This window comes from Salinispora vitiensis (assembly GCF_000378825.1).
Taxonomy (GTDB): domain Bacteria; phylum Actinomycetota; class Actinomycetes; order Mycobacteriales; family Micromonosporaceae; genus Micromonospora; species Micromonospora vitiensis.
This window is the reverse complement of record NZ_KB900388.1, coordinates 4,383,455-4,441,125: the sequence shown is the minus strand read 5'-3', so window position 1 is coordinate 4,441,125 and position 57,671 is coordinate 4,383,455. Positions and strand designations below refer to the sequence as shown.

The window sequence follows — 57,671 nt, the reverse complement described above, 5'->3', positions numbered from 1 at the left end:
GAGTAGTTGCCGGGGTTCCTCCGGCTTGCTGGCCGGCCCGCCGCGCCGCAGGTCCGGGGCGAGGGCGACGAAGCCGGCCTCAGCGAAGCGGTCAACCACCGCTCGGACGTGCGACGCCAGGCCCCACCAGTCCTGGATCACAATGACCGCCGGGCTGGCCGTACCGCCAGGAGGTACCGCGAGATACCCCTCGCCCGTACCACCGTTGCACCGGTACGTCACCATGTCGCCCATCGGCCGTCCTCCTAGCGGTCAGTCATCGTTGGCTGGTCGCCCAGTGGTCCTACGTGCCGGTAGCCTGCCACGCCACGCGGGCCCCGGGAAGACGCCGGAGAAGTGGCGTTCACCTCCCGTACACCAGTCGATGGCTCGGGTACGGCGGTCAGGAGTTGTCGGTCAGGCAGAGCACATAGCCCGTCTTGCCCGGAGTGACGTTGCTTAAGATGTAGTAGTCCTTGTTCTCCTGGAGGAACTGGTCGCACGCTTCGCCGGACTCGGCCTGCGCCTCGGTCTGATCCTCTGCTCGACCGACGACCTTGTACCTCGCCTCGGCGGAGGCACAGTCAACGACCTTGCCACCGTCGACCGCCTCCATCTCGTCGCCGCTGATCGTGGATAGCTCGCCGATGCAGTCACCAGCCTTGGCTTCCGCGGTCTCATCTAACCCGCGGAGCACCGCTTCCAGGCCGAACTTGAGGCCGGCGATCACCAGGAACGCGACGATCGCGCCAACAATGCCCAACACCTTCTTGCGACCGGACTTCCGAGCTGGCTCTGGGGTTGGGGGGCCAGCCTCGGGCACACCGGTCGACGGCTGAAAGCCAGCCGACTGCGGAAAGCTGGGGTTGGTGGGGGGTACGACCTGCTCCGGCACGAATTTTCCTTCCAGAGGTTAATAGTGCGGAGGACACGGTAGATGATCAACAACGGCCCTTTTGCCCCACAGCCTCATCCCTTCGGCCATTGTCGTCGCTACGGAAATATGAGTTCCCACCATGGAACTGAAAGGGGCAGCGCTCACCCGGTGGGCGCGACACCCGGGGCGGGCGCGGAGGTCGGCGGGGTCTCCGGCACCTCCGGTGTGACCGGCGAGGGCTCCGATGTGGTTGGTGCCGTCTCCGGCACGGCTGGTGAGGCAACGGAGTCCGGCTGGACCGTCCCAGGTGGAGCGGGGAGGGCCGGTGGGGACGCGTCAACCGTGGGCCGCGGCCCGAACGGTGCCGCCTCCGGGCAGTACGGGTAGCCACGCAGCAGCGGGTTGGTGTTATTGATCTGATCCCGGCGGATCACATCGCGTGCGGCAGCGCAGTCCGGGTAGCCGAGCCGGATCGGATCGCCGTTCTGGTCGAACAGCCGCGCGTAGTCCACCAGCTGACCCTCGGTGTCATAGACGAAGACGTCACGGATGTGGTCGTACTGGCTGTCGACCGAGATCGGCGTGTAGTAGTTGCCCTCACCGCGCCGATCATCCAGTTGCACCAGCCCCACCAGCCCGAACCCGACGAGCACCAGGTTGCCGAGGACCAGCAGCCGCCCTGACCAGCCTCGCAACTGGGCCTTCCGGCGACCGAGCATGACCGAGGCTACGACCAGGGCCGCCAGGATCATCAGGCCGAGCAACAGGTGGCCTTCGAACCTGGGCAGTAACCCGACAGCGCCACCGAAGCCGCCAGTGAGCAGGGCCAGCAGCATCGCCGCGAGGTAGCCACGCAGAATCCACCAGCCCGGGGCGAGTAGGTGCAGGAAGGAGCGCACCGTCGGATACCCGAGGGGTGGACCGAGTTGCCGGTCGAGCGTGTTCAGCCGGGCGCGGACCCGGTCCACGACGGCATTCAGCTCTCCGGTCGCCAGCCGCCGTCCAGCGCCGACCCCGGCGGCGGTCCGCAGCTCGGAGGCGTAGGCCTCCGGCTCGCCGAGCCGTTCCACCAGCGTTCCGTCGGACTCGGCGGCCACCACGGCGAGGTGCTCCGGCAGGTCTTCGGTCAGCTCGTCGCGGACCGCTGGCGGCAGGTCGGTCAGGGCGCCGCGAACCCGGGCGACGTAGTCGGCTATCTCCTGCTCAGTGACGGTCATGCCGCCCTCCCCCGATCGTCGAGCAGCGTGTCCATGGTGCTGGCGAATGAGCGCCAGAGCTTGCCGGAGCGCGCGATTTGGTCGCGGCCGGCGGCGTTCAGCGAGTAGTACTTGCGGTGCGGCCCGGATTCGCTGGGCACCACGTACGTGGTGAGCAGCCCCGCCGCGAAGAGGCGCCGCAACGTGCCGTAGACGGAGGCGTCGCCCACCTCGGTCAGGCCGGCGTCGCGGAGGCGACGCAGGATGTCGTAGCCGTAGCCGTCCTCTTCCCGAAGCACCGCGAGGACAGCCAGGTCCAGCACGCCCTTCAGGAGCTGTGTGGTGTCCATACGAAGGACAGTACTGTTCAATGCACAGTAGCGTCAACCGACCTGGTCGACCGAGCCCGCGGTGGGCGCCCCGAGGCCAGGCCTACCACCTGCAGACACCACAACGACCAGAACCCTGCGCGGAGCGGCTGCCGGCAGGGCCGCCCGGCTAGTTGAGCCCACTCCAGGGCAGGCGAGCCGGAGCGGGAAACTTCGCGTGATAGAGGGCGGCGGATGCCTCCCGGCTCCACTCCGGCATGCCTTCGGGCACATCCGTCGGATCGACAACCACCTCGACGAAGGTCAACCGCTCCGGAGGCTCGTCGATGTCGGACAGGATCTCGGCCAGCTCGGCCTCGGTGCGGGCCGTGCGCGCAACGAAGTCCTCCTCCTCCGCGAACACCGCCAACAGCTTGCCGTACCGCCAGTTGGGTATCTCGGCGTAACCCTGAGACTCTTCCCCAATCGCTTTCTCGAGCGCCCGCTCGGTAGCGTAGCCGCTATTGTTAACCATGAAAATTAGTGACGATTGACCAAAGTTGAACATCTGGCCAAACTCCTGCGGGGACATTTGCATTCCACCGTCACCGGTAATCGATACCACGCGCCGTTCCGGTTCAGCGACTCCGGCACCGAAAGCGGCAGGAATCGCGTACCCGGCCGAGCTCCAGATTGGCCCTGCCAAAACGGATACGCCGGTCGGCAGACGCATCATCTCTAGGCCAAAAAAGGCGGTCCCGACCTCCGCGACCACCACGTCCCCCGGCCGTAACTGAGCCTCGATCGCCGGCCAGAGTCGTTCGTGAGTGATCGACTTGCTACCCGCCCTGTCCAGTTCCGACAATCCCTTCGACTGAACCACCGCGCTCGACCAGCCGCTCGTACGACGGATAGCCAGCTGATGCAACCGGTCCAACGCCGCAGCCATGGAGATCGGGCCGAAACGGGTACCGGCAACCGATGCGGCATCCGGCCCCAAATTAATGATCCGATCCGGATCCAGTTCCGCGGTGAACAGGCCATTCCAGTCGAAGAACGTGGCTCCCAGGCAGACCACGACGTCGGCGCCTTCGACCACCTCCCGGACCGCGGCCCGACTCTCCAGGCCAGAATAGACCCCGATGTAACGAGAGTCAGCCTCGTCAAACAGACCCCGACCGAGCGCCTGCGCGGCAACGGGCCAATTCCACTCGTTCGCGAACGCGGCGACGGCCGGCCCCAGGCCCAGCCGGATCGGCACGTTACCCACCAGCAGTACCGGCCGCTGGGCGTCGGCGAGCCGGCGGTGCGCAGCGGCAGCAAACGCGTCCAGTTGCGCCACGTGGGTGACCGGCTCCGGGCGCCGGAAGGGTCGCGTCGGTCGCGGGACGGAAGCCACCGCCACATCACCCGGAATTCGGATGTACACAGGACGCTGCTGCGACCAACACGCGTTCAGCACCCGATCGATCTCCCGCAGCGCATGCTCCGCGGTCAACGACGTCTGAGCAACCGTGACCTCGCACGCCATCCGAGCCCAATGGTCAAAATCGCCGTCCACGAGCGAGTGATGAACTGAGGTGCGGCGACGCATAATCTCGGTCGAGGGGCCACCGACGATCGAAACGACGGGTACGGACTCCGCCATTGCGCCGGCCAGGGCGTTGAGCACCGACAGCTCACCCGGACCGTACTGGGTAGCAGTTGCCCCGATGCCAGCCATCCGCGCGTAGCCGTCCGCGGTGTAGCCGGCGTTGAGTTCGTTTGAACTGCCGACCCATTCTATTCCGTCGAAGGCCATGACCTGGTCGGTGAACTCCATCGCATAGTCACCCGGCACCCCGAAGATGTGCCGCACACCGAGGTCGTGCAGGCGACCGAGTAGCAGTTCGCCGACGGCGACCGTCTCCTCCTTCCCGCCCACCATGCTCCCCTCGCCACGAAAGCCTGACCATGAAACAGTCTCAGCCTATCCGGAGCATCCGAAATTTGGGCTGGTTCGGGCGTATTGAGAAGGGAACGGATCGGTGCCACTCCTACCGCAAGCTGTAGGCGATGCCGTCCAGAATGTCGTGCTCGGAGGCGACCACGAGGTCCTTGCCCGAACGCTCCATAATCACGCGAAGCACCAGGGCACCCGCCGCGATCACGTCGGCTCGACCCGGATGCATCACCGGGATCGCCAGCCGCTGCGCCCGGGTCGCCACCAGCAGGTCAGCAGTCACCTCCGCCACCGCCCGATACGACACCCGGGCATGGTGGATACGCTGCGGGTCGTACCCGGTCAGCCCTTCGGCGATCGCGACCACCGTGGTGACGGAGCCAGCGAGCCCGACCAGCGTGGCGGCCTCCCGACCGGGCACCGCATCGAGCGCCCGGTCCACGGCAGCCACGATGTCAGCCTCGGCCGCCCTGATCTCGGCGGGGTCCGGCGGGTCACCCGCCAAGTGCCGCTCGGTCATCCGGACACAACCGATGTCCACCGAGATCGCGGCGTCCACACCACCGCTGCCGGTGCCCACGACGAACTCCGTCGAACCGCCGCCGATGTCGACCACCAGGTACGGCTCCCGGGTCGAGTCGGGCAGGCCACGAACTGCCCCGGTGAACGAGAGCCGTGCCTCCTCCTCCCCGGTCACCACCTCCGGGGCGACCCCCAGCGTCCGCTCCACCATGTCGCGGAAGTCGGCGGCGTTCTCCGCGTCCCGGGAGGCCGACGTGGCACACATCCGCACCCGGTCGACGCCCAACTTCTCGATCTCGGCGGCATACTCCGCCAGCGCCACCCGAGTCCGCTCGATCGCCTCCGGGGCCAACCGGCCGGTGCGGTCGACGCCCTGGCCCAGCCGAACGGTCTCCAGCCGGCGGCTCAACTCGACCAACGGTGCGCTCGCCCCGGCGCCCGGATCCGGCAGCTCGGCGACCAACAGGCGAATCGAGTTGGTCCCGCAGTCGATGGCGGCCACACGCGTCGTCACGCCCGCAACCCTACGGCAGGCCGGACAGCCCGCTCAGAGCCGCAGCAGCATTCGGGTGTTGCCGAGTGTGTTCGGCTTGACCCGCTCCAGGTCGAGAAACTCCGCGACACCCTCGTCGTACGAGCGCAGCAGTTGTTCGTAGACCGGGTGCGGCACCGGCGCCCCGTCGATCTCGGTAAACCCGAACTGACCGAAGAAGCGGGTTTCGAAGGTGAGTACGAAGATCCGAGCCACGCCCAGCTCCCGGGCACCGTCGATCAGGCCGCCCACGATCTGGTGCCCGATCCCGCCGCGCCGACAGCTCGGGTCGACCGCCACCGTCCGGATCTCTGCCAGGTCCTCCCACATGACGTGCAGGGCGCCACAGCCGACCACGTCCCCGGTGGGTGTCACCGCGACCCGGAACTCCTGCACGTCCTCGTACAGGGTCACGGTCGCCTTGCTGAGTAGTCGCCGGCCGTCGGTGTACGTGTCGATCAGCCGTCGGATCCCCCGAACGTCCGCCGTCCGGGCGCGACGGAGCACGAGTCCGCCGGCAGCGGTCATCTCACTCGTCCGCTGGCGTGGCCACGCAGGGTCCCCCCGCCCACCACGGCTCGATCAGCCGCAACACCTCGTCCCCGAGCGGGTTGACACCGGGACCGGCGGCGAGCGCGTGCCCGAGGTGCACGTGCAGGCACTTGACCCGATCCGGCATCCCCCCGGCGGAGATTCCGGCGATCTCCGGCACGTGACCGATCGCCTCCCGGCGCCGGAGGTAGTCCTCGTGCGCGGCGCGATAGCGGGCGGCCAGCTCCGGATCCGCCGCGAGCCGGTCGGCCATCTCCCTCATCAGCCCGGCGGACTCCAGCCGGCTACAGGCCGCCGTCGCCCGGGGACAGGTCAGGTAGAAGAGCGTCGGGAAGGGCGTGCCATCGGCGAGCCGCGGCGTCGTCTCCACCACGTCGGGCATGCCGCACGGACAGCGGTGGGCCACCGCCCGGGTGTCCCGGGGCGGACGGCCGAGCTGCCCCGCCACCGCGGCTAGGTCGGCCGGGGTTGCCGGCTCTCGTCGCGGCAGCGGCACGGAGGATGCCGCCGGCTCCTGCGGTGGTACGACTGTCACGGTGTCCTTCCTGATTCGGTGGCGGCACGCACTCGCCGGGCTATTCCTGATCCGCGGCCGTCACGCTCGACCACATGATGTCGTACCACCGATCGGACCCGGCCAGACCGCCCAGGCCGGCGGACTGATCCGCCGCCGCGTCCGCTCCCGGTTTGGGGAGCACGATCAACAGCTCCTCGCCCTCAACGCCCATGAAGAAGCGTTCCCGGGCCTCGGCCGCGATGTACTTCGGGTCCTGCCACTTCGCGGCCTTGACGGTGAGTCTCTCGATCTCCGCCCGCTGCGCTGCCTGGGCGGCCTCCATCCGGGCGATATCCGTCTGCTGATCCAGGTAGACCCGGACCGGATAGGTGTAGGCGAGAGCGAGGGCGATCAGCACCGCGACCAGCACGGTTGCCCGCCCGGTCCCCCATCGGGGGCGGGGTGCGGAGAGTCGCTTCACCGCACCCCCGGGCGCCGACCGCCGAACGGCGGGCCGGTTCGCCGAACGGGCCCCGTCGGCGCCCCGGACCACGCCCGGTGCGCGGCCGGCGGCCGCCCGCGACTCACCGCGGGCGCCGCCCGCACGAACCGGCCGGGCACCGCCCGACCGGCCGGCCTGGCCGGGCCGGCGGGCCGGACGCTGTCCGCCCGGCGTGCGGCGCTGCTGCATCCTCTGGCCCCTCCCCCCGAGGTTGCGCGTCTGTCAGGCAGAACGGTAACGCGGGAACGCGCCCGACCCGGCGTACCGCGCGGCGTCAGCCAGCTCCTCTTCGATCCGCAGCAGCTGGTTGTACTTCGCGACCCGGTCCGAGCGGGCCGGGGCGCCGGTCTTGATCTGGCCGCAGCCGGTGGCGACCGCCAAGTCGGCGATGGTGGTGTCCTCGGTCTCGCCGGAGCGGTGGCTCATCATGCACCGGAAGCCAGCCCGGTGGGCAAGGTCCACCGCGTCCAGGGTCTCGGTGAGCGAACCGATCTGGTTAACCTTCACCAGGACCGAATTGGCGGCGTTCTCGGCGATACCGCGGGCGATCCGCTGCGGGTTCGTCACGAACAGGTCGTCGCCGACAATCTGAATCCGGTCGCCAACGGCAGCGGTCAGCGTCCGCCACCCGGACCAGTCATCCTCGGCCAGCGGGTCCTCGATCGACACGATCGGGTACGCGTCGGCGAGCTTGGTGTAGTAGCTGCTCATCTCCTCCGCGGTCTTCGCGGCGCCCTCGAAGGTGTAGGTGCCGTTGTCGAAGAACTCGGTCGCGGCCACGTCGAGCGCGAAGACGATGTCGGTGCCGAGCCGGTAGCCCGCCTTCTCGACCGCCTCAGAGATCAGGTCCAGCGCGGCGGCGTTGGTCGGCAGGTTGGGCGCGAAGCCACCCTCGTCGCCGAGGCCGGTGGAGAGCCCCTTCTTCTTCAGCACCGACTTCAGCGCGTGGTAGACCTCGGTGCCGGAGCGCAGGGCCTCCCGGAAGGTCGGCGCACCGATCGGCGCGATCATGAACTCCTGGATGTCGACGTTGGAGTCCGCGTGCGCTCCACCGTTGAGGATGTTCATCATCGGAACCGGCAGCAGGTGCGCGTTCGGCCCGCCGAGGTAACGGAAGAGGCTCAGCTCGGCGGCGCCAGCGGCTGCCTTCGCCACCGCCAGGGAAACGCCCAGGATCGCGTTGGCGCCGAGCTGGCTCTTGTTGTCCGTACCGTCGATGTCGAGCATCTTCTGGTCGATCAGCCGCTGCTCGCTGGCCTCGTACCCGATCAACTCGTCGACGATCTTGTCTTCGATGTTCGAGACGGCCTTGGCAACGCCCTTGCCGAGGTAGCGGTCCTTCGCACCGTCGCGCAGTTCGATCGCCTCGAAGGCACCGGTGGAGGCGCCCGACGGCACCGCAGCACGGGCGATCGTACCGTCGTCGAGCCCAACCTCGACCTCGACGGTCGGGTTGCCCCGTGAGTCGAGAATTTCCCGGGCGACGATTCCCTCGATGGTTGCCACTGAGTCGCTCCTCGTGTGTGTTGCCGTTCGGTCATGGCCGCGACGGTGCGGCTGGGAAGGTGTTGCACGCAGCGTATCGGGCGGCGATGGAGCGCGACGCGGCACCCGGCGGTTGAATCTCCGGCCACGCTGTCGAGCGCCGGCCCTTTCCGCGGAGCGGCCTGCCCGACATTCCGGTATTCTCCGATGTCAACCGACGTCGGAGTTTGCGCACACGATCGATCCGATCGGCGAGGTTGGTCGTCATGTCCGCCATCTCGACCCCGCTCCGACTACTCGCCGCTGCCGCCATCGCGTCGCTCACCGTTACCGGTTGTCAAAGCCTCGACGAGGCCGGCCGGACCATCGGCCACGCCGATGGGGTCAACGACCTCGCGAACCGACTGGACAGATCCCCGATCCGCACCTACACGGCCGGCTACCGGTCGGTGTGACGGTGACCAGCTACCGGGATACCGCGGACAGCCCGATCTTCGAACTGCCGACGGAGGCCGACGTGGTCGACCGTTCGACGAGCCCGGGAAGCTGACCCAACCGAACCTCAGCCGTCGGCGCTGCCGGCGCGTTCGGCTCGGCGGACGGTCTCGGCGTGGGCGAGGGCGGCGCGGCGCAGGGCCGCCTCTGGATCCAGCCCGGAGGCGCGGGCGGCGGCCACCGCAGCCAGCAGGTCGGCGCCGAGCCGGGCCTCCGGGTCGACCTGCGACTGCGGCGGCGGGGGCGCGACGGCGAGCCGCACCCGGGCGACCCGGTCAATGATCTTGGCTGCCAGGGCGAGAGCGGGCTGGCTCAGGGCGATGCCGTCCAGCACCGAGTCACGCGCCTTCTCCGCCTGCTTGATCCGCTCCCAGTTCTCCTCGATCTCGGCAAGGGTGCCGGCCTGCTCCTCGGCGAAGACGTGCGGATTGCGCCGCACCATCTTGTCGACCAGGCCACCGGCCACGTCGTCCACGCTCCACCGCTCGCCCTCGGGCAACTCCTCGGCGAGCCGGGCATGCAGCACCACCTGGAGCAGCACGTCCCCGAGCTCCTCGCGGAGCGCGTCGGTGTCACCGGCGCTGATCGCGTCGTACGCCTCGTAGCACTCTTCCAACAGGAAACCGGCCAGGCTGCGGTGGGTCTGCGCCCGCTTCCACGGGTCACCCCCGGGCGAGGCGAGCCGGTCCAACACCGCCACCGCGTCGAGCAGCCGCGCCCCGGGCGGGTCCCATGATCCGTACAGCAGCTCCAACTCGGCGAGCCCCGGCTCCCGGGCCAGGCGCAGGCCCAACTCCCGAGCGAGTGACTCGTCACCCGCCGGGCCGGCGAGCCAGACCGCACCACCGCGGGTGGTGGCAGTGTCGAGCAACGCCGGGGTGGCCGGGCCGGCCACGACGGTGACCTCGGCACCCGCGACCCGCAGCGCCGCCGTCAGCTCACTCTCCGCCCCGGCCAGCACGGGATGCTGGCGTACGACGTCCCACGCGGCCGCGGTGAGCAGCCCGGCCGGCAGCCGCGGCGAGGTGACGAGCAGAGTGATCCGCGCCGTCATGCTCAGGCCGGCTGCTGCGCCCCGGCCGGCGGCTCCGGGCTGGAGACGTCGGTGACCGCGTCGGAACCGGGCTCACCCAGGAGCACGCTGACCGCAGCGACCTCGGAAGAGAAGTTAAGGACCGGGAACTCCAGGGGTCGGTAACGGGGATTGACCGTGACGTCGTACTCCCCAGCAGCCTCGGCCAGGACCCGACGGCTCGCCAGCGCGTTACGCAGCTGGGGGACGTCGAGCTGACCGGCGACCACGGCATCCGGAGTGTCCGGAGAAATCACTCCGGCCGCCCGCCCGGCGGCGATCACCTCCGCGAGCTCCTGCTCGGTCGGCGCGACCGAGTTGCCCGCCGGCAGCCCGGAGCGGCAGGTGTGGAGGGCGGCCAGCTGCCGCACATACTCCGACTCCGGGGGGAGGCCAAGCTGACCAGCAACCTGAACCGGCTCCACCCGCCCCAGCGGCTGGTAGCCCTGGTCCGCGGAGACCTGGTCACACAACGTCCCGACCACCCACGTGCCGACGACCTGAGACCGGGGCGGCAGCTCCGGGGCCGGCCCACCGAGCTCGGGCGCCTCCGTCGCGGCGCGGCTGTCCCGCAACTCGTCGAGGATGCTGTCCACGGTGTCCTCGGTGATCCGCTGGTCACCCACGTACGCGGCGACACCCGGCTCGGTACGACATCCGGTCAAGGCGACGAGGCCGACCACCACGCTGGCGGCGGCGACAAGACGGCGAGCACGCATAACGGCAACTCTCTCACGCCGGCAGCCCCGGACCGGACGCCCCCCAGGACCCCGCGTCTCCCGCCCGCCGACGCCGGACCGGACGCCCCCGCGTCCGCCGGCTGGAGCTACGCCACCTCACCGCCCGCCCTGCGTCGTGGAGTTGGCGGCACCGGCCGGCTCCCGGGGCGGGCCGAGCACGTCGGCGAGGAGCTGCCCACACCACTCCAGCAGCGCCTGGTCGCGCAGCGGCTCACCGCCGACCCGCCGGGTGCTCGGCCGGGGCACACTGACCTGTTCCAGCGCCTGCTTGTAGACCGCGTCCGGGTGGTAGCGCTTGAGCCGTAGCTGCTTCGAGTCCGGTAGCGGCAACGGGCCGAACCGTAGGTTGCGACCCTGCATGCTGACGTCGGTGAGCCCGTACTGCCGGGCGAGCAGCCGGAACCGGGCCACCGCCACCAGGTTCTGCACCGGGGCGGGCGGCTCGCCGTAGCGGTCGGTCAGCTCGGCGACCACCGCGCGCAGCCGCTCCTCGTCCCGGGCCTCGGCGAGCTTGCGGTACATCTCCAGGCGCAGCCGCTCCACCCCGACGTAGTCGTGCGGCAGGTGGGCATCCACCGGCAGATCGACCTTGATCTCCGGTTCCTCCTCCGGGCGTTCCCCCTTGAAGGCCTGCACCGCCTCCCCGACCATCCGCACGTACAGGTCGAAGCCGACGCCCTCGATGTGGCCGGACTGCTCGCCGCCGAGCAGGTTGCCGGCGCCCCGGATCTCCAGATCCTTCATCGCCACGTACATGCCAGCACCCAGCTCGGTGTGCTGGGCGATGGTCGCCAACCGCTCGTGGGCGTGCTCGGTGAGGGGCTTGTCCGACGGGTAGAGGAAGTACGCGTACGCCCGCTCCCGGCCCCGGCCGACCCGGCCCCGGATCTGGTGCAGCTGGGCCAGGCCGAGCAGGTCGGCCCGCTCGACGATCAGGGTGTTGGCGTTCGGGATGTCGATGCCAGATTCGACGATCGTGGTGCAGACCAGGACGTCGAACTCCTTCTCCCAGAAGCCGACCATGACCCGTTCCAGGGCCTCCTCGCCCAACTGGCCGTGCGCCACCGCGACCCGCGCCTCGGGCACCAGCTCCCGCAGCCGCCGCGCCGCCCGCTCGATCGACTCCACCCGGTTGTGCAGGTAGAAGACCTGGCCGTCCCGGAGCAGCTCACGGTGGATGGCGGCGGCCACCTGCCGCTCGTCGTACGCCCCGACCGCGGTGAGCACCGGGTGCCGCTCCTCCGGCGGGGTGGCGATGGTGGACATCTCCCGGATGCCGGTGATCGCCATCTCCAGGGTCCGGGGGATCGGGGTGGCCGACATGCTCAGTACGTCGACTGAGGCCCGCACGGACTTCAGGTGCTCCTTGTGCTCGACGCCGAAGCGCTGCTCCTCGTCCACGATGACCAGCCCCAGGGAGCGGAACCGGGCGGACGCCTGAAGCAGCCGGTGGGTACCGATGACGATGTCGGCGGTACCGTCGCCGGCCATCTCCAGGGTCTGCTCGGCCTCCTTCGGCGTCTGGAACCGGGACAGCTGGCGAATCGTCACCGGGAACTGGGTCATCCGGTCGGCGAAGGTGTTGTAGTGCTGCTGCACCAGGAGGGTGGTGGGCACCAGCACCGCCACCTGCCGACCGTCCTGGATCGCCTTGAACGCCGCCCGGACGGCGATCTCGGTCTTGCCGTAGCCGACGTCGCCGCAGATCAGCCGGTCCATCGGGACGGTCTGTTCCATGTCCCGCTTGACCTCTTCGATCGCGGCGAGCTGGTCCGGTGTCTCCTGCCAGGGAAAGGCGTCCTCCAGCTCCCGCTGCCACGGGGTGTCCGGGCCGAACGAGTGCCCCTTGGACGCCTTGCGGGCGGCGTAGAGCTGGATCAGCTGCGCGGCGATCTCCCGGACCGCCTTGCGGGCCCGGGCTTTCGACTTCTGCCAGTCCGAGCCGCCCATCTTGTGCAGGGCCGGCTGCTCGCCGCCGACGTACCGGGAGAGCTGGTCTAGCTGGTCGGTGGGGACGAAGAGCCGGTCGCCCGGCTGGCCCCGCTTGCTCGGGGCGTACTCGATGACCAGGTACTCCCGGCTGGCCCCGTTGACGGTGCGCTGCACCAACTCGACGTAGCGGCCGATGCCGTGCTGCTCGTGCACCACGTGATCGCCGGCCCGCAGCTCCAACGGGTCGATGGTGTTGCGCCGCCGGCTCGGCAGCTTGCGCATGTCCCGGGTCGACGCGCCCCGGCCGCCGGTGACGTCGTCCCCGGTGAGCAGGACGAAGCGGGGCGCCTCGGCGACGAAGCCACCGGTCAGCGACCCGCAGCTCACCAGGATTTGGCCGGGCGCCGGTGCCGAGGTCACCTCGTCCACTAGGCGGGCGCCGAGCCCGGCGTCGTGCAGCACCTCGACGGCCCGCTGGGCCGGGCCGTGCCCCGCGAAGACCAGCGCGACCGACCAGCCCTCGCCGGCCCAACGCCGGAGTTCGTCCACCACCCGCGCCGTCTCACCGTGGTAGAGCGGCGCGGGCTGGGCCGCGACCGTCACCGCGATCGCGTCGTCCGGGGTGATGTCGACCTCGTCCGGCTCGTCCTCCCACGGCTGGCGGGCGGGGGCCGGCTCGGCCAGCCCGAACGGCGAGATCGTCCACCACGGCTGCCGCAGCTCACGGGCCCGCGCACGGACGTCGGCGAGCGTCCGGAACGCGGCCGCACCGAGGTCGATCGGGGCCGCGCCGCCGACCGCGGCCGCGGCCCAGCTCGCCTGGAGGAACTCCGCCGAGGTACGCACCAGGTCGTGCGCCCGGGTACGAATCCGCTCCGGGTCGCAGAGCAGCACGTGGGTCCCCGCGGACATGGTGTCCAGCAGCAGCTCCATCGAGTCGGCGCCAATCAGCGCCGGAGCGAGCGACTCCATTCCCTCGACCGGAATGCCCTCGGCCAGCTGATCGAGGATCTCCGCCAGTTCCGGGTGCTCCGCCGCCAGCACGGCGGCCCGCTTCCGGACGGCCGGGGTGAGCAGCAGCTCCCGGCAGGGCGGGGCCCAGAGTTGGTCCACCTGCTCGATGGTGCGCTGGTCGGCCACGGCGAAGGTACGGATCTCCTCCACCTCGTCGCCCCAGAACTCGACCCGGGACGGATGCTCGTCGGTGGGCGGGAAGACATCGAGAATTCCGCCGCGCACCGCGAACTCACCGCGTTTGGTGACCAGGTCCACCCGCGCGTACGCCATGTCGATGAGCCGACGCGCCACCTCTTCGAGGTCCGCTTCGTCGCCGGCGGACAGTCGCACCGGTTCCAGGTCCCCCAGCCCTTTGAGCTGGGGTTGCAGCAGGGATCGGACGGGAGCGACGACCACCCGCAGCGGGCCACTGCGCCCCTGTGCGTCGGTCGCCTCGGGGTGGGCGAGTCGACGGAGCACCGCCAGCCGGCGGCCCACGGTGTCGGAGCGCGGCGAGAGCCGCTCGTGCGGCAGCGTCTCCCAGGACGGAAAGACCGCTACCTGGTCGGTGGGGAGCAGGCTGCCCAGCGCGGCGGCCAGGTCGTCCGCCTCCCGGGTGGTGGCGGTGATCGCCAGCACCGGGCGCCCCGCGCCCCCCACCGGCTCGTCGGCGGCCACGGCGGCGACCGCGAACGGACGCAGCGCCGGGGGTGCGGTCAGGTCGAGCCCGTCGACCTGGGCCGCGCCGGATCGCGCCAGGTCCCGGGCCCGAGCCAGGGCCGGGTCGGCGAGGGCGGCGGCGAAGAGTCCGGTGAGCATATGATCACTTCCACGGCGACGGCACGACGAGCGCCCCTCGTCCGGCCGGACGAGGGGTTGACCCGTTGACCCTATCGCTCCGGGAGCGGGTCAACAGCCACGTGACGCGGATCCCCAAGCGGGCCGAAACGGCGCGCCAAGAGTTAACCAGGACACCCCGTGGGCTCCGCCCAGTTCCCGCGGTTACCATCCTGGGAGTCGGACAGCGCTGTCCTTCGTACTCACGTAAGGAGCGCATCGTGACCGACCAGCACGACCACGACGGCCCCGACGCCGCCCTCCGCGCCGACATCCGCCGCCTCGGCACCCTGCTCGGCCAGACCCTCGCCCGGCAGGAGGGTCGGCCCCTGCTCGACCTGGTCGAGGAGATCCGCGCCCAGGTTCGCACCGACGCCCCGGCCGCCGCGCAGCGGCTCGCCGGGCTGGATGTCGCCACCGGAACCCGGCTGGCCCGCGCCTTCTCCACCTACTTCCACCTGGCCAACATCACCGAACAGGTCCATCGCGCCCGGGATCTGCGGCGTCGTCGGGCCGTGCAGGGTGGCTGGCTGGACCAGACCGCCAAGATGATCGCCGAGCGCGGCGTTCCCGCCGAGGAGATCGCGGCGGCGGCGCGGCGGCTGGCCATCCGCCCGGTCTTCACCGCCCACCCCACCGAGGCCGCCCGCCGCTCCATCCTGTCCAAGCTGCGCGCGATCGCCGACGAGTTGGACACCGAGACCACCAACGCGGTCCTCTACGGCGCCAGCGACGAGGGCCCGGCCAACCGTCGCCTCGCCGAGCTCCTCGACCTGATGTGGCAGACCGACGAGCTGCGGCTCGACCGGCCGGACCCGACCGACGAGGCGCGCAACGCCATCTACTACCTCCGCGACCTCTACGCCGAGGCGGCGCCTCAGGTGCTCGACGACCTCGCCGACACGCTCCGCACCCTCGGGGTGGAGACCTCACCCACCGCCCGGCCCCTCACCTTCGGCACCTGGATCGGGGGTGACCGGGACGGCAACCCGTTCGTCACGCCCGCGGTGACCCGTGAGGTCCTGGCCATCGCACACGAGCACGGCCTCGCCGCCACCGAGAAGGCGATGGACCAACTGATCAATGAGGTCTCCGTCTCCCGACGGTTGCGCGGGGTCTCGCTGGACCTCTCCGCGAGCCTCGCCGCCGACCTGGACGCGCTGCCCGAGGTGGCGCCCCGGTTCCGTCGGGTGAACGCCGAGGAGCCGTACCGACTCAAGGCCCGGTGTGTGAAGTCGAAGCTCGCCAACACCCGGCAGCGGCTCCGCCAGGGCACGGCGCACCTGCCGGGACGGGACTACCGCGGCTCGGGTGAGCTGATCGCCGACCTGGAGCTGCTGCGCGCCTCGCTGGCCCGCAACTCCGGCCAGCTCACCGCCGTGGGCCGGCTCGCCTCGACCATCCGTACGGTCTCCGCCTTCGGCCTACACCTCGCCACAATGGACGTCCGCGAACACGCCGAGAAGCACCACGAGGTGTTGACCCAGCTCTTCGGTGCGGTGGGCGAGGTGTCGGACTACCCGGCGCTGAGCCGGCTGGAGCGCACCAAGCTCCTCGCCGACGAGTTGGCCGGCCGCCGCCCCCTGTCCACGCTCGACACTCCGCTGACCGAGTCGGCCCGCCGGACCTTCGATGTCTTCGGCACCATCCGGGAGGCCCAGGACCGGTTCGGAACCGAGGTGATCGAGTCGTACATCATCTCGATGACCCTCGGCGTCGACGACGTCCTCGCCGCCGTCGTTCTGGCCCGCGAGGCGGGGCTGGTGGACGTGCACAGCAGCCGGGCCCGGATCGGCTTCGTGCCGCTGTTGGAGACCCCCGCCGAGTTGAACGCCGGCGGTGATCTGCTGGACGAGTTGCTCTCGCTGCCCGCCTACCGGGCCCTGGTCACCGCCCGCGGCGACGTCCAGGAGGTGATGCTCGGCTACTCCGACTCCAACAAGGAAGCCGGCATCACCACCAGTCAGTGGTCCATCCACCGGGCGCAGCGCGCGCTGCGGGACGTGGCCGCCCGGCACGGCGTGCAGCTGCGGCTCTTCCACGGCCGGGGTGGCACCGTCGGCCGCGGTGGCGGGCCGACGCACGACGCGATCCTGGCCCAGCCGTACGGGACCCTCGACGGCGAGATCAAGGTGACCGAGCAGGGCGAGGTGATCTCCGACAAGTACAGCCTGCCGGCGCTGGCCCGGGAGAACCTGGAGCTGACCGTGGCCGCGGTGCTCCAGTCGACGCTGCTGCACACCGCGCCCCGGCAGCCGGCCGAGATGCTGGAACGCTGGGACGCGACGATGGACGTGGTGAGCGCGGCGGCCTACCGCTCGTACCGGGACCTGGTCGAGGATCCGGACCTGCCGGCGTACTTCTGGGCGTCCACCCCGACCGAGCTGCTCGGCGCGTTGAACATCGGCTCCCGACCGGCGAAGCGGCCGAACACGGGTGCCGGGCTCACCGGCCTGCGGGCCATCCCGTGGGTGTTCGGCTGGACCCAGACCCGACAGATCGTCCCCGGCTGGTTCGGCGTCGGCTCCGGGCTGGCGGCGGCCCGCGCCGCCGGTCACGGGGACGTGCTCGCCGAGATGCACCGCAGTTGGCACTTCTTCCGGACGTTCCTGTCGAACGTGGAGATGATGCTGACCAAGACCGACCTGACCATCGCCCGCCGGTACGTGGAGACGCTGGTACCGAAGAAGCTGCACCCGATCTTCCACAAGATCGAGCAGGAGTACGAGCTGACCCGGCGGGAGGTGCTCGCCGTGACCGCGTCACCGGAGCTGTTGGAGAACGCGCCGGTGCTCCAGCGCACGCTGGCGGTACGGGACACCTACCTGGAACCACTGCACCACCTCCAAGTGGCGTTGCTGCGGCAGTACCGGGACTCCGGCGCGCCGGGCCGGGCGGTGGTGACGGCACCGGGCAGCCGCCGGGCACCCAGCGACGGCACCGCCCTGGAACGCGCCCTGCTCACCACGGTCAACGGCATCGCCGCCGGCATGCGCAACACCGGCTGAACCCCGCGGACGGGCCGGTTCGCCGGGCCGCGGTGGAGGCGGGCCCTGGTGGAGGCGGGCCGCGGTGGAGGCGGGCCCTGGTGGAGGCGGGCCGACACCACCTTCGATCCGCCCGGGGCCGCCTCGGTCGTACCCGTTTGGGATGCTCGGTGATATGGAGTTTCCGACGCTGGCCGTGGTGCTCGGCTGCCTCGCGGCGGGCGGCGCGGTGGGGTGGTACGCCGCCCGGGCCCGGTCCGCCACCGAGCTGGCCCGGCTGGAGGCAACGCTGGCCGCCGCGCAGGCGGGTGAGGGTCGGCTGGAGCAGTCCCTGCGGACGCTGGGCTACGAGGCGACCGCGCAGTCCCAGGAGGCGGTGGCCCGCGCGGTGGCTCCCCTGCACGACACGCTGCACCGCTACGAGCAGCGGGTCGCCGAGTTGGAGCGGGACCGGGTTGACGCCTACGCCGAGCTGCGCGAGCAGGTGCGCGCCATGAGCACGGTCTCCGGTGAACTGCGCACCGAGACCAAACAGCTCGTCGCGGCGCTGCGGGCACCGCAGGTCCGGGGGCGGTGGGGCGAGCACCAGCTACGCCGCATCGTCGAGGCGGCCGGCATGCTGGAACACTGCGACTTCGCCGAGCAGGTAACGGCCGCGACCGATCAGCAGACGGTCCGCCCCGACCTAGTGGTTCGCCTGCACGGGGGGCGGTCGGTGGTGGTCGACGCGAAGGCGCCCTTCGAGGCGTACCTGACCGCGATGGAGGCCCGCGACGAACGGGGACGCGACGCGCACCTGGACGCGCACGCGAAACACCTGCGGTCCCACGTGGACGCGCTCGCTGCGAAGGCGTACTGGACCGCGTTCGACCCGGCACCGGAGTTCGTGGTGCTCTTCGTGCCGGCCGACCCGTTCCTCGACGTCGCCCTCCAGCGCGACCCGACCCTGCTGGAGCACGCCTTCACCCGCAACGTGGTGCTGGCCACCCCGGCCACCCTCGTCGCGCTGCTGCGTACGGTCGCCTACGCGTGGCGGCAGGCGGCGCTGGCCAGCAACGCGGTGGCGGTGCACTCGCTCGCCCGGGAGCTACACGGCCGGCTCGCCACGCTCGGCGAGCATGTGGGCCGGCTGGGGTCCGCGCTCGGTGGGGCGGTAACGGCGTACAACCGTGCGGTCGGTTCGCTGGAGTCGCGGGTGCTGGTCAGCGCCCGCAAGCTCGCCGAGTTGGGCGTCTCCGACGAGGAGTTGGCGCCGCCGGCACAGGTGGAGGTCGCCCCCCGCCAGCCGCAGGCGCCGGAGCTGCTGGAATTCACTCCGGAATGGACGGCAAACCGCTCTGTAGTGGATGGAAGAGGCGCCGATTCGGTGTGACAGCGGCAAACCAGTATGTCACGAGATGGTCACAACGAAGCGATCGATGGTGACAACGGGCATCGATAGCCGAAGGATTTCGCTCACGCGTGCCCTGGAACTGAGGGCCCTGTTCTCCGGAGGAGAGAACGTGAGCAAACCCCGAAAGCTGAGCCGGCGCACCTCCGCCGGGCTCTTCGCCTCGGTCATGGCCGCCAGCGCCGTGACCGTCGCGGGCGGTGCCGCCACCGCGAGCGCCGCACCCGACACGCCATCCACCCCCGTGGAGGTGTTGGGTTCGCACGACGCCAAACTCCTGGCCGAGGCGGAAGCGACGAAGGCCGAGACCGTCACCCTGATCGTCGCGACCGAGCAGGACGAGGCGAAGGAGGTCGCCACTGACCTGACCGAGCTCGGTGCGGCCGTCACGGACCAATACGACACCATCGGCTACGTCCTGGCCACCGTCCCGACGAACAAGGTGATCAAGGCCGCTACCCTGCCCGGGGTCGCCGCGGTCGACCTGGACGAGACGATTCAGCTCGCCGACCCGCGGCCGGTGACCAACGGCCAGCAGGCCGCCAAGCAGGGCAGCACGCTCAGCGGTCCCGGTGACGACACCCGCGCGGACAACCCCTACCTGCCGGCCGGCGAAACCGGCGCCGTCAGCTTCGTCGACCAGAACCCCGAGTGGGACGGCCGGGGAATCACCATCGGCATCATGGACTCCGGCGTGGACCTGGACCACCCGGCGCTCCAGCACACCACCACCGGCGACCGGAAGATCGTCGACTGGGTCACCGCCACGCACCCGTTCGAGGACGCCACCTGGCGCCCGATGATCACCGAGGTCACCGGCCCGTCGTTCGAGTCGGCCGGCGGGACCTGGACGGCACCGGCCGGCAGCTACCGCTTCAACATCTTCCGGGAGGCGATCACCACGGGCAGCGACCTGCTCGGTGACGTCAACCGCGACGGCGACACCACCGACGAGTGGGGCGTGCTCTACGACCCCGCCACGAACGACATCCTGATCGACGTTGACCTCGACGGAGACTTCACCGACGAGACCGTCATGCGTCCGTACCAGGAGAAGTTCGACATCGGGCACTTCGGCGCGGACGACCCGGCAACCGCCGTCCGCGAGCAGCTGCCCTTCGTGGTCGAGTTCCGGGAGGACGTCGACACCACCCCGGTCGGCGGCCCCGGCCTGGTCGACTACGTCAACATCGGCATCGTCTCGGACGCCCACGGCAGTCACGTCGCCGGCATCACCGCCGCCAACGACATGTTCGGCAACGAGGTCTTCGACGGGGCCGCGCCCGGCGCCCGGCTCGTCTCGTCCCGCGCCTGCTCCTGGGGCGGTGGCTGTACCTTCTCGGCGCTCACCAGCGGCATGGCCGACCTGGTCATCAACCGGGGTGTCGACGTGGTCAACATGTCGATCGGTGGCCTGCCGGCGCTCAACGACGGCGACAACGCCCGCGCCGAGCTGTACAACAACCTCATCACCACCTACGGCGTCCAGCTCGTCATCTCCGCCGGCAACTCCGGCCCCGGCCTGAACACCGTCGGCGACCCGTCGGTCGCCCAGCACGTCATCAGCGTCGCGGCCAGCGTCAGCAAGGACACCTGGCTGGCCAACTACGGCTCGGTGGTGCGGACCAAGAACGCGCTGTTCAACTTCTCGTCCCGGGGCCCACGCGAGGACGGCGGCATCAAGCCGAACGTCGCCGCACCCGGCGCGGCGATCTCCACCATCCCGCTCTGGCAGGCGGGCAGCCCGGTCCCCGAGGCCGGCTACTCGCTGCCGCCGGGCTACGGGATGTTCAACGGCACCTCGATGTCTTCCCCCCAGGCCGCCGGTGCCGCCGCGCTGTTGCTGTCGGCTGCTCGGGCGACCGACCGCGGAGTCACCCCGCAGATGCTGCGCCGCGCGCTGTACAGCTCGGCGAAGCCGATCAAGGACGTGCCCACGTACGGCCAGGGCTACGGCATGGTGAACGTGTCGAGCGCGTGGAAGCTGCTGCGCAAGGGCGTGGAGACCCGCTCGTACACCTCGGAGGCGCCGGTCTGCACCGTCCTCTCCGACCAGCTGGGGACGCCGCACCGCGGTACCGGCGTCTACAACCGGTGCCCCGCCGGCGAGGGGGGTCACCGGATCGACCAGAAGAAGACCTACCGGGTCAAGATCACCCGTACCAGCGGGCCGACCGGCACCGTCAAGCACGACATCGCGCTGCACGGCAATGACGGCACCTTCCAGGCGCCGAAGTCCGTCGCGTTGCCGCTGAACCGGACCGTCACCGTCCCCGTCGTCGCCCGGCCGGACGCGGGCGCGCATGGTGCGATCATGACTGTGGACGACCCGGCGACCAACACGATCGACTTCGAGGTCTCCCTCGTCGTCGTAGCCAGCAACGAGACCCGCAAGCCGGACTTCTCCTTCGCGGCCGAAGGCTCGGTCGACCGGAACGGCTTCGAGTCCTACTTCGTGACCGTTCCGCCGGGCACCGAGGCGCTCCAGCTGAACCTCGGCGGCATCGCCACCGGCTCGCAGACCCGATTCATCGCCATCAACCCGTACGGCGTACCGACGGAGAGCACCTCCAGCCGGGTCTGCTTCACCAACTACTCCGACCCCGACACCTGCAACCCGCAGGAGCGGGACTACCAGAACCCGCTCCCCGGTGTCTGGCAGATCGAGGTGGAGGCGCGTCGCACCTCGCCGTCGCTGAACAACCCGTACCAGCTGACGGCGCGGATCCAGGGTGTGGCGTTCGAGCCGGCCACGGTCGAGCTACCGGCGGTTGACGCCGGTGCACCGACCCCGGTCGAGTGGAGCGTGACCAACACCTATGGCCCGGTCACCGTCACCGGTCAGGGTGGACCGCTCGCCAGCGTCCAGACCGACCGCCCGACCGTCGCCGAGGGCGCCGCGCAGGAGTTCCTCGTGGAGGTGCCGGCCGACGCGGCCGAGTTCGCGGCCCGGATCGGCAACCCGGCGAACGCCGGAGCCGACCTGGACCTGTACGTCTACCAGGGCAGCACGCTGCTCGGCTTTTCCGCAGACGGCGACTCGGAGGAGGCGGTGACGCTGTCGAACCCGACTGCTGGCACCTACCGGATCGTGGTCGAGGGGTACTCGGTGGACGGCCTCGGTGGCAGCACGGCCTACGACTACCGGGACTCCTTCTCCGCCCCGGCGCTCGGCAGCCTGTCGGCACCGGCAACCCCGCTCGCCCTGGGACACGGCGACACCGACGCCTTCAGCGGCACGGTGACCGCCCTGGCGGGCCCGGCCGACGGCCGGGAACTGCAGGGTGAGCTGACCGTGGTGACGGCGGAGGGCGCGGTCGTCGGCCGCAGCGCCGTCGCCATCGGCTCGGTGAACTGACCCGTACCCGAACCAGCAGGAGCCCGTCCCCGGTGACCGGGGGCGGGCTCCGTCGGTTTCGACGGGTGGGTCAGCCCTGCCGGGAGGCCGTCTCCACCAGGAAGGGGATGCCCTGCTGGCAGCTGGTCACCACGTCCGGCTGGATCTTCCCGGTCACCAGCACTGACGCGCCGGGGGTCAATACCGCACGGGGCCCACCCACCAGCAGGTATCCATCCAGCAGCAGACAACCGGGCTCCACCCCGGCCTGCACGGTGCCGGTCAGGGTGGCGGCGCCGACCGGCGGCGGCTTGCTCGGGCCCGCCGGCGCCTTCGGGGTACGCGTCGGCACGGAGGCCGGCATCGACCTCGGGGCGGCCGGGGTGGCGAGCTCGCTGTCGGCTGCCGTTGGTTCCGGATCGGTGGGGGTCGTCACGGGCGTCGCTCCCATCTCGGTCGGGGGGCCGGTACCCGCGCCCTGGCCGCTGCCGCAGGCGCTGAGCGCCAGGCAGACGGCCAACGCCGGGGCGGCGAGCCAAGGGCTTCTCATACCGTTTCGGACGCTCCGGCCCGTCGGTTCGTTCCCGTCCCGCCGCTGCCGCCGCCCGGCCCGGGCCCCGTCCGGTCGAAGCGGGTCCCCACCGCTCAACCGCGGGCTGCCGCGGCCCGCATGTCCCGCTTCAGCTCCTGCGGCAGGGAGAAGGTCAACCGCTCGTCCGCGGTCACCACCTCCTCGACATCGGAGAAGCCCCGCGCCGCGAGGTGCGCGAGAACCTCCTGGACGAGCTCCTCGGGGACGCTGGCCCCCGAGGTCAGGCCGACCGTGCGGGCGCCCGCGAGCCACGCGTCGTCGATCTCGTGGGCGAAATCGACGAGGTGGCCGGCGCGCGCACCCGCGTCCAGGGCCACCTCGACCAGCCGCACCGAGTTCGACGAGTTCGTGGAACCGACCACGATCATGACGTCGCAGTCCGACGCGATCTGCTTGACCACGTGCTGCCGGTTGCTGGTGGCGTAGCAGATGTCATCGCTCGGCGGCGACTGGAGCAGCGGCAGCCGCTTCTTCAGCCGGGCCACCGTCTCCAGCGTCTCGTCCACCGACAGGGTGGTCTGGGACAGCCACACCACCTTGTTCGGGTCCCGGACGGTGACCCGCTCGGCGTCCTGGGGACCATCCACGAGCTGGATGTGCTCGGGCGCCTCGCCAGCGGTGCCGATGACCTCCTCATGCCCCTCGTGACCGATCAGCAGGATGTCGTAGTCCTCGGCGGCGAACCGCTTCGCCTCCTGGTGCACCTTGGTGACCAACGGGCAGGTCGCGTCGATCGCCTTCAGCGAGCGGCTCCGCGCCTGCTCGTGGACCTCGGGGGCGACACCGTGCGCGGAGAAGACCACGGTCGCACCCTCCGGCACCTCCTCGTTCTCCTCCACGAAGATGGCGCCCTTGGCCTCCAGAGTCCGCACCACGTGCTGGTTGTGCACGATCTGCTTTCGGACGTAGATCGGCGCGCCGTAGAGCTTGAGCGCCTCCTCGACGGTCTGCACCGCCCGGTCGACGCCCGCGCAGTAACCGCGCGGCTTCGCCAGGATCACACGCTTACCGGTCCGGGTCGCTTCAGCCTCACTCACCCGCCCATCGTACGTGCCGACCCACCACCCGCCAGCGGCTGCGGCCCGCCGGGACGGTCCGTAGGGTGAGCGGGTGAGTTCGGATGGCGGGGTTGCCCGCAGCACGCCCGAGGAGCCATGGCCGGTCCGGGTGGTCAGCCAGAAGATCAGCGCCTGGATCGCCCGGCTGGGCTGGGTGTGGGTGGACGGGCAGGTCGCGCAGGTCAGTCGCCGGCCCGGCGCGAGCACGGTGTTTCTCACCCTCCGGGACCCGTCGGCCGACCTCAGCCTGACCGTGACCACCAACCGCGACGTGCTTGACTCCGGCGCACCACAGCTTCGCGAGGGCGCTCGGGTGGTGCTGCACGCCAAGCCCGACTTCTATGCCGCCCGGGGCACGTTGAGCCTGCGCGCCGACGAAATCCGACAGGTGGGGCTGGGCGAGTTGCTGGCCCGGCTGGAGAAGCTGAAGAAGCTGCTGGCCGCCGAGGGGCTCTTCGACCCCCGGCGCAAACGACGCCCGCCCTTCCTCCCGCACCGAATCGGGCTGATCACCGGCCGGGCCAGCGCCGCCGAGCGGGACGTGCGTACCAATGCCCACCGACGCTGGCCGGCGGTGGCGTTCCGCACGGTCAACGTGGCCGTGCAGGGGCCGTCGGCCGTACCGCAGATCGTGGACGCGCTGCGGGTGCTGGACGCCGACCCGACCATCGAGGTGATCGTGATCGCCCGGGGCGGCGGCAGCATCGAGGACCTGCTGCCCTTCTCCGACGAGGCCCTGTGCCGGGCGGTGTTCGCCGCCCGTACCCCGGTGGTCAGCGCCATCGGCCACGAGACCGACGCGCCGCTGCTCGACTACGTCGCGGACATCCGCGCCTCCACCCCGACCGACGCGGCCAAGCGGGTCGTGCCGGACCTCACCGAGGAGGTACGCCTGATCGGGCAGGCCCGGTCCCGACTCGAACGCGCGGTGCGCAACCTGGTTGACCGCGAGGCACACCGGCTGGAGCTGCTGCGCTCCCGGCCGGTGCTGGCCCGGCCGGCGGTGATGATCGAGCAGCGGGCTACCGACGTCTCCGGGCTGCGCCATCGGGCCGACCGCTGTCTCGCCCACCGGTTGACCGCCGCCGAGGACGACCTTCGACACACCCGGGCCCGGCTCCGGGCCCTCTCCCCGGCCGCCACCCTCGACCGGGGGTACGCGATCGTACGGCGCGCCGACGGCACCGTCGTTCGCACCGTCTCCGAGGTCGCCGTCGGGGACCCGGTGCGGGTCCGGCTCGCCGACGGGGAGCTGGCGGCGACCATCGACGCCGGAGAGCAGCACCCGGAGGCCCAACGGCGGTAGCGGTTCCTCCGCCGATCCGGCCGAACCCTGACACCGGCGTCGGGGCGGGCCACCGGCGGCACGGCGGGGATTGCCGGGACGGGTGGGTGTGGTGGGATGTGAACGATGACCGAGGAGACGAAGGACGAGCGGCTCAGCTACGAGCAGGCCCGCGCCGAGTTGGCGTCGGTGGTCGAACGGCTGGAGGCCGGCGGCACCACGCTGGAGGAGTCGCTGGCTCTCTGGGAGCGCGGTGAGCAGCTGACCGGGGTCTGCCAGGCGTGGCTGGAGGGTGCCCGGGCCCGCCTGGACGCCGCCCGACAAGAACCCACCGACTGACCACGGCGCCGCCCCGCTGCCGGTTGGGCGCGGAAGCGACCAACCGGTCCACCGCCTGCTTCGGGCCCGAGTTCAGCCCAGCGCCCCGGCCAACTCCCGCAGCTCGGTGTCTCGGGCATCGCCGACCACGATCACTGTGCGATCTGGTTCGAGGAGCACGAACGCCTGCTCGTTGCCGCGGGCCGTGTAGCGCTGCCAGGTGCGTCCCGCGAGGTCGGTCCGGCCCTGGGGCTGCCCCTGTTCGGTCAACTCGGTGGGGAGCAACTGCTCCGGCGGCACGCTGCTCTGCACGATCTGGGCCCCCCGCCCCTCCGGGGTCAGGTAGCCCAGGCGCAGCGTCGACCCGTCCTCGACGGTCCGGAAGTCGGCCCGGACGGTGCGCCATCCCGCGTCCAGCCCCTGTGGCCGACTGACCGGAAAGGCCGCCGCCGCCTGCGCCGAGTCCAACGCGGGCGCCGGATCCACGACGGTTGCCTGGTCTCCCCCGAGGAAACCCCGGTAGAAGGCGAGCAGCAGGGCGACCGGGACCAGCAGCACGAGGAGCGAGATCGCCATGTCTTTCGGCGAGCGCTCCGAACGGGTGGTGTCCGCCGCAGCGGGCGGTGCCGGCGACTCGCCGGCCTCCCGCGCAGCACTGGTCTCCCCGGCACCGTTGGTCCCCTCGGCACCGTTGGTCTCGGTCGGGCCGCTGGCTGTCGTCGGGCCGGTGGCGGGCTCGACCAACGCCGGCTCCTCGGCGGTCATGGGCGCGGCCGGCCCCTCGGCGGTCGCGGGCGCGGCCGGCTCCTCGGCGGTCGCGGGCGCGGCCGGGCCGGAGGGCGCCGGCTCGACCGGCGAAAGCTCCGGCGCGGTCTGGTCGGCAGGGACGCGGTCGGCGGGCTGTGCGGGTTCCACCCCGCTATCTTCGCAGCCACCCGATCAGACGTGACCAAGCCATCACCGCCCCACCACCACGCAGTGTGGCCGATCATGTGAGGATCAGCGACAAAGCCGGCAGCGACCACGCCTGCCGGGCCACCCCGCACCGTCGCGAGGAGGAGCCGTCATGACGAACACCACGACGCGGACCCCACAGAATCTCGATCGCAACCTCGCCCTCGACCTAGTCCGGGTGACCGAAGCCGCGGCGATGGCCGCCGGCCGGTGGGTCGGCCGGGGCGACAAGGAGGGCGGGGACGGCGCCGCCGTCAACGCGATGCGCAAATTGATCAATTCGATTCCGATGCGCGGGATCGTGGTGATCGGCGAGGGCGAGAAGGACAACGCGCCGATGCTCTTCAACGGTGAGGAGGTCGGCGACGGGACGGGGCCGGAGGTTGACGTCGCGGTCGACCCGATCGACGGCACCACCCTGATGAGCAAGGGCATGCCGAACGCCCTGGCGGTGCTGGCAGTCGCCGAACGCGGGGCGATGTTCGACCCGAGTGCCGTCTTCTACATGGAGAAACTCGCCGTCGGCCCGGCCTACGCCGACGTGGTGGACATCAACGCCGGCGCGGCAGAGAACATCCGACGTATCGCCAAGGTCAAGGGCACCGACGCCGCCGACGTGACGGTCTGTGTGCTGGACCGGACCCGGCACGACGGGCTGGTGGACGAGGTCCGCCGCACCGGCGCGGGCATCCGCTTCATCTCCGACGGTGACATCGCCGGCGCGATCGCCGCCACTCGCGAGGAGTCCGGCGTCGACGTGCTGATGGGCATCGGCGGGACCCCCGAGGGGATCACCGCGGCCTGCGCCCTGAAGTGCATGGGCGGCGCCCTGCAGGCCAAGCTCTGGCCCCGCGACGAGCAGGAGCGGGAGAAGGCCGTCGCCGCCGGTCACGATCTCGACCGGGTGCTCGGCACCGACGACCTCGTGACCGGCGACAACTGCTTCTTCGTCGCCACCGGGGTCACCTCCGGCGACCTGCTCCGCGGTGTCCGGTACCGGGCCGGTGGGGCGTACACACAGTCGATCGTGATGCGCTCGAAGAGCGGCACGATTCGCATGATCGACTCCTATCACCGACTGGAGAAGCTGGCGCTCTACTCCGCCGTGGACTTTGACGGCCGTCCCCTCGCCGAGCAGGAGTAGGCAGTGCCGGGAGCTCCGCCCCGGCCGTCACCGGCCCGCCGGCTGGTCGGGGTGGTGCTCGCGACGATTGCCGGAGTCGCCGTCGCCGTGCAATCCCGGGTCAACGGCGAGTTGGGCGTACGCCTGGCCGACGGGGTCGCCGCGGCCGTCATCTCGTTCGGTCTGGGCCTGCTGGTCCTGCTGGTACTGGTACCGGCGACGCCCGGTGGGCGGCGCGGGCTGGCCGCCCTGCGCGCCGCGCTAACCGCCGGCAGGCTGCGCCCATGGCAATGCCTCGGCGGGCTCTGCGGGGCGTTCCTCGTGGCGACGCAGGGCCTCACGGTCGGCACCCTCGGCGTCGCCGTCTTCACCGTGGCGGTGGTCGCCGGCCAGTCCGCCAGCAGTCTCCTCGTGGACCGGGCCGGCATCGGCCCGAGCGGACGCCAGCCGGTTACCGGTCGGCGCCTGTTCGGGGCGGCACTCACCGTAGTCGCGGTCGGGCTGGCCGTCGGCGGGCGGCTCAACGATCCGACCGCGCTGGCGCTGGCGGTGCTGCCGCTGCTCGCGGGGATCGCGGTGGCCTGGCAGCAGGCCGTCAACGGGCAGGTCGGCCGGGCCGCCGGCAGCCCGTTGACCGCCACGCTGGTCAACTTCACGGTGGGCATCGTCGCCCTGTTGGTGGTCTTCGCGGTCGACATCGCGGTACGCGGGCTGCCCACTGGTTCACCGCCGGCCGAGCCGTGGCTCTACCTGGGTGGGCCGATCGGGATCGCCTTCATCGCGATCGCCGCCGCTGTCGTCGAGTTCACCGGGGTGCTGCTGCTCGGCCTGGCCACGATCGCCGGCCAGGTGGTCGGCGCGGTCCTACTAGACGTGTTCCTACCGACCGCGGCTTCCCGCCCGGACGCCACCACCCTGCTCGGTGCGGCACTGACCCTGGTCGCTGTCCTGATCGCCGCCCGGCGTTAGGGGCTGCGCTCCGCCGAGCCGGAACCGGGGTCCCGGCGCAGCGCGCCGAGGGTCTCGGCGAGGGCTTCGTCCAGCGCGGTCGGCTCGATCCCGAGGGCCTGCTCGCTGGCCGAGGAGTCCAGCACGTACGGGCGATCGAACTGGTATGTCGTCTCCCGCAGTTCCCGAAGCAACGGGTTGACCAGGCCACCGAACCAGAGCACCGGGTAGGGCAGGCGGGTCAACCGCGGCGTGGGCGCGCCGGCCAGGGTCGCGGCGCGGGTGGCCAACTCCCGCAGACTGAGCGCGGGCGGGCTCGGCACGTGCCAGGCCCGTCCCCAAGCGTCCGGGTCAGTGGCGGCGGCGACCACGGTGCGGGCCACGTCGCCGACGTAGGTGATGGTGTGCGGGACGTCGAAGTCGACCGGCAGGACCACTCGGCGGCCGGCCAGGACATTCGGCAGGATCCGGCTGGTGATCGAGTTGGTCCCGATCCCGAGGAAGTCGGAGCCGCGGACCTCGGTCGTCCGGGCCCGGCCCGCCTCGTGGGCGGCCAACGCGCTGAGCCACATCTGTTTGCGCACCCCTGCCTTGACGCCGGTGGCGGCCAGCGGGGTGGCCTCGGTCATCGGCCCGTCAGTCGGGCCGTACCCGAAGAGGTTGCCGATCGTGGCGAGCACCGCACCGGTCTGCTCGGCGGTGGTGAGCAGGGCGGTTGCCAGCGGCGGCCAGTCGGCGGCCCACCGGTGCAGCGCGTGGTTGGCACAGTTGTAGAGGGCGACGGCGCCGGCCGTCAGGCGGGTCAGGCGGGCGGCATCGGTGGCATCAGCGGCGATGAGTTCGATGGCCGGATGCTCGGGGCCGGCGCCGCGGCGACTGACCAGCCGGACCTGCTCCCCCGCTGGGCGAGGAGGTGAGCGGTCGCGGTGCCGACCGGGCCGGCACCGACGATCACGTGATTCGACATCAGAGCTCACCTTTCGGATCAACAGATCACTTCGAGAGCGGTGCTCACAAGGAAGTGTGTCGATAGGTGCCAGACCTGTCAAGAGCACTGCTCTCGAATTGGATCAGCGCCCTACGCGTGGCAGGGTAAGGAGATGGCCGCCAACTCACTCCGGGCCCGGGTGCGGGCCGAAATGATCGACGAGATCAAGGCCGCGGCGCGCCGCCATCTGGCCACCGACGGCGCCAACCTGTCGCTACGGGCGGTCGCCCGAGACCTCGGCATGGCCTCCTCGGCGATCTACCGCTACTTTCCCAGTCGGGACGACCTGCTCACCACGCTCATCCTGGAGGCGTACGTGGCCCTAGGCGACGCGGTCGAGGCAGCAGACGCCGCCGTGGACCGCGACGACCTGCGCGGACGCTGGTTCGCCAGCTGTCGGGCGGCCCGGGCCTGGGCCCTCGCCAACCCCGCCGAGTACGCGCTGCTCTACGGCAGCCCGGTTCCCGGCTACACGGCGCCCGACGACACCGTCGAGCCGGCTGCGCGCCCACCAATGACGCTGATCGGCATCGCCCGCGACGGGCTTGCCACCGGACAGCTCACCCCACCCCCCGCCGACGACCTGCCCCAACCCGTCCGCGATGACCTCGCCGACGTCGCGGCGAGCCTCGCACCGGGGATGCCGGTAGCGCTGCTCGCTCGGGGGATGGCGGGGTGGACCCAGCTCTTCGGGCTGATCAGCTTCGAGCTCTTCGGCCGGATCAAAGGTGCCCTGCCGCACCGCGACGACTACTTCGACCACCAGATCGCGTTGATGGCCGACCTCGTCGGCCTACCCCGGTAAGCCGGTCACCCGAGGGATCAGGTCCCGTCGGAGGAGTGCCCGGGGAAGAGGTGCGCTGTCGGATCAAGCACCACGGCCGCGTTGTTCACCGCGGTCGCGGCCTCACCGAAGCCGGTGGCGATCAGGCGAACCTTGCCCGGGTACTCGGTGATATCCCCAGCGGCGAAGACCCGCGGCAGGTTGGTCGACATGGTGCTGTCAACCACGAGGTGCCGGCGGTCCAGGCGCAGGCCCCACTCCGCCAGCGGGCCGAGGTCGGCGGTGAAGCCGAGCGCCGCGACGACAGTGTCGACCGGCAACAACTCCGCCGCGCCACCCCGGACAGTGACCTCGGCACCGGTCACCGCGCCACCCCCGTGCAGCCTCGTCACCTCCGCGTTCACCACCACCCGCACCGGCAGGGCGCGGACCCGGGCGACGGTGGCGGCGTGCGCCCGGAACTTCTCCCGGCGATGCACGAGGGTCACCGAACGGGCCAGCGGCTGGAGGGTTGACGCCCAGTCGAAGGCGGAGTCCCCACCACCGACGATCAGCACGTCCTGGCCGGCGAGCTCCGCCGGCTGCGGCACGAAGTAGATGATTCCGGTGCCGACGTAGCCCTCCGCGACGGGCAGCGGGCGGGGTGTGAAGCTGCCCAGCCCGCCGGTGATCACTACCGCACCGCAGCGGAACTGCTCACCCCCGGCCAGACCGAGCACCGGCCGACCATCGGCGTACGACAGCTTCTCCGCCCGGGTGCCGAGCAGGTAGCGCGGGTCGAACGGGGCGGCCTGGGCAACCAGGTTGGCCACCAGATCCCGGCCCTTGACGGCCGGGAAGCCGGCGACATCGTGAATCAACTTCTCCGGGTACATCGCCGTGATCTGACCACCGGGCTCGGGCAACGCGTCCACCACTGCCACCGAGAGCCCGCGGAAGCCGGCGTAGTACGCCGCGAAGAGGCCGGCGGGCCCGGCCCCGATCACCGCGACATCGACCTCGTGCATGGGCGTACCGTCGCTTTCCGCTCCCGGCTCAACCGACGCTGATCCTGACGGTAGAGGGGACGGAGCCGCCGGGCAAGGATGTCCGGCAGGCGGTCGTCGCCGCTCCGGTCAGCCGAAGATGCGGGTCGAGTCGGAGTAGTGCGAGCCACCCAGGTCCGGTCGACGCCGCCGGAAGACGATCGCGGCGACCACCCCGCCCAGCAGCCCGAAGAGGTGCCCCTGCCAGGAGATCCGCTCGTCGGTGGGGAGAATGCCGACGAGTTGCCAGCCATAGAGGAGGCCGACCAGGAGGACCACCGCGAAGTTCCACCAGCTCCGCTCGACGATGCCCCGGGTGAGCAGGATGCCGAGGTAGCCGAAGATGACGCCGCTGGCGCCGACCACGATGGAGTTCGGAGCGCCGGTGAACCAGACGCCGAGCCCGCTGATCAAAATGATGATCAACGTGGACCAGAGGAAGCGACGCGCACCCGCCGCGAGCACGAAGGTGCCGAGCAGGATCAGCGGGATGCTGTTGCTGTAGAGGTGATCAAAGCCGTGGTGCAGAAACGGTGAGAAGAAAACACCATCCAGGCCGTCGAGGCGCTTCGGGATGATGCCGGCCGCCGGGTCGAGCCCGAATGCCAGCCCCTGGTCAACGGCCTCGATGAGGAAGAGGAACGGCACCACCGCGCACATGGCGACGAAGGCCCGGCCGATCGCGGCGTAGAACGCCTCGGTGCCGAACTGGTGCGGGTCACTGCCCTCCGATTGCAGGCTCACCCGTCAACAGCTATCAGGTAGCGCCGACCGCCGCTACCTGGGCCGGTGTCAAATTTGGTCGGGTGGCGGAAAGGTGTGACCAAGCACACCCCGACGCCACCCGACGATCAGTAGCAGCCCCTGCTGGAGCTCAGTACCAGCCCACGTCCTGCATATAGGCCCAGGCCTTGCAGGGCGTTTGGTACCGACCCTCGATATAGCCGAGCCCCCATAGGATCTGGGTTTTCGGGTTCGTCTCCCAGTCGTCACCCTTCGAGGCCATCTTGCTACCGGGTAGCGCCTGTGGAATTCCGTAGGCGCCGGTTGACGAGTTGCGGGCCTTGTGGTTCCAGCCGCTCTCCTTGGTGAAGAGCTTGTCCAGGCAGGGGAACTCGTCGATTTCGAAGCCGGCGTTGAGCATCTCCGCGCAGCCGATCTGCCGGTTGCCGGTGAACTCCGCACACGAGTCCGGGATCGGGCCGTCGTACGGCTTCTCCGCCGCGGCTGCGGCCTCAGCCTTGGCCTCGGCGAGCTCCGCCGCCGCCGCGCGGGCCGCATTCCGGGAGGCCGCAGCGGCCTCTTCCCGGCGCTTGCGCTCCGCCGCCGCCTCGGCCACCGCGGCGTCGTGCAGCTTCTCCTGGTATTCGGTGGCCTGCTCCTTCATCGGATGCACCTGCGGTGCTCGCAGCGCAACCTGCTCGACTCCGGCGGCCTCCGACAGGTGTTGGCCCTGATCCCGGTCGTCGCCCAGTTGGAAACCGCCGACGACGCCCGCGGAGAGCAGCGCCACCGCGGCCGTCCGGGCACCCAACCGGCTCCACAGCCGATTCACAAGGTGGTCCCTTCCTTTCGGGGCACGAAAACGGCGCTGACCACACCCGGATGGGGTGGGGTCACACCGCGAGCGCTCCGACCGCGCGAGTCTCCCGGCGGCTCTGCCAACGGGGACGCGGGCGAACGATCACCGACGATCCGCCGGATGTGCGAGCGCTCGGGGACACCATCGCGCACAGTAGAGCGGATGGGAAACCACCGGCCAACATTGTGACCTGCGCCACTCCCGAATCCGCCTTTCGCCACTCAGGGTAATCGAGAGCCTCCCGCCCGCCGGCCGCTCACCCGCTTCGCCGAACCAGCGTCCCGGTTGAATGTCGGCCACCGGCCGGAGCCGCCGCCGTGCCGGTCGCTTGTCGGCCACCGGCCGGAGCCGCCGCCGTGCCGGTGTAGGTGGTGCCGGACCGGGCCATCGGTGGCGCGATGCGCTTGCGAACCGGATCCACCGGTGGCGGGCTTGCGAGCGCGGATGCGATCGCCGCCTGGGCATCGCGCCGCCGCCGGTTCCAGGCGCCGCGGTCACCGTCAAAGTAGCCCTGCCGATAGCCGAACCGGTAACCGATCCGGTAGCTGAGCTGACCGTGCAGACGACCGGCGGCATAGCTGGCGGCGGTCAGGACACAAACGAGCAGCAGGGCGAGGAGTGGACTCATCCGGCCGCTCCGGGACATGGACTGTATGGACTCATCGTTCCTCCGGCTCAACCGGGGTGGGATCCACGACAAGTAGCTGGTTGAGGTCGGCGGTGCCGACCTGTTCGACCAGCTCGACGCGGATCCGGCACCCGTCCAGGAAAACCTCGGCCACCGACGAGCGGCGAATCTCACCATCCGCGTCGTAGACACGGATGGTGAGATTCGGACAACCGAGGTGGGTACGCCAGGCGTGCCACTCCGCCCGGTCCCCGACGCTGAGGGAGAGGTAACGGGAACCCCGGGCCAGGTAGAGGCACCAGGGCGCGCTCAAACCAGTGGCTACCCCGGCGGCGATCAGGCCGAAGGCCTGCGCTCGGGTGGCGAGTTCGGTCACCAAGTCCCCCTCGTGCCGGAGATATCACGCATGGGAGCAAGCAGTCATCGTCTCCTGCACGGACACACGGTAGAGTGTCCCGCGAACGTGACAGTATCAGCTTTTCGTCTGATTCCCCCCAGCCACGCGAGTGCCTATTAACACCAGGTGAGAGCCGGTGTAAGTCGCACCGGACTGGGCAGCGAGAAAGCCGAGCGGCTCGTCACATTCACGTGACAACCGCGTGCCAGGGGACCGCATGCGGGGGCCCTAGCCGTACGGTCACCAGGTGACCGAGACGGCCAACGCACGAAAGATCGCCTTCGCTACCTTCGTCCGGCGCGCGCTCGACGAGGCTCGGGCCACCCGCGCTTGGAGCGGCACCGAGGTCTCCCGGCGCACCGGCGTCTCCCGGCAGACGGTCAACCGGTGGGTCCGGGGCGACTGGGCCAGCGACCCCGAGGCGGAACGCGTCGTGGCGTTCTGTGAAGGACTCGGGCTCGACCCGGTAACCGCCTTCACCACGCTGGGCTGGGACCGGCGAGGCACTCCCCACCGAGCCGGGACAACCCCGCCCCCGATGGACCCCGACGTCGAGGCACTCCTGCGCCGACTGGTCAACCCCGAGGTATCGGATGCGGAGAAGTTCCACATTCGAGAAACAATCCGATACCTCGCCTATCGTCCCGCTCTCCCGGTAGCAGTACCAAACCAGGGCAAAAAGGTTGGATGATCCTCAGATGGCGAAAGAACAGCAGGTCAGACTCATTCGTTTCGCTCCCAGGCCCGGATCGGCACGCTAGCGTCCGTACTCGTACTGCTTGGGCTCGTCGTCGGCGGGGGGACGGGAAGGCCGAACCCAGCCCTGCGGGACAGAAGGAGGGGTCTATCCCATGACCCTGAAGTGGTTGGCAGTCGTGGTCGGCACCGTGTCCCTGACGCTGTGCGTGACCGGGAACGCGGTGACCCTGGCGGTCAACGGCGAGCAGCTTCCCCTGCTCGTCAACCTCGTCACGCTCACCGTCACCGGCACCGCCGTCGTCCTGGCCGTGCTCGCCGAACTGAACGACCGACTCAACGACCGAATCAGCGCCCTCACCGAGTTCCTGGTGGCCCGGCTCAACGAACTCGAATCCGGCGCAGGTGACCGAAACTCCGGCTTCGTCGAGGGCTACCTGCTCCGGCACAGCCGGGAAGCCACCGTCGTCCCGATCGGGCGTCGGGGACGGGAAGCCGCCGAACGCTGAACACCGCCACCAAACCCAGCATCCACCCCGCCACCAGGCCCGGTGGCCGGGTACCTCACGGCCACGATTGAGCCGCTCCAAGCGGGGTACGCTGTCGCGCGTGCCGCCGTTGAATCTGGGCAAGCAGCCGCCGAAAACCCCGTTCACCGCCGACCTCGCCTGGCAGGAAACCGCTGCCCGGGCTGCCGGAACCGTCCTCTTCTTCGACTTCGATGGCACCCTCGCGCCGGTCCGCGACGACCCGACGGCGGTGCACCCCGCCCCGAGGGTGCTCACCGCGATCGAGGCGCTCGCTCCCATCGTCCGTCGGATCGCGATCGTCTCCGCACGCCCGGTCGATTTCCTCCGCGAACGACTCGGTGATCTCGCCGGTGTCGACCTCCACGGCCTCTACGGGCTGGAGCACAGCCACTCCGGCGGCGAAACCGTCACCGAACCAGCGGCGCTGCCCTGGGTGCCGACCATGGCGGAGCTAGCCGGTGAGGCCCGCGCCGAGCTGCCCGGGGGCACCCTGGTGGAGTACAAACGGCTCTCGGTGGCACTGCACTGGCGGACCGCCCCGCAGCTCGGACCGGCGGTAACCCGGTGGGGTTACGCCCGCGCCGAGCAGCTCGGCCTCCGGGTCCAGGCCGGACGAATGGTCCTGGAGCTGAAGCCGCCGGTCGACCGGGACAAGGGCATGGTCATCGACGAGGTGGTGCGGGACGCGGAGGCCGCCTGGTACTTCGGCGACGACGTATCGGACATCAAGGCCTTCGCGGCGCTACGCGCCCGGGCCGCCGCCGACCCGCGCTTCTTCGGCGTCTGCGTCGCGGTCGCCAACCCGGAGACCGGCGAAGAGGTTGCCGCCGCCGCGGATCTGACCATCGACTCGCCCGCAGACCTCGGCGACTTCCTCACCGCCGCCGCGCGCCGACTGGCCTGACTCCCAGGCTGGGGCGATCAGATGCCGAAGCGACGCTGCCGGCTGGCGTAGGAGCGCAGCGCGCGGAGAAAGTCGACCCGGCGGAAGTCCGGCCAGTTCAACTCGCAGAAATAGAACTCCGAGTGGACGGACTGCCAGAGCAGGAAACCGGACATCCGCTGCTCGCCGCTGGTCCGTATGATCAGATCGGGGTCCGGCAATCCCCGGGTGTAGAGGTGATCGGTGATGTGCTCGACATCGAACGTCTCGGCCAGCCGCTCGATGCCGGTGCCGGCCTTCGCGTGCTCGTGCAGGAACGATCGCACCGCGTCGGCGATCTCACGCCGGCCGCCGTAGCCGACGGCGATGTTGACCTGGGCGCCGCCCACCCGGTCCCGGGTCCGCTCCGCCGCTGCCTTGAGCGCCGCCGCGTGCGGCGCCGGCAACACGTCGAGCGCCCCGACCAGCCGCAGCCGCCAGGGGTTGCCCTCCTCGGCCAGCTCACTCGTCAGGTCCTCGATGATCTGCAACAACGGATCGAGCTGAGCCGCCGGACGGGTCAGGTTGTCGGTGGAGAGCAGCCAGAGCGTCACATGCCCGACGCCGGCCGCGTCACACCACCGCAGCAGCTCCTTGATCCGCTCGGCACCGACCCGGTGGCCGTCGTTGGGGTCGACGAACCCCATCTCCCGCGCCCACCTGCGGTTACCGTCACACATCACACCGACGTGCTGAGGCACCGGCTTGCCCGCCAGCTTGGCCGTGAGCCGGCGTTCGTACAACGAGTAGACAACGTCCCGCAGAGTCATCACCTGCCAGGGTAGCGACCGGAGTGACGCCTCATGGCTCGGGATGCCGATGTCCGGCGGCCAGACCACGCCCGATCATGGCCAGCGTCCGGATGTCCAACCGGCCGTCGCCGAGCCCCAACTCCACCACCGCCCGATACACCCGGTCATCGCGCTCGGCCGCCCACACCGCCGCGTCCACCACCGACCGCCGCCGGGCGAGCCAGGCCGCAACCGAACTGTGCCGCAGATGACCACCGAGTCGACGACGAAGCGCCGCGGTGTAGCGCCGAGCGGCCTGTCCGGGCGTACGACTCAGCACGGCGCCGGCGAGCGCTCCGGAGAGCAGCGCGTAGAAGATCCCCTCCCCGGTGAACGGATTGATCAACGAAAGCGCGTCGCCTGCCAGTACCACCCGGCCGCGCCCCGGCACCGGCCGGTGGGTGGAGAGCGGCAGGTGGTGGGCTCGCAGGGCGGTAACCGCCGCCGGATCGACCTCGGGTAGCAGCGCTGGAATCCGCGCGACGAGGTGTTCCCGGGTCAGCGACTCGCCGCGGAGCACCTCCCCGTACCCGACGTTCGCCCTGCCGTCGCCGATCGGGAAAGACCAGGCGTACGCCGGCCAGCGGGCGGCTGAGGTGACGATGAGCTGCTCCGGTGGACCGGGCGGCGCGGGCGCGTAGCCCCGGATCGCCAGGGCCAGATGGCGGTCCGGATTCGGGGCGTGTCCCAGTGCCCGACGCACGACCGAGCCCGCACCGTCGGCACCCACCACGGCCCGTCCGGCGATCTCCCCGTCGAGCACCACCCGGTCCGCCCGCACCTCGACCCGGCGTACCACGTGCCGACGCAGCTGGGCGCCGGCCGCGACCGCCGCCGCGACCAGCCGAGCATCGAAGACGGTTCGGGGCACCGTGTACGCCGGGCGGGGCAGTGCCCGCGCCACCGCCGGTCCGCCCGGGCCGACCAGGCGAAGCGCGGGCAGTGGGGCGTACCCGGCCACCGGGTCGGGCACCCCCAGCCCGGCCAGCACATCCAGCGCGTGCGCGGCGATCCCGTCCCCGCAGGCCTTGTCCCGGGGGAAGTCGGCCCGATCCAGCAGGAGCACCCGGGCTCCGGTCCGGCGGGCGGCGAGGGCGGCGGCCGATCCCGCCGGGCCGGCCCCCACCACCACGACATCGAACTCGTCGCCCCCGTCGGCCAGCCCGGTCGCCACGTCGCATCCCCTCTCCGCCGCCGAGCGGATGCTCTCGGCGGCCGTTGCAGGGATCATCCAACGCCGAAGGCGCCGGCCCAGCTATATCCGCTACTACCGCGGCTGCGCGTCGAGCCGGGCACGCAGCGCGTCCAGCTCGGCCCAGAGGACACCGGGCAGCTTGTCCCCGAACTTCTCAAACCACTCGGTGACCATCGGCAGTTCGGCCTGCCACTCGTTCGCGTCGACCTTCAGCGCGATCCGAATGTCTTCCGAGGTCATGTCCAGGCCCTCGACGTCCAGCGCGTCCGCGGTGGGAACCATGCCGATCGGGGTCTCCACGGCGTCGGCCCGGCCCTCGATCCGCTCGACGATCCACTTCAGGACCCGGGAGTTCTCGCCGAAGCCCGGCCAGAGGAAGTTGCCCTCGGCGTCCTTGCGGAACCAGTTGACGTAGTAGACGCTCGGCAGCTTCGACTCGTCGCCGTCGACGCCCTTGCCCATCTCGATCCAGTGCCGGAAGTAGTCACCGGCGTGGTAGCCGATGAAGGGCAGCATCGCCATCGGGTCCCGACGCACGACGCCGACCGCGCCCGAAGCCGCGGCGGTGGTCTCCGAGGAGAGCGTTGCGCCCAGGTAGACGCCGTGCACCCAGTCCCGCGCCTCGGTGACCAGTGGGACGGTGTCGCGACGCCGGCCGCCGAAGAGGATCGCGTCGATCGGTACGCCGTTGGGGTTGTAGTAGTCCTCGGCGAGGATCGGGCACTGGGTGATCGGGGTGCAGAACCGGCTGTTGGCGTGCGAGGAGAGGTTTTCGCTCTCCGGCGTCCAGTCGTTGCCCTTCCAGTCCATGAGGTGCGCCGGGGGCTCGCCCATGCCCTCCCACCAGATGTCACCGTCGTCGGTGAGGGCCACGTTGGTGAAGACGGAGTTGCCGCGGTCCAACGTCCGCATCGCGTTGGCGTTGGTCTTCCAGTCGGTGCCGGGGGCGACCCCGAAGAGGCCGTACTCCGGGTTGACCGCGTAGAGGCGCCCATCCGGGCCGAACCGCATCCAGGCGATGTCGTCCCCGATGGTCTCGACCTTCCAGCCTGGGATGGTCGGCTCCAGCATGGCGAGGTTGGTCTTGCCGCAGGCCGACGGGAAGGCACCGGCGATGTGGTAGACCCTCCCCTCCGGAGAGGTGATCTTCAGGATCAACATGTGCTCGGCGAGCCAGCCCTCGTCCCGCCCCATCACACTGGCGATCCGCAGCGAGTAGCACTTCTTGCCGAGCAGTGAGTTGCCGCCGTAGCCGGAGCCGTAGGACCAGATCTCCCGGGTCTCCGGGAAGTGCGAGATGTACTTCGTCTCGTTGCACGGCCAGGCCACGTCCTGCTGGCCCGGTGCGAGCGGCGCGCCGATCGAATGCAGCGCGTGCACGAAGTCCGCGTCGTCGCCCATCGCCGCCAGGATCTTCCCGCCCATCCGGGTCATGATCCGCATCGAGGCGACCACGTACGGACTGTCGGTGATCTCGATGCCGAACATCGGCTTCTCGGCCTCTACCGGGCCCATGCAGAAGGGGATGACGTACATGGTGCGACCGCGCATGCAGCCGCGGTACAGCTCCGTCATCGTCCGCTTCATCTCGGCCGGCGCCATCCAGTTGTTGGTCGGGCCGGCGTCTGCCTCGTCCACCGAGCAGATGTAGGTACGCTCCTCGACCCGCGCCACGTCCGTCGGGTCGGTCCGGGCGTAAAACGAGTTGGGCTTCTTCTCCGGGTTGAGCCGGACCAGGGTGCCGGCCTCGACGAGTTCGTCGGTGAGACGACGCCACTCTTCTTCTGACCCGTCCGCCCAGACCACACGGTCCGGGGTGGTCAGTTCCGCAATCTCACGGACCCAGGCAAGCAGTTTGGGGTGGGATGTCGGGGCCTGATCGATACCCCGAACAGTGGCCGGAGCAACCATGACACATCTCCTTGTGGTCGACGCTGACCGGTCTATGGGATGCACGAGGCTTGACGGCGCGGCGCGTCGCCTACGTGAAACCTGGGATTGGCCTCAGCGTAAACCGGCTTGCGCCACCAGTCAGTGGGACTGGTTGTGAAGAACTGCACAAGCTACGGTCCGGCTGCGGCATCGCGAGCTAATACCCGCTTTCACGCGCAGTTTCACGCAAATCCAGTGACGAAACAGTCGGGTGGCGTTCGTCCGGTACGTCGGCGGTCTACCGGACCGAACTTGGCCGGATGGCTCGGGAGACCGGCCCGGGGCGTGTTGTCCCCGCCTGTCACCACTGTCCGTACCAGCCATGCCGACCGGAGCTACCCGTGTCGCGGGCCCGCACCCGGTACGCTCGCTCGGTGGCAGCGACGATGACCGGGGAGCCCGGCTCCCGGCGGACCCGGCCGGGCCTGATCCACTCCCTGCTGGACCGGTTCGGTCACCTCGTCCACGAGTTGAGCAGGTTCGCCACCGTGGGCGGCATCGCCTTCATCGTCGACTTCGCCCTCTTCAACCTCCTAACCTCGGTGCAGGACGTCGAGCAGGTGACTGCGAAGACCATCTCCACGGTGGTGGCGGCGACCGTCGCCTTCCTCGGCAACCGATTCTGGACGTGGCGACACCGCCGGGGCGCCAACCCGGCCCGCGAGTACGTGCTTTTCTTCATCTTCAACGCGGTGGGCCTCGGTATCACCGTGGCGGTCCTGGCGATCAGCCGCTACGGCCTGGGCCAGATCTGGCCGGAGGTCTTCCAGACCCCGCTGGCGGACAACATCGCCAGCTATCTCATCGGCACCGGCCTGGCGACCCTCTTCCGGTTCTGGTCCTATCGACGGTTCGTCTTCGTACCAGCGGGAACTCCCACCGCACCGGAAGCGAAGCGCGACCGAAACCGGGCGTGACCTGGCGCCCATCTCGCCAGGCCGGGGCGATCCCGGCCCAGCCCACTCGCCTAAGGTGTTCTGCATGCGTCTTGTCCGTCTCCTGCCCGAGCGTTGGCAGAAGTTCCTGCATGAGGCGCTCAAATTCGGCATCGTCGGGGGCGTCAACACCGTCATCAATTACGCGGTGTTCAACGCCCTTGCACTCACCGTCTTCCAGGGCGGCGCACTGAAGGCGACGGTCGTCGCCACCATCACCGCGACGATCACGTCGTACCTCATGAATCGCCATTGGACGTACCGCGATCGCCCGAAAACGGCGGTTAGGCGCGAGTATGTCCTCTTCTTCCTTTTTAACGGCGCGGGGCTCCTCATCGAGCTGGGGGTGCTGGCCGCGGCCAAATACGGCCTCGGCGTGACCAGCCTGCTCGCCCTCAACCTCGCCAAGACGATGGGTATCTTGCTGGCGACGCTGTTCCGGTTCTGGTCCTACCGGACATTCGTCTTCCAGCCCGCACCGGCGCCGGACACCAACAACTGGCACAGCATCCCCCGCGACGAGTGGGACACGATGGCTGAGATGGACCCGGTCGCCGAGCTGGCGGAGTCGGTCTCGGAGCTGGAGGAAACCGCCCCGCCACCGGGCACCCACCAACCCCTCCGCACACCGATCCAAGGCCTGACCATCCCGTTGGACGCCCGCCTCGACCTGGACCGGGAGCTGGCCGCCGAACTCGCCGCAGAGCTCCAGACGAGCACCCGCCGATCCCGTCGCCCCTGACCGCGCCCGGCTCCGGGTTGGGCACCGGCCCAGGCCGCCCGCCTTCCGGATCCGGTCGCCGGGCCAGCCCGCCCGGGCCCAGCTCGACCCGGCTGCGATCGGACCCGCTTAACCCGAATCCCCGGACGGCCTGCCGTCCCGGGCCTCGGTCAGCGCCTCCCGAAGCTCGGCGTCGCCGGAGGGCGGCCGGTCGTACTGCGCCTCCACCAACTCGTAGAGCGTCGTCTGCACCCGCCCCACCTGCGGCACATCATCCAGCACCGTCCGCCCACGCTCCCCCGCGGAATCGATGGTCAGCGTTCCGCAGCCGAACAACCGCTCGCTGAGGCGCTGCTGCATCGCATGGTCGGTGACCCGGGTGAGCGGGATGTCCCGGCGGTCCCGGGAGAGCACACCCTGCTGGATGAGCACCCGCTCGTTGGTGAACAGGTAGTGGGTCGCCTGCCAGACCAACGCCGGCCAGAGCGCGAACCAGAGCACCCCCACCAGCGCCGCCCCGCCCAGCACCACCAACACCGCCGCCCGGCCAGCCCCATCGGGGGCCAGCACCAAGGCGCCCACCACCACCGCGACGGCGAGAACCGTCACCGCGGCCGGCCGGACCAGGACCTTCCAGTGCGGATGCAGATGCAGCACGACGTGCTCGTCCTCGGTGAGCACGTCCTCAGGAAACGCCACGGGTACCTCCAGCACAGATCGGACGCGCAGACCGTAACCGCTCACCTCACCCCACGACATCAGCCGCGCGGGCTGGGCGACAACAGCCGCTACCGAGCCCGGCCCGCCGGGTCAGCCCAGGCCGTTCAGCGCAGGTGCAGAATGTCGCCGGCGGAGAGGTGCCGGGTGGCTTCCGGGGTGGCCACCACCAGCTGGCCGTCGGAGTCAACGCCGGTCGCCGTACCGGTCAACTCGCCACCGTCCGGCAGCAGCACCCGGACCGGACGGTCCACGGTGGCACAGCCGGCCAGGTAGGCCGCACGCAGGCCACTGGCCACCGCGTCGCCCTCCGCGGCACGCCACCGCCCGTACCAGTCGCCCAACGACCGGAGCAGCGCCCGCAACAACGGATCCCGGTCCGTCGCGGCGGCACCGGCCAACTGCAGCGACGTCGCCGGCAGACCATTCGGGTTCGCCGGCAACTCGTCAGCACGAAGCGTCACGTTCAGACCGATGCCGAGGACGATCGCGGGGGACCCCGCCGCCCCCGCCACCGGCACCCCCTCGGCCAGGATCCCGCCGCACTTCGCGTCACCGACGAGCAGATCGTTCGGCCACTTGAGGGTGGCCTCCAGCTCGGCCAGCCGGGTCACCGCCTGCACCAGCGCCACCCCGGCGAGCAGCGGCAGCCACCCGTACGCCGACGGTGGCACCGGCGCCCAGCCCCGCTCGGGCACCGCCTCCCCCGGCCGAAGCAGGACGCTGGTCGCGATCCCCGCCCGGGCCGGCGACTGCCAGTCGCGGCCCCGCCGGCCCCGCCCCGCACGCTGCCGCTCCGCGACCAACACCAGGCCCTCCGGCTCCCCGGAGCGGGCGTACTCGGCCACGTCCGCGTTGGTCGAACCGGTCTCGGCGAGCAGCTCCAGCCGGGCCCACGAACCGTGCGGCGCAACTAACGCGCGACGCAGCCGCGCCACCGACAGTGGTGGGCGATCCAGATCGGTGTACGGGGAACCCAGCATCCCGCCAGCCTACGGCCCACCCGATGACCGGTGGTGAGGCGTACTGCACAGCGGCGCCGAGCTGAACCATCGTTATATTCCCTTGGTGACTACCGAGACCGGGACCAACATCCACAGCACCGCGGGCAAGCTGGCGGACCTGGAGCGTCGGATCGACGAGGCGGTGCACGCCGGGTCGGCGCGCGCCGTGGACAAGCAGCACGCACGGGGCAAGAAAACCGCGCGGGAGCGGATCGAGCTCCTCCTCGACCCCGGCTCCTTCGTCGAACTGGACGAACTGGCCCGACACCGGTCCACCAACTTCGGACTGGCGGAAGCCCGCCCCTACGGCGACGGCGTCATCACCGGCTACGGGACCATCGACGGCCGCCAGGTCTGCGTCTTCGCGCAGGACTTCACGGTCTTCGGCGGCTCCCTCGGCGAGGTCTTCGGCGAGAAGATCGTCAAGGTGATGGACCTGGCCATGAAGATCGGATGCCCGGTCATCGGGATCAACGACTCCGGCGGGGCCCGAATCCAGGAGGGTGTCGCCTCGCTCGGCCTCTACGGCGAGATCTTCTTCCGCAACGTACGGGCCAGTGGCGTCATCCCACAGATCTCGCTCATTCTCGGCCCGTGCGCGGGCGGCGCCGTCTACTCGCCCGCGGTCACCGACTTCACCGTCATGGTCGACCAGACCTCACACATGTTCATCACCGGCCCAGACGTGATCAAAACCGTCACCGGTGAGGACGTCGCCATGGAGGAGCTGGGCGGCGCCCGTACGCACAACTCGCGCAGCGGCAACGCGCACTACCTCGCCACCGACGAGGAGGACGCGATCGAGTACGTCAAGGCGCTGCTGTCGTACCTGCCGTCGAACAACCTGGACGAGCCGGTCACGTACCCGGTCGACATGGACCTCGAGATCAGCGACGAGGACCGGGAGCTGGACACCCTCATCCCGGACTCGGCGAACCAGCCGTACGACATGCACCAGGTCATCGAGCACGTCCTCGACGAGGGCGAGTTCCTTGAGGTGCAGCCGCTGTACGCGCAGAACCTGATCGTCGGCTACGGCCGGGTCGAGGGCCGGCCGGTCGGCGTGGTCGCCAACCAGCCCATGCACTTCGCCGGCACGCTGGACATCGCCGCGTCGGAGAAGGCCGCGCGCTTCGTCCGCACCTGCGACGCGTTCAACATTCCGGTACTCACCTTCGTGGACGTACCCGGCTTCCTCCCCGGCACCAGCCAGGAGTGGGAGGGCATCATCCGCCGGGGCGCGAAGCTCATCTACGCGTACGCCGAGGCCACCGTCGGGAAGGTCACCGTCATCACCCGCAAGGCGTACGGCGGTGCGTACGACGTCATGGGCTCCAAGCACCTCGGCGCGGACCTGAACTTCGCCTGGCCGACCGCCCAGATCGCGGTGATGGGTGCGCAGGGGGCGGTCAACATCCTGCACCGGCAGGAGCTGGCCGGCGCCGCCGACCCGGCGGCGCGACGCGCCGAGCTGATCACCGAATACGAGGACACCCTCGCCAACCCGTACATCGCCGCCGAGCGCGGCTACATCGACTCGGTCATCCCGCCGCACGAGACCCGGGCACAGATTGTCCGCGCGCTGCGGGTACTGCGTACCAAGCGCGAGACCCTTCCCCCGAAGAAGCACGGCAACATCCCGCTGTAGGTGCGTGGTCGGCGAGGCGGACCAGTTCCGCCTCGCCGACCACGCTGACGAGGAGCACCGGCAGCTCCCGGCTTTCCCGCCCCGACTGGGCCATCCCGGGCGGCCCGGCTCAGCCGATCAGCCCGTACCCGGTCCAGGCCGGGCCAGCCAACAGCGCCGCGCCGAAGCCCAGCACGACCAGGTTGACCAGGGCGAACACCGTGACCCAGAAGAACGCGGGGAAGGGGGTGATGCCGGCGAGTTGGTCGGCGTCGGAGGCGGGCATCCGACCGCGGGCGCGGAGCCGTTGTAGCTCGACCACCGGGCGGACACCGCCGAGCAGCAGGAACCACACCCCGGTGTACGCGAACGCCGCCTGCACCTGCGGTGTGGCGTACCAGGAGACGGCGAGTACGAGCCCTCCGGTGACCAGCAGCGACAGCACTCCGAAAACGTTGCGGATCAGGACCAGCATGGCCAGCAGCAGCGCGACGGCGATCCACAACAGCAGGGTGATCCGGTTGCCACCGAGGATTCCGGCGCCGGCGAGCCCGACCAACGGTGGAGCCAGGTAGCCGGCGAGCAGGGTGATCACCATGCCGGGGCCGGTGGGGCGACCGGCGGAGAGGGTGAGCCCGGAGGTGTCCGAGTGCAGCCGGATGCCGTGCAGGCGACGGCCGGTGAGCAGGGCGGCTAGGGCGTGCCCGCCCTCGTGGGCGATGGTGATCGCGTTGCGGGCGACCCGCCAGGGGCGCCCGGCGCTGACCAAGACCAACGCCCCCACGCCCGTCAACAGCACCAGCAGCGGAGGCGGGTCCGGCTGTGCGCCGAGCAGTGTGTCCCAGATACCGGTCAGACCGTCGATCGACATCATGGGCGGGGAGCCTACCGCCCGCGTCCCGGCCCGCCGCCGGCCCGATCTGGCCCCCCTCGGCCAGCCGCGACGGGATCAGCTACGTACCGGCACAAACCCGGTGGCGATGAGCTCGAAGTTTGACTCGTTCGCCGCCCAGTCGTCCTCCGGGCAGTCCCAGCGGATCGCGTACCCCTTGTCGGGCGCGGTCACGAAGCCACGATTTCGGACGTGCAGCCGACGTCCGTAGTCGTCATCGAAGATCCACTCCCAGTCGGCGGCCTCATCCCAGTAGTCCACCGAAACGATCTTGACGTGCTGGTAGCCAGCGTAGCCGTCGCGTCGGGCGGCCTCCTGCTTACGCCAGTCGGCCACGGCATCGTCCAGTGGCGTCGTCGTCTGGTCGATGAGCAGGGACCGCCCCTGACCGTCGGAGAACCGGACCCGATAGTCCTCCGGCCCCCGACCCCATTGCCGGCGGTAGTCCAGGTAGAACCCCGGCGGCACCGGCACCACAAATCCCGTGGCGTCCCGGTGTAGCTTCCAGCCGGCCGGCAGGGCCGCGCCCACCGTGCCACTCGGGGTCGGGCTGGCGCTGGTCGATGGAGGGCTGGCGCTGGTCGACGGGGGGCTCGTCGGCGCCGTGGCGCTCGGAGCCGAGTTGGCCGGAGCCGTGGTGGCACCGGCACCGGTCGCGACGGCACCCGGGCCCGCTCCCTCATCCTGCGTGGCGAGCCGGGGATAGGCCACCGCGAGACCAAGCAGGAGCAGGACCACCACGGCACCGATCAGCAGGTTGCGACGGGTGGCGTGACGCTTCATACCGGCCCCGGGTCCGCCGGGCGGGGGCACGGACCATGCCGGGGCCGACAGCCCACCGAGCTTCGCCGTCGGATCGGCATCCGGCCGGCCCACCGGAGGATTGACCGGCGCGGTCGGGCCGGCACCCGTCACCTTCGCGGTGGGGGCGGCATCGGCCGGCGGCTCGACCGCCGGTGGTGGCGCGCCGGGCGACGGCGGTGCCGCCGACGCCGGGGGTTCGGGCAGCGTCGGCGCCGGTCGTGGCGCCGGCACCGACGCCGGCGTCCGCCCCGGACGACGGTTCGGCCCCGGCCGGCGTACGCCGGACAGCAGCGGGATGAGCTGCGAACGCTTGCCGCCGGCTCGGCGCAGTAGCCGCTCCGCCACCTCGGCGGTGATCCGATCGGTCGGATCCTTACGCAGCAGACCGTTGAGCACCGGGCGCAGCGGGCCGGCGTTCTTCGGTGGCGGCGGCGGCTCGGTGGCCAGCGCCGCGAGCGTGGCGATCGCCGAGGGACGGGCATACGGCGACTTGCCCTCCACCGCCGCGTACAGGGTCGCCCCCAGCGACCAGAGATCCGCCTCCGGCCCGGCGGTACCGTCCCGGGCCCGCTCGGGCGCGATGTACGCGGGTGAGCCGAGCACCATGCCGGTGCGGGTGACATTCGGGTCACCCGGAACCGTGGCGAGACCGAAGTCGGTCAACACCACCCGCCCGTCCTCACCGAGCAACACGTTGCCCGGCTTGACGTCCCGGTGCATCACCCCCGCCCGATGCGCCGCCTTCAGCGCACCCAGCACCCCCAGACCGATCTGCACCCCCTGAGCCGGCGACACCGGCCCCTGCTCGGCGAGCGTGTCCTGGAGGGACTTCGACGCCACGTACTCCATCACGATCCACGGATCACCATCGGTCCGCAGCACATCGAAGATGCGAACGACGTTGACGTGATTGAGACGAGCGATCGCCCGCGCCTCGCGCAGCGAACGCTCCCGCATCTCGCGGCGCTCCTCATCGGTGAGACCGGGCGGCGGCACCAACTCCTTGATAGCCACAGTCCGGTGCAGCACCTCGTCCTGCGCCTTCCACACCCGACCCATACCGCCCTGACCGAGCGGCGACAAGAGCCGGTACCGACCAGCGACGAGTTCCGAGGGTGCGTTCGACATCGCTGAAACGGTACCCGGCGGCGAGGGCGGCAACTCGGGCGGCACGCCACCGCGCAACGAAGATCCAAATTCCACGCGTACGCTGACGCCATGTCTGCCGAGGAGCCACTGTTCCGCGTCGTTCGTGGCACGCCGACCGCTGAGGAGTTGGCCGCCCTGGTGGGCGCGATCGTCGTTCACCCCAGGCCGGCGACAACCCCCGCCCCACCTACGGCTTCCGCCTGGGCACGCGGCGCCCGCCCCGCCAATTCCGGCCTCGCCGCCGGCCCGGACGCCTGGCGCGCCTCCGGCCTGCCCCGCTGACGACGACTTCCGCTCCGCACCGAGTTCTTCGGTCTACACCGAGGACCCCGGTACCGGCGAGCCCGCCCCGGGGTCACCACCCGAGCTAGCCGCCTTCAGCCGTGGAAGGCGCCCGAGCCGCGGGTGGGCGCGGCATCGGACCGGACGGCATCCGGATCTACGCCGTCGTCGTCCGGGGTGCGCCGGGGATAGGCCATCACGGCACCGAGCAGCAACAGGCCCGCCACGGCACCGAGCAGGGGTCGGGTGGCGAGTAGCCACCCGGAAAACAGCACGGCACCGAGCAGCAGCAGACCCGCCACGGTACTGAACAACCACCTCTGGCGGGTGGAGTAACGCTTCGCACCGGCACCGGGCACGGCTGGCGGGGGCACGGCTAGTGGGGGCGCGGCTGGCGGGGGCACGGGCGGTGCCGGGGCACCCGACTCGCCGGCCTTCGCCGCCAGCCCGGCGTCCGCGCGGGCCGCCGGAGGTCCGACCGGCACCGCCGGAGGTCCGACCGGCACCGCAGGAGGTCCGACCGGCACCGCCGGAGGTCCGACCGGCACCGCCGGAGGTCCGACCGGCACCGCCGGAGGTCCGACCGGCACCGCCGGAGGACTGGCGACCGGACGGGCGTTGGTCGGGCGGGTGTTGGCCGGCATCGCGGTGGAGGCGGCGTCGGCTGCTCGGCGCAGTAACTCCTCCGCCGCCTCGGCGGTGATCCGCCGGGTTGGATCCTTATGCAGCAGGCCGTCGAGTACCGGGCGCAGCGGGCCGGCGTTCTTCGGCGGCGGCGGCGGCTCGGTGGCCAGCGCCGCGAGCGTGGCGATCGCCGAGGGACGGGCGTACGGCGACTTGCCCTCCACCGCCGCGTACAGGGTCGCCCCCAGCGACCAGAGATCCGCCTCCGGCCCGGCGGTACCGTCCTGCGCCCGTTCCGGGGCGAGGTAGGCAGGGGAGCCGAGCAGCATGCCGGTGCGGGTGACATTCGGGTCACCCGGAACCGTGGCAATACCGAAATCGGTCAACACCACCCGCCCGTCCTCACCGAGCAACACGTTGCCCGGCTTGACGTCCCGGTGCATCACCCCCGCCCGATGCGCCGCCTTCAGCGCACCCAGCACCCCCAGACCGATCTGCACCCCCTGAGCCGGCGACACCGGCCCCTGCTCGGCGAGCGTGCCGTGCAGAGACTTCGACGCCACGTACTCCATCACGATCCACGGATCACCATCGGTCCGCAGCACATCGAAGATGCGAACGACGTTGCCATTGTTGAGACGAGCGATCGCCCGCGCCTCGCGCAGCGAACGCTCCCGCATCTCGCGGCGCTCCTCATCGGTGAGACCGGGCGGCGGCACCAACTCCTTAATCGCCACAGTCCGGTGCAGCACCTCGTCCTGCGCCTTCCACACCCGACCCATACCGCCCTGACCGAGCGGCGACAAGAGCCGGTACCGACCAGCGACGAGTTCCGAGGGTGCGTTCGACATCACCTAAAAACGGTACCGGGCGCCGAAAACGGCCAGTCGGGGGGCAGGACACCACCCAACGAAGATCCACTCCGCGGCGGCCCCGCAACCGGTGGGGCTACCGGTTGCAGGGCTGCGACTCCCGTCCCACACCCGCTACCCTCACTCATGGAAACGGCGCGGTGACAGACAGGAGGGATGATGATCGAGGAGGGTGAGGGTCGTCCAGCGGCCCAGATTCCCGGCCTCAGCGGCGTTGTGGAGATACCCGAGGAGCACCAGGCGAAGCTCCAACAAGAGCGGTCGTACGAGTCCGAGGCGGCCGACCCCAAGGCGGCCGCTCCCGTGCCCCTTTCACCCCCGTCGCCCGGAGCCGACCCCGTGCCAACGCCGACCCCGTCGAAGAACCCCACCACCCCCGCGCCCAGCAGCACCGACACGAGCCCGGGAGCGGGCTGCCCCGCACCCACCGACGGCCCGCCACGCCGCCCCCGCGGCGGAGTGACCGGCGGTGGCGGCGCGGGCACCGCACCGACCGGCGGGGCCGGTTCGCGCCCGGGGGGCGGCAGGGGCTTACCCGGCGAGCCCACCGTCCCGCCATTCGCACCGGGGTCCTCGGCACCGACTGACCGACCGGCGGGCCCGACCCACCTCAACTCCGAGGAGACGCCGCGCACCGGGGATCCCGACCATCGGGGGGAGTCGGATCAGGAGTGAGTCCGACCCGGTGCCCCCACTGGCCGGGAGCTCAGCCTCCCCAGCGCCGGGGACGGAGCGGGTAACGTCGGAGTCGTGTCTGGATCTCTACCGCTTCGCCTCGTCCTCGCCTCCGCGAGCCCGGCCCGCCGCAAGACCCTCCAGTCGGCGGGGATCGAGCCGGATGTGCTGGTCAGCGGCGTTGACGAGTCCCTCGTGGTCAGCGATCGCGCGGATGAGCTCTGCCTGGAGCTGGCCCGGTTGAAAGCGCAGGCGGTCCTGACCCGGCTGCACCCCGCCAACGACCAGCGCACCCTGGTGATCGGGTGCGACTCGGTGCTGGAGTTCGACGGCCAGATTCTCGGCAAGCCCGCCGATGGGCCCGACGCCGTCCGCCGGTGGGAGCGGATGCGGGGACGCAGCGGAATCCTGCACAGCGGGCACTGCCTCATCGACGTGACAGCGTCCCGGCGGGCGGAAGCCGTCGCCACCACGACCGTGCACTTCGCCGCAGTCAGTGACGAGGAGATCGCCACGTACGTCAACACGGGCGAGCCGCTGGCGGTGGCCGGCGCCTTCACGATCGACGGGTTGGGTGGGCCGTTCGTGGAGCGGATCGAGGGCGACCCCAGCACGGTGGTGGGCCTCTCCCTGCCACTGCTGCGCCGCCTCCTGGCCGAGCTTGGCCTACAGATCACCGACCTGTGGCGCCGGGGCACGCCGACGTCCGGTGCCCCGGCCGCCCCGGAGCCGACCCCTGGAGCCTGACCACCGAGAGTCTCGCCGTCGAGAGCACGAAGGAGCAGCGTTGACCACCAAGTCCATCCCGTTGACGTCGGAGTTGCACACGTACCTGGTCACCCACGGAAGCCCACCGGATCAGGTCATGCTCGACCTGATTGAGGAGACCCGGGCGCACCTGCCGGAGGACGCAGAGATGCAGGTGGCGCCGGAGCAGGCCGCGTTCCTGACCTTTCTGACCCGGCTACTGGGGGCGCGACGTGCGGTCGAGGTCGGCACCTTCACCGGGCTCTCCGCGCTGGCGATCGCCCGCGGGCTGGCCGAGGACGGGCAGCTGACCTGCTTCGACGTCTCGGAGGAGTTCACCGGGATCGCGCGGCGCTACTGGGCCCGGGCCGGGGTGGACGACCGGGTGCGGCTGCGGGTCGGCCCCGCCGGGGAGACGCTGCGGGAACTACCGGCCGACCGCCACCTCGACTTCGCTTTCATCGATGCGGACAAGGTCGGCTACTCGGCGTACTGGGCGGAGTTGGTGCCGCGGATGCGGCCCGGCGGAGTGATCGCCATCGACAACGTCCTCCGCGACGGCCGGGTGCTCGCCCCGCAGGACGCCGGCGACCGGGCGATCGCCGCGTTCAACGACGAGGTGCTGGCCGACGTACGGGTCGACCCGGTGATGCTGCCGATCGCCGACGGGCTGACCCTGGCCCGGGTGCGCTGACCGGCCCGCCGCGGGACCCGGCACCCGCCCCGGGCCATCCCGCCCGGGGCCGGGTCGGCGAACGGGCAGTGTGGCATCCCACACTTAGCGCTCGTTAGGGAGCTTCGGCAGGGCCGTTACACTCCCCGTCAACGAACACCCCGGGAGGAGCCCCCAAGGTGCGCAAGGTACTCATCGCCAACCGCGGCGAGATCGCTGTCCGCGTCATCCGCGCGTGCCGCGATGCCGGCCTGGCCAGCGTCGCCGTCTACGCGGACTCCGACCGCGACGCCCTGCACGCCACCCTGGCCGACGAGGCGTACGCGCTCGGTGGTGACACCGCCGCCGACAGCTACCTGCGCGTGGAGAAGCTGATCGAGGTCGCGGCGCGGTCGGGTGCCGACGCGGTGCACCCGGGCTACGGCTTCCTCTCCGAGAACGCGGACTTCGCCCAGGCGGTGATCGACGCCGGGCTGACCTGGATCGGGCCGAGCCCACAGGCGATCCGCGACCTGGGCGACAAGGTGACCGCCCGGCACATCGCGCAACGCGCGGGCGCACCGCTGGTCCCCGGCACCCCGGACCCGGTGGGCAGCGCCGACGAGGTGTTGACCTTCGCCGCTGACCACGGCCTGCCGGTCGCCATCAAGGCGGCCTTCGGCGGGGGCGGTCGCGGCCTCAAGGTGGCCCGAACCATGGAGGAGATCCCCCACCTGTTCGAGTCGGCCACCCGGGAGGCGGTCGCCGCGTTCGGCCGGGGTGAGTGTTTCGTCGAGCGGTACCTGGACCAGCCTCGACACGTCGAGGCACAGGTCCTCGCCGACCAGCACGGCAACGTCATCGTGGTGGGCACGCGGGACTGCTCCCTGCAGCGCCGGCACCAGAAGCTGGTCGAGGAGGCGCCGGCGCCGTTCCTCACCGACGCGCAGCGCCAGCAGATCCACAACTCGGCCAAGGCCATCTGCCGGGAAGCCGGCTACCACGGTGCCGGCACCGTCGAGTATCTGGTCGGCGCCGACGGCACCATCTCCTTCCTGGAGGTCAACACCCGGCTTCAGGTGGAGCATCCGGTGACCGAGGAGACGGCCGGGGTCGACCTGGTCCGGGAGCAGTTCCGTATCGCGGACGGGGAGAAGCTGCGGTTCACCGAGGACCCGACGCCCCGCGGGCACTCCATTGAGTTCCGGATCAACGGTGAGGACCCGGGCCGGAGCTTCCTGCCCGCCCCAGGCACGATCACCGCGCTGCGGCTGCCGACGGGTCCGGGAGTACGGGTCGACACCGGGGTCTCCGCCGGCGATGTGATCGGCGGCAACTTCGACTCACTCCTCGCCAAGGTGATCGTGACTGGCGAGACGCGTACCGAGGCCTTGGAGCGGGCCCGTCGCGTGCTGGACGAGATGGTGGTCGAGGGCATGGCGACCGCGCTGCCGTTCCACCGGCTGGTGGTGCGAGACGAGGCCTTCACCGCCGAGCCGTTCACGGTGCACACCCGGTGGATCGAAACCGAGTTCGACAACACCGTGCCGGCCTTCACCGCCACCGCCGGCCCCGCCGAGGGCCCGGCGGAGCGCGACACCGTGGTGGTGGAGGTGGGCGGCAAGCGGCTGGAGGTCAGCCTCCCGGCCGGCTTCGGCACCGGCACGGCCGCCGCCGCGCCCGCGGCGAAGAAGCCGGCCCGTCGGCGCGGCGGGGCGAAGGCCGGGGCCGCGGTCAGCGGCGACACCCTCACCTCCCCCATGCAGGGCACGATCGTGAAGATCGCGGTCGCCGAGGGAGACATCGTGGCTGAGGGCGACCTGGTCGTGGTCTTGGAGGCGATGAAGATGGAGCAGCCGCTGCACGCGCACCAGGCGGGCACGGTCAGCAGCCTCGCCGCCGAGATCGGCGCGGTCATCACCGCTGGCGGCGCGATCTGCACCATCGCCTGAGGGCGCTGGCTGCCGCGGTTCGGAACAGGTAAACGCCGCCGGCGCCGCGGCGTAGCGGCGCCGCCCGGTCGGCCAGCCGGCGGGACGTTGGCCGACCTGGGGAACGCGAGTCGGGGCAGCCAGTCATGATGGCCGGGTGCGGTTCCTACACGGCGCGGTCCCCGCGCACGACCTGACCTACAACGACGTCTTCATGGCCCCGGCCCGCTCCGAGGTGGCGTCCCGGCTCGACGTCGACCTGTCGACCGGTGACGGCACCGGCACCACCATCCCGTTGGTGGTGTCGAACATGACCGCGGTGGCGGGCCGCCGGATGGCCGAGACCGTGGCCCGGCGGGGCGGCATCGCGGTCATCCCGCAGGACATCCCGATCGAGGTGGTCGCGGACGTCGTCGCCTGGGTCAAGCAGCGGCACCTGGTGTACGACACCCCGATCACCCTGGGTCCGACCGATACGGTCGGCGACGCCATCCACCTGCTGCCGAAACGGTCGCACGGCGCGGTGGTCGTGGTGGACGAGTCCGGCCGGCCGGTCGGGGTGGTCACCGAGGCGGACACGGTGGGCGTGGACCGGTTCGCGCAGCTACGGCACGTGATGTCGGTGGAGCTGCACACAGTTCCGGCGGACGCCGATCCGCGTACCGGCTTCGACCGGCTCTCGGCCGGCCGGCGTCGGCTGGCACCAGTGGTGGACGAGCAGGGACGGCTGGTCGGCGTACTCACCCGTTCGGGGGCGCTGCGCGCCACGCTGTACCGTCCGGCGCTCGATGACCGGGGCCGGCTGCGCATCGCCGCGGCGGTGGGCATCAACGGCGACGTCACCGGCAAGGCTCGCGCCCTGCTGGAGGCCGGGGTGGACACCCTGGTCGTGGACACGGCGCACGGCCACCAGGAACGGATGATCTCCGCCCTGCGGGCCGTACGCGCGCTCGACCCGGCCGTACCGGTCGCGGCCGGCAACGTGGTCACCGCCGACGGCGTACGTGATCTCGTCGCGGCGGGTGCGGACATCGTGAAGGTCGGCGTGGGACCGGGGGCGATGTGCACCACGCGAATGATGACCGGGGTGGGCCGGCCCCAGTTCTCGGCGGTCCTGGACTGTGCCGCGGCGGCGCGGGCGGTGGGCCGGCACGTGTGGGCAGACGGCGGGGTCCGGTACCCCCGCGATGTGGCGTTGGCGCTGGCCGCGGGGGCCTCGAACGTCATGATCGGTTCTTGGTTCGCCGGCACCTACGAGTCCCCGGGCGACCTCTACTCCGACGCCGACGGTCGCCGCTACAAGGAGAGCTTCGGCATGGCCTCGGCCCGGGCGGTCAGCGCGCGGACGGCGGAGGACTCCGCGTACGACCGCGCCCGGAAGGCGATCTTCGAGGAGGGCATCTCGTCGGCGCGAATGTACCTGGACCCGGACCGGCCGGGCGTGGAGGACCTCATTGACGAGATCATTTCCGGGGTACGCAGCGCCTTCACCTATGCCGGGGCGCACAACCTCACGGAGTTCCACGAGCGGGCGCTGGTCGGGGTGCAGAGCGCGGCCGGCTACACCGAGGGGATGCCGCTGCCGACGAGTTGGTGACTCGCGACGTCGCGGTCCGCGCTGGGGACACAACTGGGTGACGTCGGGGAGGCTTGCAGCGGGGCTGGGGTGTCGAACCCGGAGGCGGCGGCCGGCTGGTTGATCATTTGGATTGGAACGATCGGTGGCCGGCCGTCGTGTTGTGCGCCCATGACGGGCTGGATCAAGAACAAATCGACTGGCTGTACGGGCAACTGTCCTTTCTGGCGAAGTGGGACGCGCCGACGGTGCGGCCCCGGGCGCTGTCACTGTGCACCGCGTGCTGTCGCTGTGCACCGCGTGCTGACGCCGCTGTACGAACAGGTGCGGGAGCGCGCGGCGGGACGCGGTGTTGGTGGACCCCGGCCGGGAGTTGACCGACGTCCGCAAGCGATGCAACACCGCCCTGAACCGGCCACGGGCGGCGGTCGAGCGGGCCATCGCACACTGGAAAGTCATCAGAACGAGCTTCCGGCGGTCCCTGGAGGAGCTCCCCGCAGTGCTACGCACCGTGACCAAACTGGAGACCTTCCGTTTCTACGGCCAGTCCTGAAATCCATTCAAATAGATTTCTGGAAGTCTTCCCGGGCCCTCGGCAGGCCCCGTCCTGCCTGATCAGAGTGCACTTCTTCGCTTCCGGTCCAGACCTTAAACTCCCTTAACAAAAGGTCGAAGCTGGAGTTGACTACAGAGAGTTTCATGCACAATGCGTAGCGCTTGAACCTGATCGGGCTGGCTGCTAGCGTTCCCTCCGGTGATCACCAGTAGTCGTCAGGATTTTGCTATTTCGAGAGACGGGAAGTGAAATGCGGAGAGCCGTTGTGTCTTCTTTGGCGTCACTTGCGGTGACGGGTGGAGCTGTTTTTGCGCTCAGCGTTCCTGCTCAGGCTGCCGGCGCTACCACGGCTTCGACATCAGCCGGGATTCTCACCATTGACTGTGTGAGGAATATTCAGAACACCTGGGGCGAGATTACCTGCGAATCCCCGGACGGACAGAACGTCAAGGAAGTTCGTTTCGACTGCTCCTGGTCGCCGGACAAGGTATATAAGGATTTCTACTTCAAGGGTACGTGGACAAAGTCCCATGAGTGCGTGAGGCCGATGACCCGAATCCAGGTGACTATCTAGTAGTAGTTACGATGTGGAGCCATGTCCAGTGGTCACGCTTAGGCGTGGCTCCACATCATAATAAGCGGAGACGATCACGTGGCGAGTTTGGTGGCGAGCAACCTGTGTCAGGGCTACGGCCGGAAGCAGGTGGTGCACGACTTCACTCACGATTTCCGTCCGGGGGTAGTGGGGCTTCTCGGTCCGAACGGTGCGGGTAAGACGACGTTGCTCAACACCCTGGCGCTGTTGAATCCGCCCACCTCGGGGTCGATCAGTTTGAGTGGGGAACGGGCCTCCGGCCTCAGGTCGGTGCGTCGGTTGCGGCGCAGGATCGGGTTCCAGCCACAGAACTTCCCGTACCCTGGTGGGCTGACGGTCATGGAGTTTCTCCGCTATGCCGCCTGGCTTCGTGAGTTCCCGCGAGACCAGACCGGGGCTGCTGTCGCGACGGTGATCGAGCGACTCGACCTGCAGGAATATGCGAAGGCCAAGCTGCGTACCCTTTCTGGTGGCACGTTGCAGCGCGTGGGGGTGGCCCAGGCGATTGTGCACGACCCAGAGGTCGTCATCCTTGATGAGCCGACTGTCGGGCTTGATCCGGCGCAGCGTGTCGGTCTGCGTAATCAACTCCGGGAGTCGGCGCGGTCACGGCTCGTTTTGGTCAGCACGCATATCGTGGACGATGTGCTGCACACTTGTGACTCGGTGCTGGTTTTTCTGCAGGGTCGGGTGGTCTTCGATGGGACGCCGGCGGAGCTGGCTGATGGCGGCGACGCGAATGCTGGGACTGAAGGTATGAGTGCGATCGAGTCGGGCTATCTGCAGCTTGCCACGAAGGCTGGGGTGTCGGCGTGAGTAGGTTGGGTTATCCCCGTTGGGTCGGTCCGGCGCTGATGGCGGGGGTGTTTGTTCTCGGTGCGCTGCTACTGTTGCCGTCTCGTCGTTTCTGGTTCGGGTCTCCGTTGCTGACCACGGGGGCCATTCAGCAGATCACGCCTGTCCTGGCCGCTGTTTGCGCGGGTGTCGCCGCGGCTGCGTTTCCCTCCCGCAACCGGCGCCGTACCGCGGCCCTTGATCCGCTCTCGAGTAGACCCGCGTGGCACTTGGTCCTGTTCCGGGCAGCCGCTATTGGGCTGTGGGTGTTGGCTGGCTACCTGTTCCTGGTGGTGGGCGCGGTCGCGGTATCAGCGGCAGTGGAACCCGGAAGCCGGCTCGGCGTGGGCAATGTTGTGCTCGGTACGGCGGGCATCGTCCTGGCATTGGTGGCTGGCACCGTCGTCGGCTCGCTCTGGCCGAAGCCGATCACTCCGTTGCTCGTGCTAATCGGCGGCCTGGTCCTGATGATGGCGGGTTTCGATTCGCCGGACTCGGTTCGCCACCTCTTTCTCTACCACGGCGCTGGTCCGCTGTGGGGTGAGCCGAGAGT

51 protein-coding genes and 3 pseudogenes (2 of these 54 running past the window's edge) are annotated in these 57,671 nt (G+C 70.4%); 24 read left to right on the top strand and 30 right to left on the bottom strand.

Going from position 1 to position 57,671, the window contains the following annotated elements:
- The 10 genes from SALPAC2_RS0121085 to eno form a co-directional block, all read right to left on the bottom strand.
- Positions 1–234: the 5' portion of a dienelactone hydrolase family protein gene (locus SALPAC2_RS0121085; RefSeq protein WP_018218611.1), read on the bottom strand. It extends 453 nt beyond the left edge of the window; only the first 234 of its 687 coding nucleotides appear in the window; its start codon is at positions 232–234; its stop codon lies beyond the left edge, outside the window.
- Between the two features lie 148 nt (positions 235–382).
- Complete coding sequence (locus tag SALPAC2_RS0121080) at positions 383–874, bottom strand: LppU/SCO3897 family protein (RefSeq protein ID WP_018218610.1); 492 nt, start codon at positions 872–874, stop codon at positions 383–385.
- A 143-nt stretch (positions 875–1,017) separates the two neighbouring features.
- On the bottom strand, positions 1,018–2,073 hold the full coding sequence (locus tag SALPAC2_RS0121075) for an HAAS signaling domain-containing protein (RefSeq protein ID WP_018218609.1): 1,056 nt from the start codon (positions 2,071–2,073) through the stop codon (positions 1,018–1,020).
- Positions 2,070–2,402 (bottom strand): PadR family transcriptional regulator, encoded by a 333-nt coding sequence (locus SALPAC2_RS0121070; RefSeq protein ID WP_018218608.1) that lies wholly within the window; start codon positions 2,400–2,402, stop codon positions 2,070–2,072. The genes SALPAC2_RS0121075 and SALPAC2_RS0121070 overlap by 4 nt, the downstream gene beginning before the upstream one ends.
- A 148-nt stretch (positions 2,403–2,550) precedes the next feature.
- Entirely contained in the window at positions 2,551–4,287 is a 1,737-nt protein-coding gene (locus tag SALPAC2_RS0121065; RefSeq protein WP_018218607.1) for an alpha-keto acid decarboxylase family protein, read from the bottom strand.
- Between the two features lie 109 nt (positions 4,288–4,396).
- Positions 4,397–5,326, bottom strand: coding sequence for a Ppx/GppA phosphatase family protein (locus SALPAC2_RS0121060; protein WP_018218606.1), 930 nt, complete (start codon positions 5,324–5,326; stop codon positions 4,397–4,399).
- Positions 5,327–5,371: 45 nt separating this feature from the next.
- Complete coding sequence (locus SALPAC2_RS0121055; protein WP_018218605.1) at positions 5,372–5,884, bottom strand: amino-acid N-acetyltransferase; 513 nt, start codon at positions 5,882–5,884, stop codon at positions 5,372–5,374.
- A gap of 1 nt (position 5,885) precedes the next feature.
- A complete protein-coding gene (locus SALPAC2_RS0121050; protein WP_018218604.1) occupies positions 5,886–6,443 on the bottom strand; it encodes a DUF501 domain-containing protein in 558 nt (185 codons plus the stop codon).
- 40 nt (positions 6,444–6,483) lie between these two features.
- Positions 6,484–7,095, bottom strand: coding sequence for an FtsB family cell division protein (locus tag SALPAC2_RS0121045; protein ID WP_018218603.1), 612 nt, complete (start codon positions 7,093–7,095; stop codon positions 6,484–6,486).
- Between the two features lie 33 nt (positions 7,096–7,128).
- A complete protein-coding gene (eno, locus tag SALPAC2_RS0121040; protein ID WP_018218602.1) occupies positions 7,129–8,412 on the bottom strand; it encodes a phosphopyruvate hydratase in 1,284 nt (427 codons plus the stop codon).
- A 245-nt stretch (positions 8,413–8,657) separates the two neighbouring features.
- On the opposite strand from eno, the pseudogene SALPAC2_RS0121035 reads away from it, so the two are divergent.
- Positions 8,658–8,837 (top strand): annotated as a pseudogene (locus SALPAC2_RS0121035) (hypothetical protein); the annotation flags it as partial.
- A gap of 116 nt (positions 8,838–8,953) precedes the next feature.
- Here the strand turns inward: SALPAC2_RS0121035 and SALPAC2_RS0121025 are convergent.
- From SALPAC2_RS0121025 to mfd, 3 genes are all read right to left on the bottom strand, one after another.
- Positions 8,954–9,940 (bottom strand): nucleoside triphosphate pyrophosphohydrolase, encoded by a 987-nt coding sequence (locus tag SALPAC2_RS0121025; RefSeq protein WP_018218599.1) that lies wholly within the window; start codon positions 9,938–9,940, stop codon positions 8,954–8,956.
- Positions 9,941–9,942: 2 nt separating this feature from the next.
- Complete coding sequence (locus SALPAC2_RS0121020; RefSeq protein WP_018218598.1) at positions 9,943–10,677, bottom strand: hypothetical protein; 735 nt, start codon at positions 10,675–10,677, stop codon at positions 9,943–9,945.
- 117 nt (positions 10,678–10,794) lie between these two features.
- Positions 10,795–14,445 carry a transcription-repair coupling factor gene (gene mfd, locus SALPAC2_RS0121015; protein ID WP_018218597.1) on the bottom strand — a complete coding sequence of 1,217 codons (3,651 nt, stop codon included), beginning with the start codon at positions 14,443–14,445 and terminating at the stop codon, positions 10,795–10,797.
- 239 nt (positions 14,446–14,684) lie between these two features.
- On the opposite strand from mfd, the gene ppc reads away from it, so the two are divergent.
- The 3 genes from ppc to SALPAC2_RS0121000 all read left to right on the top strand — a co-directional run bounded on the left by ppc (position 14,685) and on the right by SALPAC2_RS0121000 (position 22,198).
- The gene (gene ppc / locus SALPAC2_RS0121010) at positions 14,685–17,471 is read left to right on the top strand and encodes a phosphoenolpyruvate carboxylase (RefSeq protein ID WP_018218596.1); all 2,787 of its coding nucleotides are present in this window, start codon (positions 14,685–14,687) and stop codon (positions 17,469–17,471) included.
- A gap of 142 nt (positions 17,472–17,613) precedes the next feature.
- The gene (gene rmuC, locus SALPAC2_RS0121005; RefSeq protein WP_026184975.1) at positions 17,614–18,822 is read left to right on the top strand and encodes a DNA recombination protein RmuC; all 1,209 of its coding nucleotides are present in this window, start codon (positions 17,614–17,616) and stop codon (positions 18,820–18,822) included.
- A 130-nt stretch (positions 18,823–18,952) separates the two neighbouring features.
- Positions 18,953–22,198 (top strand): S8 family serine peptidase, encoded by a 3,246-nt coding sequence (locus SALPAC2_RS0121000; RefSeq protein ID WP_018218594.1) that lies wholly within the window; start codon positions 18,953–18,955, stop codon positions 22,196–22,198.
- A 70-nt stretch (positions 22,199–22,268) separates the two neighbouring features.
- Here the strand turns inward: SALPAC2_RS0121000 and SALPAC2_RS0120995 are convergent, their stop codons facing one another.
- Both SALPAC2_RS0120995 and SALPAC2_RS0120990 read right to left on the bottom strand, forming a co-directional pair.
- On the bottom strand, positions 22,269–22,727 hold the full coding sequence (locus SALPAC2_RS0120995) for a hypothetical protein (RefSeq protein WP_026184974.1): 459 nt from the start codon (positions 22,725–22,727) through the stop codon (positions 22,269–22,271).
- A gap of 95 nt (positions 22,728–22,822) precedes the next feature.
- Positions 22,823–23,806, bottom strand: a complete 984-nt coding sequence (locus tag SALPAC2_RS0120990) for a 4-hydroxy-3-methylbut-2-enyl diphosphate reductase (protein ID WP_018218592.1) — start codon at positions 23,804–23,806, stop codon at positions 22,823–22,825.
- A 73-nt stretch (positions 23,807–23,879) separates the two neighbouring features.
- Between SALPAC2_RS0120990 and xseA the strand changes: the two genes are divergently transcribed.
- Positions 23,880–25,133, top strand: a complete 1,254-nt coding sequence (gene xseA, locus SALPAC2_RS0120985; protein WP_018218591.1) for an exodeoxyribonuclease VII large subunit — start codon at positions 23,880–23,882, stop codon at positions 25,131–25,133.
- A gap of 105 nt (positions 25,134–25,238) precedes the next feature.
- Positions 25,239–25,451 (top strand): exodeoxyribonuclease VII small subunit, encoded by a 213-nt coding sequence (locus SALPAC2_RS0120980; RefSeq protein ID WP_018218590.1) that lies wholly within the window; start codon positions 25,239–25,241, stop codon positions 25,449–25,451.
- Positions 25,452–25,523: 72 nt separating this feature from the next.
- On the opposite strand, the gene SALPAC2_RS0120975 is transcribed toward SALPAC2_RS0120980, so the two are convergent.
- Positions 25,524–26,345 (bottom strand): DUF4245 domain-containing protein, encoded by an 822-nt coding sequence (locus SALPAC2_RS0120975; RefSeq protein ID WP_018218589.1) that lies wholly within the window; start codon positions 26,343–26,345, stop codon positions 25,524–25,526.
- Positions 26,346–26,496: 151 nt separating this feature from the next.
- On the opposite strand from SALPAC2_RS0120975, the gene glpX reads away from it, so the two are divergent.
- A complete protein-coding gene (glpX, locus tag SALPAC2_RS0120970) occupies positions 26,497–27,528 on the top strand; it encodes a class II fructose-bisphosphatase (protein WP_018218588.1) in 1,032 nt (343 codons plus the stop codon).
- Positions 27,529–27,531: 3 nt separating this feature from the next.
- Positions 27,532–28,476 (top strand): DMT family transporter, encoded by a 945-nt coding sequence (locus SALPAC2_RS0120965; RefSeq protein ID WP_018218587.1) that lies wholly within the window; start codon positions 27,532–27,534, stop codon positions 28,474–28,476.
- Here SALPAC2_RS0120965 and SALPAC2_RS25230 read toward each other — a convergent pair.
- Positions 28,473–29,422: pseudogene (locus SALPAC2_RS25230) on the bottom strand (NAD-dependent epimerase/dehydratase family protein). The gene SALPAC2_RS0120965 and the pseudogene SALPAC2_RS25230 overlap by 4 nt on opposite strands.
- Before the next feature lie 133 nt (positions 29,423–29,555).
- Between SALPAC2_RS25230 and SALPAC2_RS0120955 the strand changes: the two are divergent.
- Positions 29,556–30,248 (top strand): TetR/AcrR family transcriptional regulator, encoded by a 693-nt coding sequence (locus SALPAC2_RS0120955; protein WP_018218586.1) that lies wholly within the window; start codon positions 29,556–29,558, stop codon positions 30,246–30,248.
- A gap of 17 nt (positions 30,249–30,265) precedes the next feature.
- Here the strand turns inward: SALPAC2_RS0120955 and SALPAC2_RS0120950 are convergent, their stop codons facing one another.
- From SALPAC2_RS0120950 to SALPAC2_RS0120930, 5 genes are all read right to left on the bottom strand, one after another.
- Positions 30,266–31,234 (bottom strand): NAD(P)/FAD-dependent oxidoreductase, encoded by a 969-nt coding sequence (locus SALPAC2_RS0120950; RefSeq protein ID WP_018218585.1) that lies wholly within the window; start codon positions 31,232–31,234, stop codon positions 30,266–30,268.
- Positions 31,235–31,342: 108 nt separating this feature from the next.
- Positions 31,343–31,996, bottom strand: a complete 654-nt coding sequence (locus tag SALPAC2_RS0120945) for a rhomboid family intramembrane serine protease (protein ID WP_018218584.1) — start codon at positions 31,994–31,996, stop codon at positions 31,343–31,345.
- 130 nt (positions 31,997–32,126) lie between these two features.
- Positions 32,127–32,807: an aggregation-promoting factor C-terminal-like domain-containing protein gene (locus SALPAC2_RS0120940; protein WP_018218583.1), complete on the bottom strand. Its 681-nt coding sequence runs from the start codon at positions 32,805–32,807 to the stop codon at positions 32,127–32,129.
- Positions 32,808–33,090: 283 nt separating this feature from the next.
- The gene (locus tag SALPAC2_RS0120935; RefSeq protein WP_018218582.1) at positions 33,091–33,462 is read right to left on the bottom strand and encodes a hypothetical protein; all 372 of its coding nucleotides are present in this window, start codon (positions 33,460–33,462) and stop codon (positions 33,091–33,093) included.
- Positions 33,463–33,493: 31 nt separating this feature from the next.
- On the bottom strand, positions 33,494–33,838 hold the full coding sequence (locus SALPAC2_RS0120930; RefSeq protein ID WP_018218581.1) for a hypothetical protein: 345 nt from the start codon (positions 33,836–33,838) through the stop codon (positions 33,494–33,496).
- A 268-nt stretch (positions 33,839–34,106) separates the two neighbouring features.
- On the opposite strand from SALPAC2_RS0120930, the gene SALPAC2_RS0120925 reads away from it, so the two are divergent.
- The 3 genes from SALPAC2_RS0120925 to otsB all read left to right on the top strand — a co-directional run bounded on the left by SALPAC2_RS0120925 (position 34,107) and on the right by otsB (position 35,989).
- On the top strand, positions 34,107–34,550 hold the full coding sequence (locus SALPAC2_RS0120925; protein WP_018218580.1) for a helix-turn-helix domain-containing protein: 444 nt from the start codon (positions 34,107–34,109) through the stop codon (positions 34,548–34,550).
- A 160-nt stretch (positions 34,551–34,710) separates the two neighbouring features.
- On the top strand, positions 34,711–35,064 hold the full coding sequence (locus tag SALPAC2_RS0120920; protein WP_018218579.1) for a hypothetical protein: 354 nt from the start codon (positions 34,711–34,713) through the stop codon (positions 35,062–35,064).
- 100 nt (positions 35,065–35,164) lie between these two features.
- A complete protein-coding gene (gene otsB / locus SALPAC2_RS0120915) occupies positions 35,165–35,989 on the top strand; it encodes a trehalose-phosphatase (RefSeq protein ID WP_018218578.1) in 825 nt (274 codons plus the stop codon).
- A 17-nt stretch (positions 35,990–36,006) separates the two neighbouring features.
- Here otsB and SALPAC2_RS0120910 read toward each other — a convergent pair whose 3' ends face one another.
- Genes SALPAC2_RS0120910 through SALPAC2_RS0120900 form a run of 3 tightly spaced genes read right to left on the bottom strand, consistent with a single transcriptional unit; the run spans position 36,007 to position 39,904 of the window.
- Positions 36,007–36,777, bottom strand: a complete 771-nt coding sequence (locus SALPAC2_RS0120910) for an isoprenyl transferase (protein WP_026184972.1) — start codon at positions 36,775–36,777, stop codon at positions 36,007–36,009.
- Between the two features lie 31 nt (positions 36,778–36,808).
- Positions 36,809–38,029: a geranylgeranyl reductase family protein gene (locus SALPAC2_RS0120905; RefSeq protein ID WP_026184971.1), complete on the bottom strand. Its 1,221-nt coding sequence runs from the start codon at positions 38,027–38,029 to the stop codon at positions 36,809–36,811.
- Positions 38,030–38,065: 36 nt separating this feature from the next.
- Positions 38,066–39,904 (bottom strand): phosphoenolpyruvate carboxykinase (GTP), encoded by a 1,839-nt coding sequence (locus SALPAC2_RS0120900; protein WP_018218575.1) that lies wholly within the window; start codon positions 39,902–39,904, stop codon positions 38,066–38,068.
- A 362-nt stretch (positions 39,905–40,266) separates the two neighbouring features.
- Here SALPAC2_RS0120900 and SALPAC2_RS0120895 point away from each other — a divergent pair, with 362 nt between their 5' ends.
- Together SALPAC2_RS0120895 and SALPAC2_RS0120890 are read left to right on the top strand one after the other, a co-directional pair.
- Entirely contained in the window at positions 40,267–40,842 is a 576-nt protein-coding gene (locus SALPAC2_RS0120895) for a GtrA family protein (protein WP_026184970.1), read from the top strand.
- A gap of 64 nt (positions 40,843–40,906) precedes the next feature.
- Positions 40,907–41,602, top strand: coding sequence for a GtrA family protein (locus tag SALPAC2_RS0120890; RefSeq protein ID WP_018218573.1), 696 nt, complete (start codon positions 40,907–40,909; stop codon positions 41,600–41,602).
- A 108-nt stretch (positions 41,603–41,710) separates the two neighbouring features.
- Here SALPAC2_RS0120890 and SALPAC2_RS0120885 read toward each other — a convergent pair whose 3' ends face one another.
- Together SALPAC2_RS0120885 and SALPAC2_RS0120880 are read right to left on the bottom strand one after the other, a co-directional pair.
- Positions 41,711–42,340: a PH domain-containing protein gene (locus SALPAC2_RS0120885; protein WP_018218572.1), complete on the bottom strand. Its 630-nt coding sequence runs from the start codon at positions 42,338–42,340 to the stop codon at positions 41,711–41,713.
- 65 nt (positions 42,341–42,405) lie between these two features.
- A complete protein-coding gene (locus SALPAC2_RS0120880; RefSeq protein WP_018218571.1) occupies positions 42,406–43,281 on the bottom strand; it encodes a biotin--[acetyl-CoA-carboxylase] ligase in 876 nt (291 codons plus the stop codon).
- A gap of 85 nt (positions 43,282–43,366) precedes the next feature.
- Here SALPAC2_RS0120880 and SALPAC2_RS0120875 point away from each other — a divergent pair, with 85 nt between their 5' ends.
- On the top strand, positions 43,367–44,950 hold the full coding sequence (locus SALPAC2_RS0120875) for an acyl-CoA carboxylase subunit beta (protein WP_018218570.1): 1,584 nt from the start codon (positions 43,367–43,369) through the stop codon (positions 44,948–44,950).
- Between the two features lie 109 nt (positions 44,951–45,059).
- Here SALPAC2_RS0120875 and SALPAC2_RS0120870 read toward each other — a convergent pair whose 3' ends face one another.
- The gene (locus tag SALPAC2_RS0120870) at positions 45,060–45,803 is read right to left on the bottom strand and encodes a M50 family metallopeptidase (protein ID WP_018218569.1); all 744 of its coding nucleotides are present in this window, start codon (positions 45,801–45,803) and stop codon (positions 45,060–45,062) included.
- Between the two features lie 75 nt (positions 45,804–45,878).
- On the bottom strand, positions 45,879–47,753 hold the full coding sequence (locus SALPAC2_RS0120865) for a serine/threonine-protein kinase (RefSeq protein WP_026184968.1): 1,875 nt from the start codon (positions 47,751–47,753) through the stop codon (positions 45,879–45,881).
- Positions 47,754–47,843: 90 nt separating this feature from the next.
- Here SALPAC2_RS0120865 and SALPAC2_RS26510 point away from each other — a divergent pair, with 90 nt between their 5' ends.
- A complete protein-coding gene (locus SALPAC2_RS26510; protein WP_026184967.1) occupies positions 47,844–48,056 on the top strand; it encodes an acyl-CoA carboxylase subunit epsilon in 213 nt (70 codons plus the stop codon).
- 658 nt (positions 48,057–48,714) lie between these two features.
- On the opposite strand, the pseudogene SALPAC2_RS28585 reads toward SALPAC2_RS26510, so the two are convergent.
- Positions 48,715–49,531 (bottom strand): annotated as a pseudogene (locus tag SALPAC2_RS28585) (serine/threonine-protein kinase); the annotation flags it as partial.
- Between the two features lie 180 nt (positions 49,532–49,711).
- Here SALPAC2_RS28585 and SALPAC2_RS26745 point away from each other — a divergent pair.
- The 8 genes from SALPAC2_RS26745 to SALPAC2_RS0120820 all read left to right on the top strand — a co-directional run.
- Positions 49,712–50,227, top strand: coding sequence for a hypothetical protein (locus SALPAC2_RS26745; RefSeq protein ID WP_109745479.1), 516 nt, complete (start codon positions 49,712–49,714; stop codon positions 50,225–50,227).
- 75 nt (positions 50,228–50,302) lie between these two features.
- Positions 50,303–50,974, top strand: a complete 672-nt coding sequence (locus SALPAC2_RS25220; protein WP_018218566.1) for a Maf family protein — start codon at positions 50,303–50,305, stop codon at positions 50,972–50,974.
- A gap of 40 nt (positions 50,975–51,014) precedes the next feature.
- Entirely contained in the window at positions 51,015–51,668 is a 654-nt protein-coding gene (locus tag SALPAC2_RS0120845) for an O-methyltransferase (protein ID WP_018218565.1), read from the top strand.
- A gap of 158 nt (positions 51,669–51,826) precedes the next feature.
- Positions 51,827–53,578: an acetyl/propionyl/methylcrotonyl-CoA carboxylase subunit alpha gene (locus SALPAC2_RS0120840; protein WP_018218564.1), complete on the top strand. Its 1,752-nt coding sequence runs from the start codon at positions 51,827–51,829 to the stop codon at positions 53,576–53,578.
- Positions 53,579–53,714: 136 nt separating this feature from the next.
- Positions 53,715–55,154, top strand: coding sequence for a GuaB1 family IMP dehydrogenase-related protein (locus tag SALPAC2_RS0120835; RefSeq protein WP_018218563.1), 1,440 nt, complete (start codon positions 53,715–53,717; stop codon positions 55,152–55,154).
- Between the two features lie 328 nt (positions 55,155–55,482).
- Positions 55,483–55,686: a hypothetical protein gene (locus SALPAC2_RS25215; protein WP_018218562.1), complete on the top strand. Its 204-nt coding sequence runs from the start codon at positions 55,483–55,485 to the stop codon at positions 55,684–55,686.
- 655 nt (positions 55,687–56,341) lie between these two features.
- Positions 56,342–57,100, top strand: a complete 759-nt coding sequence (locus SALPAC2_RS0120825) for an ABC transporter ATP-binding protein (RefSeq protein WP_018218561.1) — start codon at positions 56,342–56,344, stop codon at positions 57,098–57,100.
- Positions 57,097–57,671, top strand: the start of a protein-coding gene (locus SALPAC2_RS0120820; RefSeq protein WP_223874901.1) for a hypothetical protein. The gene runs 646 nt beyond the window's last position; the window shows 575 of its 1,221 coding nt (coding positions 1–575); the start codon lies at positions 57,097–57,099; its stop codon lies beyond the right edge, outside the window. The genes SALPAC2_RS0120825 and SALPAC2_RS0120820 overlap by 4 nt, the downstream gene beginning before the upstream one ends.

Coding starts and splice junctions, on each gene's coding strand:
- SALPAC2_RS0121075 (WP_018218609.1), bottom strand. CDS start 2,073: ATGACCGTCACTGAGCAGGAGATAGCCGACTACGTCGCCCGGGTTCGC.
- SALPAC2_RS0121070 (WP_018218608.1), bottom strand. CDS start 2,402: ATGGACACCACACAGCTCCTGAAGGGCGTGCTGGACCTGGCTGTCCTC.
- SALPAC2_RS0121065 (WP_018218607.1), bottom strand. CDS start 4,287: ATGGTGGGCGGGAAGGAGGAGACGGTCGCCGTCGGCGAACTGCTACTC.
- SALPAC2_RS0121055 (WP_018218605.1), bottom strand. CDS start 5,884: ATGACCGCTGCCGGCGGACTCGTGCTCCGTCGCGCCCGGACGGCGGAC.
- SALPAC2_RS0121045 (WP_018218603.1), bottom strand. CDS start 7,095: ATGCAGCAGCGCCGCACGCCGGGCGGACAGCGTCCGGCCCGCCGGCCC.
- SALPAC2_RS0121025 (WP_018218599.1), bottom strand. CDS start 9,940: ATGACGGCGCGGATCACTCTGCTCGTCACCTCGCCGCGGCTGCCGGCC.
- SALPAC2_RS0121020 (WP_018218598.1), bottom strand. CDS start 10,677: ATGCGTGCTCGCCGTCTTGTCGCCGCCGCCAGCGTGGTGGTCGGCCTC.
- mfd (WP_018218597.1), bottom strand. CDS start 14,445: ATGCTCACCGGACTCTTCGCCGCCGCCCTCGCCGACCCGGCCCTGGCT.
- rmuC (WP_026184975.1), top strand. CDS start 17,614: ATGCTCGGTGATATGGAGTTTCCGACGCTGGCCGTGGTGCTCGGCTGC.
- SALPAC2_RS0120995 (WP_026184974.1), bottom strand. CDS start 22,727: ATGAGAAGCCCTTGGCTCGCCGCCCCGGCGTTGGCCGTCTGCCTGGCG.
- SALPAC2_RS0120980 (WP_018218590.1), top strand. CDS start 25,239: ATGACCGAGGAGACGAAGGACGAGCGGCTCAGCTACGAGCAGGCCCGC.
- glpX (WP_018218588.1), top strand. CDS start 26,497: ATGACGAACACCACGACGCGGACCCCACAGAATCTCGATCGCAACCTC.
- SALPAC2_RS0120955 (WP_018218586.1), top strand. CDS start 29,556: ATGGCCGCCAACTCACTCCGGGCCCGGGTGCGGGCCGAAATGATCGAC.
- SALPAC2_RS0120950 (WP_018218585.1), bottom strand. CDS start 31,234: ATGCACGAGGTCGATGTCGCGGTGATCGGGGCCGGGCCCGCCGGCCTC.
- SALPAC2_RS0120935 (WP_018218582.1), bottom strand. CDS start 33,462: ATGAGTCCACTCCTCGCCCTGCTGCTCGTTTGTGTCCTGACCGCCGCC.
- SALPAC2_RS0120920 (WP_018218579.1), top strand. CDS start 34,711: ATGACCCTGAAGTGGTTGGCAGTCGTGGTCGGCACCGTGTCCCTGACG.
- SALPAC2_RS0120910 (WP_026184972.1), bottom strand. CDS start 36,777: ATGACTCTGCGGGACGTTGTCTACTCGTTGTACGAACGCCGGCTCACG.
- SALPAC2_RS0120905 (WP_026184971.1), bottom strand. CDS start 38,029: ATGATCCCTGCAACGGCCGCCGAGAGCATCCGCTCGGCGGCGGAGAGG.
- SALPAC2_RS0120900 (WP_018218575.1), bottom strand. CDS start 39,904: ATGGTTGCTCCGGCCACTGTTCGGGGTATCGATCAGGCCCCGACATCC.
- SALPAC2_RS0120890 (WP_018218573.1), top strand. CDS start 40,907: ATGCGTCTTGTCCGTCTCCTGCCCGAGCGTTGGCAGAAGTTCCTGCAT.
- SALPAC2_RS0120885 (WP_018218572.1), bottom strand. CDS start 42,340: ATGTCGTGGGGTGAGGTGAGCGGTTACGGTCTGCGCGTCCGATCTGTG.
- SALPAC2_RS0120880 (WP_018218571.1), bottom strand. CDS start 43,281: ATGCTGGGTTCCCCGTACACCGATCTGGATCGCCCACCACTGTCGGTG.
- SALPAC2_RS0120870 (WP_018218569.1), bottom strand. CDS start 45,803: ATGATGTCGATCGACGGTCTGACCGGTATCTGGGACACACTGCTCGGC.
- SALPAC2_RS0120865 (WP_026184968.1), bottom strand. CDS start 47,753: ATGTCGAACGCACCCTCGGAACTCGTCGCTGGTCGGTACCGGCTCTTG.
- SALPAC2_RS26510 (WP_026184967.1), top strand. CDS start 47,844: ATGTCTGCCGAGGAGCCACTGTTCCGCGTCGTTCGTGGCACGCCGACC.
- SALPAC2_RS26745 (WP_109745479.1), top strand. CDS start 49,712: ATGATCGAGGAGGGTGAGGGTCGTCCAGCGGCCCAGATTCCCGGCCTC.